Below are 56,659 nucleotides of genomic sequence, written 5' to 3'. Positions count from 1 at the left end.
CCCGTATCGCCCTGCGGCTCGCGTCTCGCGTCGCCGCTGTGCGTGAGGCAGCCGGGTTCGCGGCGTACGCGACGCAGAAGTACGCCGAGGCGCTCGCCGAGTTCCGTGCGGCCCGGCGGATGACCGGGTCCGTCGAACTGTGGCCCGTCATGGCGGACTGCGAGCGCGGACTCGGCCGGCCCGAGAAGGCGCTGGCGATGGCCGGCGAGCCCGAGGTGCGGAAGCTGGACAAGGCCGGCCAGGTCGAGATGCGGCTGGTGGCCGCAGGGGCACGCCGTGACCTGGGGCAGATCGACGCAGCCATCGTGACGCTCCAGAGCCCCGAACTGGCGTCCAGCTCCGTCCAGTCGTGGACGCCCCGCCTGCGGTACGCGTACGCGGACGCCCTGCTGGAGGTCGGGCGCAAGGACGAGGCCCGCGAGTGGTTCGGGAAGGCGCTGGAGGCCGACAAGGACGGTTCCACCGACGCGTCGGACCGCCTCGCCGAGCTCGACGGCGTGGAGTTCGTCGACGTCCTCGACGACGAGTCGGACGACACCGACGAGACCGCGCCCGAGGGACACGACGAGCAGGACGGTCCCGTGGACGGCCCGGCCCGGAACTAGGGCCTCTCGTGTGGATCGTGCCGTGCTCGCGGGGTCCGAACGAAAGACCCTAGCGGTCGACTGAGACGCGAGAGGGGTGGCACTCCGGCCGGAGCGCCACCCCTTTCCGTGTTTCCCGCGCCCTCCGGCGGATCAGCCGAGTGCGAGGCTCCGCATGACCAGGCCCGTGGCCGGCTTCGGGCCGAACGACGTCGACTTGCGCGGCATCGTCACCCCCTGCCGGGCCAGGTCCCGGACGACCTCTTCGCGTACGGGATGCATCAGGACCGCCGTGGCGTCGAGGCGTTCCGCCTGTTCGACGGCGGCCGCGGCGTCGTGGATGTAGCCGATGTGCTCGGGGGCGTCGGGCACGTTCCACACCTCGTCGAGCAGCGCCGCGTGCAGGACCGACGCGTCCAGGGTGCGCCAGGCCTCGGGACGGTCCGCGCGTACCGTGCGGCCCAGCAGCGCCGGGTCCGGGCGGTCCACCAGATGGAAGCCGCCGTCGCCCGCGAGGAGGAAGGCGTTGCCTTCGGCCGCTGCCCCCGCCAGCGCCTCCAGGGCGTGGGGGAGCGGCCCGTCCACCCGTTCCACACGGAAGAGACCGTGCAGCGCCCGTACCGCCCGCGAGACCGGCAGGCTACGTAGGAGCCGGTGGATGGCACGGACCTGGAGCGGGTGGCGGACCGTGTCGACGAGGAGGACGAGGCCGTGGTCCCACGGTCCGGGGGCGGTCTCCTCCCGCTGGAGCCGCAGGTAGGTGGCCCAGCGGTGGTGGCCGTCGGCGATGAGGGCCTGGCGGCGGGCGAGGTCCGCCGCGATCCCGCTCCGCTCCGCCGGGTCCGTCACGGCCCAGAGCCGGTGCCGGAAACCGTCCTCCGTCGTGGTGGCCAGCAGCGGCTCGCGTTCCACCACGCGCTCGATCACGGCCGCCGCCCCGGCCGGTTCGCCCTCGTCGCCGCGGTAGGTCAGCAGCAGCGGCTCCAGATGCGCTCCCGTCGTCCGCATCAGCTCCGCGCGGTCCGCGACGACGTCGTCCATGACGTCCTCGTGGGGCAGCACGATGCCCTCGTCGGCGGGGGAGAGCGCCAGGGCCCCGATCAGGCCCCGCTGGAGGATCTCGTCGTTGCGCTGCTCGTAGACGTAGAGCACCGGGTCCGGGTCCGGAGCGATGACCCCCTCGGCCAGCCAGCGGTCCAGAGTGGCCGCCGCCTGCCGGTGCCGGTCCCGCGCCGTGTCGGCCTGGGGGAGGATGAGACGCACGATGTTGTGCGGATCCGCGGACTCCAGGTGGTGCAGCCCGTCGGGCCGGACGATCACGTCGTACGGGGGCGACGTCACGGCGGCGAGGCTGCCGACCCGCTCGGGGACGTACCGCAGTCCGCGGAACGGGATCAGCCGCAGCCCCTGTGCGACGGGACCTGAAGTCTTCATCAGGGCATCGTATGTGTGCAGGGGGCATCCGCGGCGGCCGGGGCAGAAACAGAGCAAAGAGGAGCGAACCATATGAGCCACCAGCACCAGAGGTCCCGGCCGGCGGGGAGCGGCACGGCGCTGAGCGAGGCGTACGACACGGCTCTCCTCGACCTCGACGGGGTCGTGTACGCGGGCGGGGAGGCCATCGCGTACGCCGTCGATTCGCTGGCGGAGGCACGGGCCGGGGGCATGCGCCTGGCGTACGTCACCAACAACGCGCTGCGGACGCCGGACGCCGTGGCCGAGCACCTGACGGAGCTCGGAGTGCCCGCCGAACCCTCCGACGTGATCACCTCCGCGCAGGCCGTCGCCCGGCTGGTCGCCGATCAGCTGCCGCCGGGAGCACGGGTGCTGGCGATCGGCGGTGAGGGGCTGAGGGTCGCGCTGCGCGAACGCGGACTGGTACCGGTGGAGTCGGCGGACGACGACCCGGCGGCGGTGGCCCAGGGGTACGGAGGGCCGGACATGGCGTGGGGGCGGTTCGCCGAGGCGAGCTACGCGATCCGGCGCGGGCTGCCGTGGTTCGCGTCCAACACCGACCTGACCATCCCGAGCGCGCGGGGCATCGCGCCCGGCAACGGGGCCGCGGTCGAGGTCGTCCGGATCGCCACCGGGGCCGAGCCGCAGGTCGCGGGGAAGCCGCTGCCGCCGATGCACCGGGAGACGGTCCTGCGGACCGGGGCGAAGCGGCCGCTCGTCGTCGGGGACCGGCTGGACACCGACATCGAGGGCGCGTTCAACGGGGACGTGGACTCGCTGCTCGTCCTGACCGGGGTGACCGACGCGGCCCAGCTCCTCGCAGCACCGCCGCGGCACCGGCCGACCTATGTGGACCGGGACCTGCGGGGGCTCCTGACCGGACAGCCCGAGGTGGCGCCGGCCGGTGACGGGTACCGGTGCGGGGGCTGGACGGCCGCCGTGCGCGGGGACCGGCTGGTGCTGGAAGCCGTGAGCGGGGGCGAAGCGGTGAGCGAAGGCGGGGGCGGGGACGACGCGCTCGACGGGCTGCGGGCCCTCTGCGCGGCGGCCTGGACCTTCGCCGGTCCGGACGGGTGCCGGCTGGAGACGGCGAAGGCCGTCGCCCGGCTCGGCCTCTGAACCTGCCCTCGGCCCCCGGACCCGGCCCTCCGATGCCTCGGGCGGACCGGGCGCCGGGGCCGGTGCGACCGCCCGCTGCCGACGGACCGGCGAGGAAGATAGGGTGACCTAACCTGGTGCTGTGCGGTGGTCCGCCCGTGCCACCCGCCGTGCCGTTCCACCTCACCGACTCCGGGAGTACGACCATGCAGCGCCTCACCGCGGAATCGGTGACCCTCGGATACGACCGGCGGGTCATCGCCGAGAACCTCTCGGTGGAGATCCCCGACAACTCCTTCACCGTGATCGTCGGCCCCAACGCGTGCGGCAAGTCGACCCTGCTGCGCGCGCTCGCCCGGATGCTCAGGCCGAGCCAGGGGCAGGTGCTGCTGGACGGGCAGGCCATCCACCGGCTGCCCGCGAAGAAGGTCGCCCTGACGCTGGGACTGCTGCCGCAGACCTCCATAGCCCCGGACGGGATCACCGTCGCCGACCTCGTCGCCCGCGGCCGCTACCCGCACCAGGGGTTGCTGCGGCAGTGGTCGCCCGAGGACGAGCGGGTGGTGGAGGAGTCCATGGAGTCCACCGGCGTCGCCGCTCTGGCCGACCGCTACGTCGACGAGCTGTCCGGCGGTCAGCGCCAGCGGGTCTGGATCGCCATGGCGCTGGCCCAGCAGACGCCGCTGCTGCTGCTCGACGAGCCGACGACGTACCTCGACATCCAGCACCAGATCGACGTCCTCGACCTGTGCGCGGAGCTGCACGAGTCGCGGGGCCGCACGCTGGTCGCCGTGCTCCACGACCTGAACCACGCCGCCCGGTACGCCACACACCTCATCGCGATGCGGGACGGGGAGGTCGTCGCGGAGGGTCCGCCCTCGGACGTCGTCGACGCGGAGCTGGTGGAGCGGGTGTTCGGGATGCGGTGCCAGGTGATCGACGACCCGGAGACCGGGACGCCGCTGGTCGTACCGGCGGCCCGCAAGGCGCGGAAGATCCCTGCCTGAGATGCGGCGGCGCGGGGCGCACCCCCGCCGCTCCTCGTCCTCCCACCCCGGACGTACGGGCTCGGTTCCGCCGCCCGTACGCCGGGAGCCGTCACAGCAGGGATCTCAGCTTCAGCAGGTCCCGGAAGCCGGCTTCCAGGCGTACGCGGCCCGAGGCCCACGCCTTCGCGAAGTTCAGGTCGCCGTCCACCAGAGCCACCAGGTCGTCACCCGTCATCGCGAGCCTGATCCCGGCCTTCTCCCGCGGTGGCCCCTCGACCGTGTCCCGCACCTCGATCCGGCCGTCGGCCAGCCGGCCGGTGAACGTGATGTCGAGGTCGGTGATGTGACAGCTCAGCGAGCGGTCGAGGGCGGCGGCGTCGCGTACGCCGCCTCCGGCCGCCGCGAGGTTGTCGGAAAGTCTTCTCAGTGCGCTGCGGCACTCCTCCATGGTCGCCATCGTGCTCGACGGTACACCGGCCCGCCGAGGTAGCGTTTCGGCATGAGCGACACCGATGACGCGGTGGCCGGGGACCCGGCCACCGCGACGCCCACCGCCGAGTCCTCCGGCCCCTCGGCGTCCCTCGCCGGGGCGGCCGGGCCGGGCGAACCCGTGGCTCCCTCCTCCGAGCCCGCCGGACCCGCGCCCCTCGGGGTCGTCCGCACCCCCACCGGGCACGCCGCCGTGGACGCCCGGCTGGAGCGGCTGGCCGACGCCGACCACCTCCCGGCGGACGGGCACGTCGAGGTGTACGAGGATGTACACCGTGGGCTGCGGGCCGAGCTGACCTCGCTGGACGCCCGTCCGGCGGCCGCCGCACCCGGCCCCGTGCCCACGCCTTCGCACCGCACGCAGGACACGCGTCACGACACGCGTCACGACAACAGGAGCTGAACCGAACGTGGCAGGAGTGGCACGTCGCCGCCTCGACGCCGAGCTGGTACGCCGCAAGCTCGCCCGCTCGCGGGAGCACGCGAGCCAGCTGATCGCCGCGGGGCGCGTCACCGTCGGCCGCACCACCGCGACCAAACCCGCCACCCAGGTCGAGACGGCCGCCGCGATCGTCGTCACCAAGGACGACGGCGACCCCGACTACGTCTCGCGCGGCGGTCACAAGCTGGCCGGGGCGCTCGCCGCCTTCGTGCCGCTCGGGCTGGCCGTCGAAGGACGGCGGGCGCTGGACGCCGGGGCCTCCACGGGCGGGTTCACCGATGTGCTGCTGCGCGCCGGGGCCCGGCAGGTCGTCGCCGTGGACGTCGGCTACGGCCAGCTCGCCTGGTCCCTGCAGTCCGACGAACGCGTCGTGGTCAAGGACCGTACCAATGTGCGGGAGTTGACCCTGGAGGACATCGACGGTGAGGCGGTCGACCTGGTGGTGGGGGACCTGTCCTTCATTCCGCTGGGCCTCGTGCTGCCCGCCCTCGCCCGGTGCGCCGGGCCCGACGCCGACCTGGTCCTCATGGTCAAGCCGCAGTTCGAGGTCGGCAAGGAGCGGCTCGGCAGCGGCGGAGTGGTGCGCAGCCCCGAACTGCGCGCCGAGGCCGTACGGGAAGTGGCGCGGCGGGCGTGGGGGCTCGGCCTCGGCGTACGGGGGGTGACGGCCAGTCCGCTGCCCGGCCCGTCCGGGAACGTCGAGTACTTTCTGTGGCTGCGGGCCGGCGCACCTGAGCCGGATCCCGCGGATGTCGACCGTGCAGTGGCGGAGGGGCCTCGTTGACGACGAATGCGGCACGAACAGTCTTCCTTTTGGCGCACACCGGCCGTCCGGCCGCGATCCGCAGCGCGGAACTCGTCGTGCAGGGTCTGCTGCACAACGGGCTCGGCGTACGGGTCCTGGCGACCGAGGCGGCCGATCTGCCGCTCCCGGACACCGTGGAGACGGTCACGGACACCAGCCCCGCCGCCGTGGACGGCTGCGAGCTGCTGATCGTCCTCGGCGGTGACGGCACCCTGTTGCGCGGCGCCGAGTTCTCCCGCGCCTCCGGGGTGCCGATGCTCGGCGTCAACCTCGGACGCGTCGGCTTCCTCGCCGAGGCCGAGCGCGACGACCTCGACCGGGTGGTCTCGCGGGTCGTCACCCGCGACTACGAGGTCGAGGAGCGCATGACCATCGACGTCCTCGTCCACAGCAACGGCGATGTGGTGCACACCGACTGGGCGCTCAACGAGGCGGCCGTGCAGAAGGTGTCGCCCGAGCGGATGCTCGAAGTGGTCCTGGAGATCGACGGCCGCCCGGTCACCGGGTTCGGCTGCGACGGGATCGTCTGCGCCACGCCGACCGGCTCGACCGCGTACGCGTTCTCGGCGGGCGGCCCCGTCGTCTGGCCCGAGGTCGAGGCGCTGCTGATGGTCCCGATCAGCGCCCACGCCCTGTTCGCCAAGCCGCTGGTGACCTCGCCCACATCGGTGCTCGCCGTCGAGGTGCAGCCGCACACCCCGCACGGGGTGCTGTGGTGCGACGGGCGGCGGACCGTGGAACTGCCCGCCGGAGCGCGGGTCGAGGTGCGGCGCGGGGCGGTGCCCGTCCGGCTGGCACGGCTGCACCAGGCCTCGTTCACCGACCGGCTGGTGGCGAAGTTCGCGCTGCCCGTCTCGGGATGGCGGGGCGCTCCGCACTGACGTCCGGGCCGGAGCCCCGCGGCCTCCGCGGGGCTCCGCACGGTCTTCGGGTCGCCTTCGCGCGGCCTCCGCGACCGGGCCGGAAACCCCCGGGAGAGTGAATCCGGGGACGGGGTCCGTCGCGCGTGCGGTCCGGGACCTCGTAAGGTCATGTCCGTGCTGGAGGAGATGCGGATACGGTCGCTCGGAGTCATCGACGACGCGGTGGTGGAGCTGTCACCCGGTTTCACCGCGGTGACGGGTGAGACCGGTGCGGGCAAGACCATGGTCGTCACGAGTCTCGGGCTGCTGCTCGGCGGGCGCGCCGACCCCGCCCTCGTACGGATCGGGGCCAAGGCCGCCGTCGTCGAGGGCCGGATCACGGTGTCCGAGGCCGACGCGGCGGCGCTGCGGGCCGAGGAGGCCGGGGCGGAGCTGGACGACGGCGCGCTGCTCATCAGCCGTACCGTTTCGGCCGAGGGGCGCTCACGCGCCCACCTCGGCGGCCGGTCCGTGCCGGTGGGGGTCCTCACCGAGCTGGCGGACGACCTCGTCGCCGTGCACGGCCAGACCGACCAGCAGGGCCTGCTCAAGCCGGCGCGGCAGCGGGGCGCCCTGGACCGGTACGCCGGGGACGGGGTGGAGGTCCCGCACGCCAAGTACGCGGCTGCCTACCGGCGGCTGCGGGCCGTCGCCGCCGAGCTGGAGGAGCTGACCACGCGGGCCCGCGAGCGGGCCCAGGAGGCGGACCTGCTGCGGTTCGGGCTGAACGAGGTCGCCGCGGTCGAGCCGTTGCCGGGCGAGGACGTGGAGTTGGCCGCCGAGGCGGAGCGGCTCGGACACGCCGAGGCCCTCGCCTCCGCGGCGTCTCTCGCGCACACCGCGCTGGCGGGGAACCCGGAGGACCCGGAGAGCATCGACGCGACCACCGTGGTCGCCGCCGCCGGGCAGGCCCTGGACGGGGTCCGGGCGCACGACCCGGCGCTCGCCGCGCTGGCGGACCGGATCGGTGAGATCTCCATCCTGATCGCCGACGTCTCCGGAGAGTTGGCGGGCTACGCCGACCAGCTGGAGGCCGATCCGCTGCGGCTGGCCGCCGTGGAGGAGCGCCGGGCCGCGCTGACCGCCCTGACCCGTAAGTACGGGGAGGACATCACGGCCGTGCTCGCCTGGGCCCAGGAGGGCGCGGGCCGGCTCACCGAGCTGGAGGGCGACGACGAGCGGATCGGGGAGCTGACCGCCGAGCGCGACGGTCTGCGGGCCGAACTCTCGGTGCTCGGGCAGGCGTTGACCGACGCGCGGACGGAGGCCGCCGCCCGGTTCGCCGAGGCGGTGACCGAGGAGCTGGCCTCGCTGGCCATGCCGCACGCGCGGGTCTCCTTCGCCATCCGGCAGACCGAGGCTGCTGACGAGGCCTCCGGCATCGACATCGGCGGGCGCAGCGTCGTCTACGGCCCGTCCGGAGCGGACGAGGTCGAACTGCTGCTCGCCCCACACCCCGGGGCCCAGCCCCGGCCGATCGCCAAGGGCGCTTCGGGCGGTGAGCTGTCCCGCGTGATGCTCGCGGTCGAGGTCGTCTTCGCGGGCTCCGACCCCGTGCCGACGTACCTCTTCGACGAGGTCGACGCGGGCGTCGGCGGCAAGGCGGCGGTCGAGGTGGGCCGGCGGCTCGCCAAGCTCGCCAAGTCCGCGCAGGTGGTCGTCGTGACCCACCTGCCGCAGGTGGCTGCCTTCGCCGACCGGCAGCTGCTGGTCGAGAAGACTGTGGACGGTTCCGTGACCCGCAGCGGCGTCACCGTCCTGGAGGGCGAGGACCGGGTGCGGGAGCTGTCCCGGATGCTGGCGGGCCAGGAGGACTCCGAGACGGCCCGCGCCCACGCCGAGGAGCTGCTGGCCACGGCCCGCGCCGACGGCTGAGCGGATTCCGGGGGCCGGCGGGGGCTCCAGGGACCCCGCCGGTGCCGGCGGGTACGGGAAGGTCCGGGTGCGGGCGGGGGCTTCTCCCGCCCGCACGTGTCCGCGCGCGGGGTCCGGCGCCGGTTCGGCCGGGCGGGCCGGGCGCGAGGGGCGGGGGCGGCCGTCCTGCGGGCCGCAGCGGGCGTTCACCGGACAGAGGTGACAACTTCGCGCCTCGAAGTTCACCCGTGAGGGTGATGGAGTGCGTTCGGTTGCCGCCGCGGACGGTGCAGCAACGTTACGTCGGTCCCGGACGTGCGTACGGGCTGGCATCCTTGGCGCTGTCCTTGCCGCCGACGGGGGAGCCCCGGGGAGCCGATCAACGTGTCACAACTGCGTACGGTCCACGTCCTGGGCGGCGGCAGCGCGGGCGGCAGCGCGCACGCCGGTTCGCTGGCCGCCGGACTGGTGGCGCGCGGGGTCCGGGTGACCGTCTGCGCCCCGCCCGCGGTGGACCGCGCCCATGACTTCACGGCGGCCGGGGCCCGCTTCCTCCCGGTGCCCCGGCGCAGCGACCCGGCCGCCGTCGCCGCCCTGCGGGCCGCCTGCGCGGGGGCGGACGTCGTCCATGCCCACGGCCTCCACGCCGCCGCCCGCACCGCCCTCGCGCTGAGCGGACGCTCCGTACCCCTGGTGATGACCTGGCACACGCGGCGGTACGCGGAAGGGGCCCGCCGGCAGATCCTGCACCTGCTGGAACGCCGCGCCGCCCGGGCCGCCGCCGTGGTCCTCGCCCCCACCTCCGACCTGGTCGACCTGGCCCGCGAACGGGGGGCACGCGACGCCCGGCTCGCTCCGTTCACCGTTCCGCCGCCGTGCCCGGAAGATCTCGGCGACGGGACCGGCGCCGACGCGGACCCCGACAAACTGCGGGCCGAACTCGGCGCGGTGGACCGGCCGTTGCTGATGGCCGCCGGCGCCCTCGTGCCGCAGCACGGCTTCGGCGGCCTGCTGGACGCGGCCCGTCTCTGGCGGGGCCTGGACCCCGAGCCGTTGCTCGTCATCGCGGGGGAGGGGCAGGACCGGGACGCGCTGCGACGGCGGATCAGGGACGAGGAGTTGCCCGTGGTCCTCCTCGAATCCCGTCACGGGGCCGGGGAGTTGCTCGCCGCCGCCGACCTGGCCCTGCTGCCGAGCCGGTGGGAGGGGCGCTCCCTGCTGGCCCAGGAGGCGCTGCGCGCCGGGGTTCCGCTGGTCGCCACCGCGGTCGGCGGCACCCCCGAACTGGTCGGAGGAGCCGCCGCACTGGTGCCGTACGGGAACGCCGAGGCCCTCGCCGGCGCGGTGGTGCGGCTGATCGAGGACCCGGCGGAGCGCGACCGGCTCGCCGAGGCAGGGCGGGCGCAGGCGGCCGACTGGCCCACCGAGGACGACACGATCGCCCATGTGCTCAGCGTCTACGACGAGTTGGCCCAGCCGTCGGCCATCGGGCGCGGGCGCTGAGCGGACCGGGGAGGCAGAGGCGGCGAGGGCCCGGCCGCCGATCCCGACCCCGCGTCCGCCGGTCAGCTCGTGTGGCGGCGGGCCCGCAGCGCCAGGCTCAGCGCCAGCACCGTCTGCGGGTCGTCCAGGTCCGTGCCCAGCAGTTCACCGATGCGGGCCAGCCGGTTGTAGAGCGTCTGGCGGTTGAGGTGCAGCTCGCGTGCGGTCTCCGCCTTGCGGCCCGCGTGCTCCAGATACGCCTGGAGCGTCGGCAGCAGCGGCGGGCGCGAGGCCCGGTCGTGCTCGCGCAGCGGACCGATCGCCCGGTCCACGAACGCCGCCAGATCCGGATGGTCCCGCAGCCGCCACAGCAGCAGGTCGATGTCGAGACGCCGGGCGTCGTACCAGGGCCGTTCGTCCAGCCCCTGCGCGGCCGTCGCCGTCTCCGACGCGTGCCGCAGCCCCGCGCCCGCCCCGGCCCAGCCACCGGCGACGCCCACCACGACCACCGGCGGCCGCGATCCGGGGCGGTCGAGCCCCGCCCGCTCCACGCCCGCCCGCAGCGCCGCCGCCACCCGGTCCGCGACCGCCGTGCGCTCCCCCTCCGAACGCAGCCCCAGCAGCAGCGGAACCCGCCCCTCCACCGGTCGTACGCCCAGCAGCACCGGCACGCCGACCGAGGCCAGCTCCTCCAGGACCGCGCGGGCCAGCAGCGACCAGTTGCCCGAGGGGGACAGCTCGGGGGCCAGCCGCATCACCACCGGCAGCAGTGGGGTGTCGCCCGGCCGGAAGCCGAGCACCCGAGCCTGGGCGGGGGCGTCCTCCGGGGCGATCCGGCCCTCCGCGAGGTCGGTCAGGAAGTCACCCCGCCCCCGCGCGGCCAGCTCCTCCTCCTGCCGGGCCTGCATCAGCACCACGGCGAGCAGACCCGCCGCCCGCCCCGCCGCCATGCGGTGGACCGTCGCCAGCGGCCCGGCCACCGCGAGCAGCACCAGCCGGGCCCGCACCGCACCGGTCTCGGGACCGCCGCCCGGCACGTCCACCAGCACCGCGCCGGCCGGGGGGCTCTCCCTGGCCGCCCGGTCGCCGCGCATGCCCTCCCAGACCTGGAGCGGGTCCGCGCCCACCGGTCCGGTCCCGGTGGACGCCGCGTACAGGAGACGGCCGTCGGGCGTCTCCAGGAAGACCGGGTTGGCGGTGAAGTCGGCGAGGATTCCGAGGACCTGCGGCACCCCGCCCCCGTCGAGCAACGCCCGTGTGGCACGCCGGTGCACCTCCTCCGCCTGCTGGAGCAGCGCGTAGTGCCCGTTGACGATCTCGGTGTGCACCTCCTCGGTCACCGCGACGAACGGCACCTCGCGGTGCAGCTGGACCAGCGGGAGCCCGGCCGCACGGGCCGCGTCCACGATGGAGGAGGGCAGCCGGCCGAACCGCGGGCCCAGCTCCACCACCAGGGCGGCGATGCCCCGGTCGGCGAGGCGGTGGACGAAGGCCCGCTGTTCGGCGGGGCGGGCGCCCAGGCCCAGCCCGGTGGTCAGGAGCAGCTCGCCGCCCTTGAGGAGGGAGGCGATGTTGGGGACCTCGCCCGCGTGCACCCAGCGCACCGTACGGTTCAGCCGGTCGGCGCCGGCCACCACCTCGGGGAGCCCGGCGCGCAGCCCCGGCAGCTCCAGCGCCCGCTGCACGGTGATCCCGCTGTGGCTCTCCACGTACCCGGCCCGCTTTCCTGGTGCCCTGCCCTGCCCGGCCCGGCGGTGTCTGTCCGTCGTCCGGGCGGTCGTCCTGTCCGGACGGCCCGGAATCGGACCGCCCTGTTCAGGACGCTACCGCCCGGCGGATGTGACGCACACCGCAGGGGACGGGTACTCGCAGGTAACGAGCGTCGGCGGGCCCCGTGCGCCGCGACAACGCGTCGGAGGGGGCGCGGAACGCCGGGGGCGGTGGGCGCGTGACCGTCCCGCCGCCGCGCCGCTCACCCGTCGCCCAGCAACCCCGCCAGCGCTCCCCGGCTGAGCCGCAGCGCCTCGATCCGCTCGTCCATGACCGCCAGTTCGCCGTCCAGGACCTCCCGCAGCTCCGCGCACCAGTCGAAGCCCCGGTCGCCCCGTGTGCACGGCAGCACCTGACGGATCACCTCGGTGGACAGTCCCGCCCGCAGCAGCGCGCGGATCTGCCCCACGGTGCGGACCGCGTCCTCGTCGTAGGCTCGGTAGCCGTTCGTCCCGCGCCGCGCCGCCAGCAGCCCCTGCGCCTCGTAGTACCGCAGAGACCGCGCACTGGCCCCGGTCCGCCGGGACAACTCCCCGATCAGCATGTGCCCGTGCCCCGTTCCCGCTTGACCTTGCCACCGGTGTCAGACCCTAACGTCCGGGCCATGAGCGAAGATTCCCCGTACGTCACGCACCTGAACGGCCGTCCGGCGGCCGCCGGCGACCTCGCCCCGCTCGCCTTCGCGGGCCACGCCCACTTCACCGCCGCGCAGGTCCGCGACGGCCGGTTCCGCGGCCTGGACCTCCACCTGGAGCGGCTGCGGTCCGCCTCGGTGGAGCTGTTCGGCCGGGCCCTGCCCGAGGAATCGGTGCGCTCCCTGCTGCGTACGGCGCTGCGCGACGGACCGGCCGACCTCTCGCTGACGGCCACCGTGTACTCCCCGGCCGGCGAGTTCACCGCCGCCGACGCCGACCCGGCACTCCTGGTCCGCACCGGGCCGGCGTCGTCCGGCCCGGACGGCCCGCTGGCCCTGGCGGCGGTCGAGCACGAGCGGTTCCTGCCGCACGTCAAGCACGTCGGGGAGGTGGCCAAGACCCACCTCCTGCGGCAGGCCGCCGCCGACGGGTTCGACGACGCCGCCTTCCTCGACCGGGCGGGCCGGTTCAGCGAGGCCACGATCTGGAACCTGGCCTTCTGGGACGGCGACGCGGTGGTGTGGCCACGCGCCGACGTGCTGACCGGGACGACCCTGGGCATCGTCCGCCGCCGGCTGGAGCGGCTCGGGGCCGCTCAGCGGACCGTCGACGTCACCCCCGCCGATCTGTCCGCCCTCGCCGGCGCCGTCGTCATGAACTCCTGGACGCCGGGCGTGCCCGTCCACCGGATCGGCGCCACCACGCTGCCCGCGGCCCCGCGTTTCCTGGACCTGCTCCACCGGGCGTACGAGGCCGAACCGCTCACCGCCCCCTGAGAAACGGACGGGGGCGGCCCCCGGCTCGAAGCCGGGGGCCGCCCCGCGTGTTCCGGGCGGCTCAGCCGACGTACGCGCCGCTCGCCGTCAGCCGCAGGGCCGTGTCGATCAGCGGGACGTGGCTGAACGCCTGCGGGAAGTTCCCGACCTGCCGCTGGAGGCCGGAGTCCCACTCCTCGGCCAGCAGTCCCAGGTCGTTGCGGAGCGACAGCAGCTTCTCGAAGAGCTGGCGGGCCTCGTCCACCCGGCCGATCATCGCCAGGTCGTCGGCCATCCAGAACGAGCAGGCCAGGAACGCGCCCTCGTCGCCCGCCAGACCGTCCACGCCCGCGTCCTCGCCCTCCGTGGGGTAGCGCAGGATGAAGCCGTCCTCCGTGGACAGCTCCCGCTGGATCGCCTCGATCGTGCCGATGACCCGCTTGTCGTCCGGAGGCAGGAAGCCCATCTGCGGGATGAGCAGCAGGGAGGCGTCCAGTTCCTTCGACCCGTAGGACTGGGTGAAGGTGTTGCGCTCCTTGTCGTAGCCCCGCTCGCAGACGTCCCGGTGGATGTCGTCGCGCAGTTCGCGCCACCGCTCCAGTGGTCCTTCGACGTCCCCGGACTCCACCAGCTTGATGGTCCGGTCGACCGCGACCCAGGCCATCACCTTGGAGTGCACGAAGTGGCGGCGCGGCCCGCGCACCTCCCAGATGCCCTCGTCGGGCTCCTCCCAGTGCTTCTCCAGGTACTCGATCAGCTTGAGCTGGAGTCCCATCGCGTAGTCGTTGCGCGTCAGCCCCGTCATGTGCGCCAGGTGCAGCGCCTCGGTGACCTCGCCGTACACGTCGAGCTGGAGCTGGTTGGCGGCGCCGTTGCCGACGCGGACCGGGGTGGAGTTCTCGTAGCCGGGCAGCCAGTCCAGCTCCGCCTCGCCGAGCTCGCGCTCGCCGGCGATGCCGTACATGATCTGGAGGTTCTCCGGGTCGCCCGCGACCGCCCGGAGCAGCCACTCACGCCAGGCGCGGGCCTCCTCCCGGTATCCGGTGCGCAGCAGCGAGGAGAGGGTGATCGCGGCGTCCCGCAGCCAGGTGTAGCGGTAGTCCCAGTTCCGTACGCCTCCGATCTCCTCGGGCAGCGATGTGGTCGGGGCCGCGACGATGCCACCGGTCGGCGCGTACGTGAGGGCCTTGAGCGTGATCAGGGAGCGGACGACCGCCTCCCGATAGGGCCCGTGGTACGTACACTGATCGACCCATTCGCGCCAGAACAGCTCGGTCGCCTCCAGGGACCCCTCGGGCTCCGGGAGGGCCGGCGGCTCGTGGTGCGAGGGCTGCCAGCTGATGGTGAAGGCCACCCGGTCACCGGGGCCGACGGTGAAGTCGGAGTAGGTGGTGAGGTTCTTGCCGTACGTCTCCGCCTCCGTGTCCAGCCAGACGGAGTCGGGGCCCGCGACGGCGACCGTGCGGTTGTCGACCTTGTGCACCCACGGCGTCACCCGGCCGTAGCTGAAACGCATCCGCAGCTCCGAGCGCATCGGCACCCGGCCGCTGACGCCCTCCACGATCCGGATGAGCTGCGGGGCGCCGTCACGCGGGGGCATGAAATCCGTCACCCGTACGGTGCCGCGCGGCGTGTCCCACTCCGACTCCAGGACGAGGGAGTCACCGCGATAGCGCCGCCGGTCGGCGAAGGCCGGTTCCGTTCCCTCCGCTCTCGCGGGCCCCAGGCGCCAGAAGCCGTGTTCCTCGGTGCCCAGCAGGCCCGCGAACACGGCGTGGGAATCGAAGCGGGGCAGGCACAGCCAGTCCGCCGTGCCGTCCCGGCAGACCAGGGCGGCGGTCTGCATGTCTCCGATGAGTGCGTAATCCTCGATGCGCCCGGCCACGTGCGTCTCCAGTCGAACGGCCATGTCGCCCTGTCACAGGGCGCTTACTGCGGGTCAAGGGGGTCGTAGGGTCTTTCACCCGACAAGATCCGACGAGTCCTGTACCGGTGGGCGGCCTTGGGTGGTGCCGCCGCCCGGCCGTCTCGGCAGCGAGTGTTTGAGCAGGATACGACGCACCACGAAGATCCGCGCGACGGTCCCCGCAAGATCTCCGAACCGATCGGGTGGGACGTGAAATGCCCACGGCGATGGTGTGACCCTCCGGTGGAGGGCGTGGCCGGAAGCAGCCTCTCCCCGTCGCTGTTACCCTGGTAGCCCGTGGACCGGTGGTCGTTCGCGAGAGCGGACGAGGCCCCCGAACCGCAGCGACGGCACCCCGGAATCTCCGGCTCGGTGGCCGGTACGCACCTCAGAATCGCGACCACGGGAGCCCCCTTTGGCTATGCAGCCCACATCCACGACGACCAAGCACATCTTCGTCACCGGGGGTGTCGCCTCCTCCCTCGGCAAGGGTCTGACTGCCTCCAGCCTGGGTGCCCTGCTCAAGGCTCGCGGTCTGCGGGTCACCATGCAGAAGCTCGACCCCTACCTCAACGTCGACCCCGGCACGATGAACCCCTTCCAGCACGGCGAGGTGTTCGTCACCAACGACGGCGCCGAGACCGACCTGGACATCGGCCACTACGAGCGCTTCCTCGACGTGGACCTCGACGGCTCCGCGAACGTGACCACCGGCCAGGTCTACTCGCAGGTCATCGCCAAGGAGCGGCGCGGCGAGTACCTGGGCGACACCGTCCAGGTCATCCCGCACATCACCAACGAGATCAAGCACCGCATCCGCCGCATGGCCACCGACGACGTGGACGTCGTCATCACCGAGGTCGGCGGCACGGTCGGCGACATCGAGTCGCTGCCGTTCCTGGAGACCGTCCGGCAGGTCCGCCACGAGGTCGGCCGGGACAACGTCTTCGTCGTCCACATCTCGCTGCTGCCCTACATCGGCCCCTCCGGCGAGCTGAAGACCAAGCCCACCCAGCACTCGGTGGCCGCCCTGCGCAACATCGGCATCCAGCCGGACGCCATCGTGCTGCGCGCCGACCGCGAGGTCCCCACCGCCATCAAGCGCAAGATCTCGCTGATGTGCGACGTGGACGAGGCGGCCGTCGTGGCCGCGATCGACGCCAAGTCCATCTACGACATCCCCAAGGTGCTGCACACCGAGGGCCTGGACGCCTACGTCGTGCGCAAGCTCGACCTGCCGTTCCGCGACGTCGACTGGACCACCTGGGACGACCTGCTGGACCGGGTCCACAACCCCGACCACGAGGTCACCGTCGCCCTGGTCGGCAAGTACATCGACCTGCCCGACGCCTACCTCTCGGTCACCGAGGCGATCCGCGCCGGCGGCTTCGCCAACAAGGCCCGCGTCAAGGTCAAGTGGGTCACCTCCGACGACTGCCGCACCGCGGCCGGCGCGGCCGAGCACCTCGGAGACGTCGACGCGATCTGCATTCCGGGCGGCTTCGGCGAGCGCGGGGTCGACGGCAAGGTCGGCGCCATCCGCTACGCCCGCGAGAACAAGGTCCCGCTGCTCGGCCTCTGCCTCGGCCTCCAGTGCATCGTGATCGAGGCGGCCCGCTCGCTCGCGGAGATCCCCGACGCCAACTCCACCGAGTTCGACGCCGCCACCTCCCACCCCGTCATCTCGACGATGGAGGAGCAGCTCGCCTACGTCGAGGGCGCCGGCGACCTCGGCGGCACCATGCGGCTCGGCCTCTACCCGGCCAAGCTCGCCGAGGGCTCCCTCGTGCGGGAGGCGTACGACGGGCAGCCGTACGTGGAGGAGCGCCACCGCCACCGCTACGAGGTCAACAACGCCTACCGGTCCGAGCTGGAGAAGAAGGCCGGCCTGGTCTTCTCCGGCACCTCCCCGGACAACAAGCTCGTCGAGTACGTCGAGTACCCGCGCGAGGTGCACCCCTACCTCGTCGCCACCCAGGCGCACCCGGAGCTGCGCTCCCGCCCGACCCGTCCGCACCCGCTCTTCGCGGGTCTGGTGAAGGCGGCCGTCGCGCGCCAGGTCGCCGCCGCGGACGGCGCGGAGGCGTAACACCGAGGCATTACGGTTGACCGGGGTACGGATCCGATACGGATCGGTGCCCCGGTTTCCGTTTGGTTCGTGGGAGGACGTACACACATGGGTATCCAGGACACGCCCGAGGAGTGGCAGGTCACCGCGACGGTGACGCCCTTCACCGGGAACAAGACCAGCGTCCGCACCGACCAGGTGGTGATGCCCGACGGCTCCGTCCACGGCCGCGACTACCAGGTCCACCCGGGCTCCGTCGCCGTGCTCGCCCTCGACGACGAGGACCGGGTCCTCGTGCTGCGGCAGTACCGCCACCCGGTGCGCCACCGGCTCTGGGAGATCCCGGCCGGTCTGCTCGACGTGCCCGGCGAGAACCCCCTGCACGCCGCCCAGCGCGAGCTGTACGAGGAGGCGCACGTCAAGGCCGAGGACTGGCGGGTGCTGACCGACGTCTACACCACGCCCGGCGGCTGTGACGAGGCCGTGCGGATCTTCCTCGCCCGCGACCTCTCCGAAGCGGGGGGCGAGCGGTACGCGGTCTCCGAGGAGGAGGCCGACATGGAGCAGGCCCGGATCCCGCTGGCCGAGCTGGTCCGCTCGGTCATCGCGGGGGATCTGCACAACAACTGCCTGGTCGTCGGGGCGCTCGCGCTCACCGCCGTGCGCGCGGGCGACGGCGTGGACTCCCTGCGCCCCGCCGAAGCGCCCTGGCCGGCCAGGCCGTTCGAAGCCTGACGGGCCGTCCGCCCGTGCCTGCCGCCCCCGGTCGGACACAGGATCAGTCATAAAGAATGAAGAGATTCTGATCCGATCGGGGGATGTTCCCGGTCCGCCGCCCCGCACCGCGGTGATCGTCCCCGCCGCTGAACTACGCTCGAAAAGCGCCCGGCCGGACTTCCGGCGGGCACCGCGTGCAGCGAAGTGGAGCGTGGCTCGTGACCGATCAGGCGGTGGACACCAGCGGCCCGGCGAAGGCCCCGGGGGCCGAGGAGCCGTCGGGCGCAGCCCCATCCCGATTCTTCGGCCGCGAACGGGAGTTGAAGGCGCTGCGGGAGGACATCGAGCGCGCCGGTCTGGACACCCTGGCCGGCCGCAAGGCCCCCCGCGCGAGGGTTCTGCTCATCGCGGGCCGCCCCGGTTCCGGCCGCAGCGCCCTCGCCGAGGAGCTGGCCGGGGCGCTCACCGGGACGGACGCCGTCGGGGCCGCGGCCGCCGCCACGGGCGCGCTGCCCTGGGCGGTCCCCGGTACGGGCGGCGGCGACTATCCGGACGGGGTGCTCCGGGTCGGCCTCACCGACCCCGGCGGAGAACGGGTCCCCACCGAACGCACCGCGGGCGAACTCCTCGGCCTCCTCGGGGTGCCGGTCCCGCCCGGCGCCGACCAGGACGAACTGTCCGAGATGGTCCGCGAAGCCCTCGCCGCGCGCCGGCTCGTCCTGGTGCTCGACGACGCGGCCGACGCCGAACAGGTCGACCCGCTGCTCCCGGAGAACCCTGACTGCCTGGTCGTCGCCACCGCGACCGGACCACTGACCGGCATCCCCGACGTGCGCCCCTGCACGCTCGGCGGACTGGAGAAGGGCGCGGCCGTACGGCTGCTCGCCCGCGCCGTCGGACAGGTCCGCGTCACCGTCGACCCGCGCACCGCGGAGCGGCTGGCCGAGGAGTGCGGGGGACAGCCCGCGGCGCTCGCTCTGGTGGCCGGCCTGCTCGCCGCCCGCCCCATGGCCTCGGTCGCCGACGTGGCCAAGCAGCTGCACGAGCTGCCCGAACCCGGTGGGCAGCGGCCGGCCGGGGCCCGCCCGCTGGCCCGCGCGTTCCGGCTGGTCCACGACTCCCTGCCGCAGGCCGCCGCCCGGATACTGCGCCTGCTGGCCCTCGCCCCCGCCGGACTCGCCGACGCCCACACGGCCTCCGCGCTGGCCGGCTGCTCGGTCTCCGCCGCCCGCTCCACCCTCGACGACTTCGTCGGGCTCGGGCTGCTGCGCACGGACGGCGCGGTCCACCCCCTGTACGCGGTGCCCGGCTGCCTCGCCCCGCTGCTGCGCGCGCTGCTGGAGGACCTGGACCGGCCGGCCGAGATCCAGCTCGCCCGCGCCCGGATGCTGGAGCGGACCGTGCGCCGGCTCCAGTCCTGCCGCGCGGTCACCGAGCCGGAGGGCTCCACCGCCCGCCGCAAGCTGGCCGGACTGCCCCGCTCGCTGCGCTTCTCCAGCGCCGGTGAGGCGGACGTCTGGCTGCGGGTCCGCCGCCCCGCGCTGCTCGCCTCGGCCCGGCTCGCCGTGGCCGACGGCGAGCTGGACACCCTGGCGCGGCGGCTGGTGGCGGCCCTGGTGCGGGCGCTGGCCGCGCACCGGGGGACCGAGGAGGCCGCCCCCGACCTGTACGGGCTGCACGGCCTCGTCCTGGACGTGGCCCTCCGCCGCGAGCTCCCCCGTGAACAGGCGGCCGCCCTGCTGAACCTCGCCGACCTGGACGCCCGCACCGGGCGCACCCGCGAGGCGCTGGCCCGCTACCGGGCCGCGCTGGACGCCGGAAAGGCGGCGAAGGACCTGTACGCGACCGGCCGCGCGATGGAATCCGTGGGCGGCGCGTACGAGGAGCTGGGGGACTACCACCGGGCCGCCGACTGGTACGGCCGGGCGCTCGCGCAGCGCCTGACCCACGGGGAGCGCGCGGACGAGGCCCGGTTGTACGGACGGCTCGGGGCGGTCCACACGTACGCCGGGCGGTACGGCGAGGCGCTGCGGAACTGGCGGGCGGCCGCCTCCGGCCACCGCAGGCTCGGGGACCTGCCCGCTCGGGCGCGGGCGCTCAGCGAGACGGCCCGCGTCCAGGAGTACGCGGGCCGCCCGCACGACTCGCTCCAGACCTGCCGGGAGGCCGTGGAGCTGGCCCGGCGCGCCGGTGACGTGCGGCTTCAGGCGGCGTTGCAGCTGCGGCTGGCGGACACCCTGGACCGGCTCGGTGATCCGACGGCGGCCCGGTTGCACCGGAGTGCGGCCGAGAGATTGCTGGGAGAGGAGGCCTCTGCCTACGAAATCCGCAGCACTTCGACAGAAAGTTAATGCTTTGTAAGGCTAGACAGCGCGAAGTCCTTCATTAGACTGGCTCTGCCGCGCTCGTTCGTGGCGTCTCCCTTTAAGCTGTATATGTCTGGGTATGCACCGTTGTGCCCGGACGACCCTCCGAGCCAAGGACCGTGATCGACGTGAAGGTCGGCATCCCCCGCGAAGTCAAGAACAACGAGTTCCGGGTGGCGATCACCCCCGCCGGAGTGCATGAGCTCGTCCGCCACGGCCACCAGGTCGTCATCGAGCACGACGCCGGCGTCGGCTCGTCCATCCCGGACGAGGAGTACGTCGCCGCCGGGGCGCGGATCCTGGCCACCGCCGACGAGGTCTGGGCCGCCGCCGACCTGCTGCTGAAGGTCAAGGAGCCGGTCGCCGAGGAGTACCACCGCCTCCGCAAGGGGCAGACCCTCTTCACCTATCTGCACCTCGCCGCCTCGCGCGAGTGCACCGACGCGCTGCTGGCCTCCGGCACCACCGCCATCGCGTACGAGACGGTCGAGACCGCGAACCGCGCCCTCCCGCTGCTCGCCCCGATGTCCGAGGTCGCGGGCCGCCTCGCCCCGCAGGTCGGCGCGTACCACCTGATGCGCTCGGCCGGCGGTCGCGGCGTGCTCCCCGGTGGTGTTCCCGGCACCCACGCCGGCAAGGCCGTCGTCATCGGCGGCGGCGTCTCCGGCTGGAACGCCACCCAGATCGCCGTGGGCCTCGGCTTCCACGTCACGCTGCTCGACCGCGACATCAACAAGCTGCGCGAGGCCGACAGGATCTTCGGCACCAAGGTGCAGACCGTCGTCTCCAACGCCTTCGAGCTGGAGAAGGCTGTCGTCGAGGCCGACCTCGTGGTCGGCGCCGTGCTGATCCCCGGAGCCAAGGCTCCGAAGCTGGTCACCAACGAGCTCGTCGCCAAGATGAAGCCCGGAAGTGTACTTGTCGACATCGCAATCGATCAGGGCGGCTGCTTCGAGGACTCGCGTCCCACCACCCACGCCGAGCCGACCTTCCAGGTCCACGACTCGGTCTTCTACTGCGTCGCCAACATGCCCGGCGCGGTGCCGAACACCTCCACCTACGCGCTCACCAACGCGACGCTCCCCTACATCGTGGAGCTCGCCAACCGCGGCTGGGCCGACGCCCTGCGCCGGGACGCCGCGCTGGCCAAGGGGCTCAACACCCATGAGGGCCAGGTGGTTTACCGCGAGGTGGCCGAGGCGCACGACCTTCCGCACGTCGAGCTGAGCACGCTCCTCGGCTGACGGGTCAACCTCTTCCGTCAACATCGCACGTGCGGCCGGACCCTGCCCCGCAGGGTCCGGCCGCACGTGTGCCGGGCCCCGGGCGGCCCTGGCGCAACTCGCGTCGAACGTAACCCTTTACCCGATTCGTTCGGCGGCGAAATGTGCGGCTTGGTCGCTGTGCACCCTTGACAGCGCGGTGTTCGATTGCCGACACATCGGGCCGGGTCCGGCGGATTGTGTTGCTGCGGACCGGTGACACGCCATAGAGTCGCCCATCGTCGGCATGGTGCCACGCTGACCTATCGATAAGTTTCCTGGTCACGCTCAAGGAGGTAAGACGACTTGTGAATGAGTCGACAATTACTCCTGGGGGTGGTCAACCAGGGATGCCTGTACGGGGTCTGAGCCCGACCGGGCTCGAAGCTGTCGGCTCCGTCGCGGTCCGCACCTTCGCCACCCAACAGCACATGACGACAGCCCCCCAGACGATGGACGGCCCACACGTGAACGCCACGGCCGGCAACGAGAGCAGCCGGGACACCGACCGCTTCGCCGACTTCGCCGAGGTGCCCGAGGGGCACTTCTACGACCCCGACGCCGAGTACGAGCCCGATCCGGAGTACGCGGCCACCCTCGCGCCCGACGCGGCGCGCCAGCGCCGCGAGCGCATCGGCCCGACCGGACGGCCCCTGCCGTACTTCCCGATCCCGGGCCCCCTCACCGAGCACGGCCCCGCGAAGATCATCGCGATGTGCAACCAGAAGGGCGGCGTCGGCAAGACCACGTCGACCATCAACCTGGGCGCCGCGCTCGCGGAGTACGGACGCCGGGTCCTGCTCGTCGACTTCGACCCCCAGGGCGCCCTCTCCGTGGGCCTCGGGGTCAACCCGATGGAGCTCGACCTCACCGTCTACAACCTGCTCATGGAGCGGGGCATGGCGGCCGACGACGTGCTGCTCAAGACGGCGGTCCCGAACATGGACCTGCTGCCCAGCAACATCGACCTCTCCGCGGCCGAGGTGCAGCTCGTCAGCGAGGTGGCCCGCGAGTCCACGCTCCAGCGCGCCCTGAAGCCGCTGATGAACGACTACGACTACATCGTGATCGACTGTCAGCCCTCGCTCGGCCTGCTCACCGTGAACGCCCTGACGGCCGCTCACAAGGTCATAGTGCCGCTGGAGTGCGAGTTCTTCGCGCTGCGCGGGGTGGCGCTGCTCACCGAGACCATCGAGAAGGTCCAGGAGCGGCTCAACCCCGAGCTGGAGCTCGACGGCATCCTCGCCACCATGTACGACTCCCGTACGGTGCACAGCCGCGAGGTCCTCGCGCGCGTGGTCGAGGCCTTCGACGAGCACGTCTACCACACGGTCATCGGGCGCACGGTCCGCTTCCCGGAGACCACGGTCGCCGGTGAGCCCATCACCACGTACGCCTCCAACTCGGTCGGCGCAGCCGCCTATCGCCAGCTCGCCAGGGAGGTGCTCGCCCGGTGTCACGCCGAGTGAGTCTGCCCGGGGCCGACGAACTGTTCCGTACCACCGGAGGCGGGATGGGCCTCCAGCCGTCCTCCCCCGCGGACCGGCGGCGCAAGGCGAACGGCGAACCCAGGGTGCCCGCGCCCGCCGGGGAGAGCGACCCCACCGGCCAGGCCCCGCAGTCCGGCCGTGAGGAGCACGCCGCGGCCGACGCCGACGGCGCCGCCGCGCGCGGCCGGGGCGACGAGGGCGAGCGCCCCGCCTCCGCCAAGGCCGCCTCCGGCGAGCGTCCCGGCACCGCCGCGCCGGCCGAGCAGTCCCCGGCCGTCCAGCCGCAGCGCAGGCGCGGCGGCGGACGCGGCGCGAACCGCCGCCCCAGCGGCCGGGAGCGCCACGACGAGAAGATCACGGTCTACGTCTCCGCGGAGGAGCTGATGGACCTCGAACACGCCCGGCTCGTCCTGCGCGGCGAGCACGGCCTCGCCGTCGACCGCGGCCGTATCGTCCGCGAGGCGGTCGCGGTGGTCCTGGCGGACCTGGAGTCACGGGGCGACGCGAGCATCCTCGTACGGCGGCTGCGCGGCCGCTGAGCGGTGCGGCGCGGGTAGCCTGCCCCGCAGGGCCCGCCGACCGGCGGGCAGCCGCCCGCGCCGCCGCCCCACCCCAGGACCACCATGCCCACGCCCGACGACCCCGCCGCCCCGCGCCGCCGCGCCCTGGGGCGGGGTCCGGGCGTGGCGGCACGTCCGGCGGAGGCCGCACCGGAGCCCGTGGCCGGGCCGGAGGCCGTACGGGAGCCGGAGGCGGCCCCGGAGGCCGTGAGCGGTCCGCGGGCCCTCGCGGAGCCCCCACGGGGGCCCGCGGCCCGCCCGGAGCCCGCCCCGGCCCCGGACGCGGAGGCCGTGCCCCACGGCGAGGCGGGGCCCGAAGCGGACGGGAAGGCGCCGGACGGCGACGACAAGCGGTTCACCGTGCGGCTGGTGAACTTCGAGGGCCCCTTCGACCTCCTCCTCCAGCTCATCTCCAAGCACAAGCTGGACGTGACCGAGGTCGCCCTGTCGAAGGTCACCGACGAGTTCATGGCGTACATCCGCGCCATGGGTCCCGACTGGGACCTCGACCAGACCACCGAGTTCCTCGTCGTCGCCGCCACCCTGCTCGACCTCAAGGCCGCCCGGCTGCTGCCGGCCGCAGAGGTGGAGGACGAGGCGGACCTCGCGCTCCTGGAGGCGCGGGACCTGCTCTTCGCGCGGCTGCTCCAGTACCGCGCGTACAAGCGGATCGCCGAGATCTTCCAGGACCGCCTGGAGTCGGAGGCGCTCCGCCACCCCCGTGCGGTCGGGCTGGAGGACCACCACGCGGCCCTGCTGCCCGAGGTGGTCATCAGCATCGGGCCCGACGGCTTCGCGCGGCTCGCGGTGAAGGCGATGCGGCCGAAGCCGGAGCCCCGGGTGTACGTGGACCACATCCACGCCCCGCTGGTCAGCGTCCGCGAGCAGGCGGGCCTGGTGGTGGAGCGGCTGCGCGCGGCCGGGACGGCGGTGAGCTTCGCGGCGCTGACCGAGGACGCCCCGGACACCCTCACCGTGGTCGCCCGGTTCCTGGCCCTGCTGGAGCTGTACCGCGAGAAGGCCGTCACCCTCGACCAGGACGAGGCGCTGGGCGACCTGCTGGTGTCCTGGTGCGGCGGGGAGGGCGCGGAGCCGGTGGTGACGGACGAGTTCGACCAGGAGCCGGGCGGCGGGACCGACGAGGAGGGCGTACGGGAATGAGTGAACGGAATGAGTGAACAGCCGGAGCCGGAGCGGGACGGAGGCACGGTCGCCTCGCTCGACCTCAAGCCCGCCCTGGAGGCGGTCCTCATGGTCGTCGACGAGCCCGCCACCGTCGACCACCTCGCCAAGGTGCTCCAGCGGCCCCGCAGGGCGGTGGCGGACGCGCTGCGGGAGCTGGCCGACGAGTACACCGTGCAGCGCCGGGGCTTCGACCTGCGGCTCGTCGCGGGCGGCTGGCGGTTCTCCACCCGCCCCGAGTACGCGGCGGCCGTGGAGGGCTTCGTCCTGGACGGCCAGCACGCCCGGCTCACCCAGGCCGCGCTGGAGACCCTGGCGGTGGTCGCGTACCGGCAGCCGGTGAGCCGTTCACGGGTCTCGGCGGTGCGCGGAGTCAACTGCGACGGGGTCATGCGGACCCTCCTCCAGCGGGGCCTGGTGGCCGAGGCGGGCGCGGAACCCGAAACAGGTGCGATCCTGTACAGGACGACGAACTACTTTCTGGAGCGCATGGGCCTGCGAGGCCTGGACGAGCTCCCGGAGCTCGCGCCCTTCCTCCCGGAGGCGGACGCGATCGAGGCTGAGACGCTAGAGGGTGTGCCGTCGTTCGATCCGGACGCACCGGACACCCCGGATACTCACGCAGACGACAAGACGGAATTTTGATGCGAAGCAGTGGCAGGAACAGCGGAAGCGGCAGCGGCCGGAGCGGCGGCGGCTCCGACCGGAACCCCCGGAGCGGCGGCGCGGGCAGCGGCGGCCGGAGCGGCGGCGGGTCCTTCCGCCAGGGCCAGGGCGGCCAGGGCGGACGCTCCGGCGGCCCGGGCGGCGGCGGACGCGGCGGCAGCGGTCAGGGCGGCCGTCCCGGCGGTCAGGGCGGCGGCTACCAGGGCAGCCGTTCGGGCGGTCAGGGCGGCGGCTACCAGGGCGGCGGACGCGGTCAGGGCGGGCGTGACGAGGAGCTGCGCCCCCGCCGGCCCCGCCCCGAGGAGCGCCGCTACGACGTGGGCAACGATGCCCCCGGCGCCCGCGACGGCCAGGACGGCCCCCGCAAGGGCCGCGGCTCCGCCGCGCGCGGCGGAGCCAAGGGCGGCCCGAAGCCTCCGCAGGGCGGCGCCCGCAGCGGCGGCTTCCGGCGGGGCGGCGCCCCCTCGCGCCCGCGCGAGCTGGACGCCAAGATCGAGCAGCGCAACCGCGACCGGTACGCGGACAAGCCCGACATCAAGCTGCCCAAGACCCATCCCGGCGCCGAGCAGGAGGGCGAGCGGTTGCAGAAGGTCCTCGCCCGCGCGGGCATGGGCTCGCGGCGCGCCTGTGAGGAGCTGATCGACCAGTCCCGCGTCGAGGTCAACGGCGAGATCGTCGTCGAGCAGGGCATGCGCGTCGACGTGCACAAGGACGAGATCAAGGTCGACGGCCTGACCGTCGCCGCCCAGTCCTACCTCTTCTTCGCGCTGAACAAGCCCGCCGGCGTCGTCTCCTCGATGGAGGACCCGGACGGCCGCCAGTGCCTCGGCGACTACGTGACCAACCGCGAGACGCGGCTGTTCCACGTCGGCCGGCTCGACACCGAGACGGAGGGCATCATCCTGCTCACCAACCACGGTGAGCTGGCCCACCGCCTCACGCACCCCAAGTACGGCGTGAAGAAGACCTACCTGGCCGCGATCCAGGGCCCCCTGCCGCGTGACCTCGGCAAGCGGCTCAAGGACGGCATCCAGCTGGAGGACGGCTACGCCCGCGCCGACCACTTCCGCGTGGTCGAGAACACCGGCAAGAACTACCTGGTCGAGGTGACCCTCCACGAGGGCCGCAAGCACATCGTGCGCCGGATGCTGGCCGAGGCCGGCTTCCCGGTCGACCGGCTGGTGCGGACGTCCTTCGGGGCGATCCCGCTGGGCGACCAGAAGTCCGGCTGGCTGCGCCGCCTCACCAACACCGAGGTCGGCATGCTGATGCGCGAGGTCGGCCTCTGAGAGGGAGCCGCGCCCGCGCGAAGGCCCGCGGCCGGTTCTGTTCAGAATTTTCGAACAGAACCGGCCGCGGGCCTTTTGCGCTCCCCGTCCACCCTTTATAGTCAGAGTGACTATAAAGAAGGAGGCGGGCGTGAGTCTCGCGGACGTACTCGATCCCCTGCAACAGCCCCTGGTGACGGTCCTGGACACCCCGGTCAGCTGGACCGAGGTGCTCGGCTTCGGCAGCGGGGCGCTGTGCGTCTGGCTCGTCGCCCGCCAGCACGTCGCCAACTGGCCGATCGGCATCGCCAACAACCTGTTCTTCATCCTGCTGTTCGCCCAGTCCGGTCTGTACGCCGACGCCGGCCTCCAGATCGTCTTCATCACCCTCGCCGCGTACGGCTGGTGGACCTGGACCCACGGGGGTGGACCAGGTGCGTCCGTCCTGCCGGTGCGCAGAACGACCCGCGCCGAATGGGCCTGGCTGCTCGCGGCGGGGGCGGTGGGGACCGCGGCGATCACCCTGCTGCTCTCCCGTGCCACCGACTCCACCGTCCCGTTCTGGGACGCCCTGACGACCTCGCTGTCGCTGATGGCCACGTACGGGCAGTGCCGCAAGCGGCTGGAATCCTGGTGGCTGTGGATCGCCGCCGACGTGGTCTACATCCCGCTCTACGCCCACAAGGGGCTGTACCTCACCTCGCTGCTGTACGCCGGATTCCTCGCGCTCTGCCTGGCGGGTCTGCGCAACTGGCACCGCGACCTGACCGCACGCGATGCCCGGCCGCGGGAGGTGGCCGCCGCGTGAAGCGCTACGGACACGGCCTGGTCCTCGGCAAGTTCTACCCGCCGCACGCCGGCCACCACCACCTCGTCCGCACCGCCCTGGACCGCTGCGAACGGCTGACCGTCCTGGTCTGCGCCGCTTCCGTGGAGTCGATCCCGCTCGCCGACCGGGTCGCCTGGATGCGCGAGGTCCACCCCGACGTCACGGTGGTCGGCGCGGTCGACGACACGCACATGGACGTGACCGACCCGGCCGTCTGGGACGCGCACATGGCCGTCTTCACCGCCGCCGTGCCCGAACGGGTGGACGCGGTCTTCACCTCGGAGGCGTACGGGGAGGAGCTGGGCCGCCGCTTCGGCGCGGACTCCGTCCTCGTCGACCCGGACCGCACCCTCTTCCCGGTATCCGGCACCGCCGTGCGCGCGGACCCCGTCGGCTGCTGGGACTTCCTCCAGCCGCCCGTACGGGCCGCCCTGACCCGCCGGGTCGTCGTCCTCGGCGCGGAGTCCACCGGCACCACCACCCTGGCGCGGGCGCTCGCCGCCCACTACCGGGCGCGCGGCGGGGTGTGGGCGCGTACGGGGTACGTGGCCGAGTACGGGCGCGAGTACAGCGAGCACAAGCTCGCCGCCCTGCGCGAGCGGTGGCCGGGGGCCGCCTGGGAGGACGTCGCCTTCACCACCGACGACTTCCCGCTCATCGCCGAGACCCAGAACGACCGCGAGGAGACCGCCGCCCGCGCCGGCTCCCCGGTCCTCTTCTGCGACACCGACTCCTTCGCCACCACCGTCTGGCACGAGCGGTACGTCGGCGGCCGCAACCCGCTCGTCGAGGAGATCGCGGACCGGACCGGCCACCACCTCTGGCTCCTCACCGACCACGAGGGCGTCGCCTTCGAGGACGACGGGCTGCGTGACGGCGAGGAGCTCCGCCCCTGGATGACCGACCGCTTCCGCGCCGAACTCACCCGCACGGGGCGGGCGGTTCGTCGAGATGACCGGCCCGCACGAGGTGAGGCTCGCCGCCGCCGTCGCCGCTGTCGACGAACTCCTCGCCACCGGCTGGAACTTCGCCGCACCCCTCCCGGAGAAACGATGAGCGACCCCACCCCCGGGGGCTACGACCCGTACGCCTACGCCCCGTTCGCCGTCACCGTCGACCTCGCGGTCTTCACCGTCCGCGAAGCCCGGCTGCACGTGCTGCTCGTCGAACGCGGCCAGGAGCCCTTCCAGGGGCGGTGGGCGCTGCCCGGCGGCTTCCTCCTGCCCCGCGAGTCCGCGGAGGACGCCGCCCGCAGGGAACTCGCGGAGGAGACCGGCCTCGGCCCGGATTCGGTCGGCGCCTTCCACCTCGAACAGCTGCGGACCTACACCGCCCCGGACCGCGACCCGAGGATGCGGGTCGTCTCCGTCGCGTACGCCGCCCTCCTGCCGGACCTGCCCGAACCGCGCGGCGGCGGCGACGCGGCGTCCGCCCGGTGGTGGGACGCGGACACCACCGGTCCCCTGGCCTTCGACCACGACCGGATCCTCGCGGACGCCCGCGACCGGATCGGCGCCAAGCTCGAGTACACCTGCCTCGCCACCGCGTTCTGCCCCCCCGAGTTCACCCTCGGCGAGCTCCAGCAGGTCTACGAGACCGTGTGGGGCGTCGAGCTGGACCGCCCCAACTTCCGGCGCAAGGTCCTGAACGCACCCGGCTTCGTCCAGGCCGTCGATGGCCCGCCGCGCCGCACCGGCGGCCGGGGCAAACCGGCCGCACTCCACCGGGCGGGCGACGCCACCACTCTGCACCCGCCGCTGCTGCGCCCGCAGCGCACCGATGCCGCCCCCTCCTCCGGAACGGAAGGACACGACCGATGACCCTCGCCACCCCGCCCCTCACCAAGCAGGCCGCGACCGGTGTCCTCACCGGGCTCGCGCTCGGCGACGCCCTGGGCTTCCCCACCGAGTTCAACGACGTACCCTCGATCCTCGCCACGTTCGGCCCCTGGCGGCAGCTTCCCCTCCTGACGCCCGCCGTCGTCTCCGACGACACCCAGATGACGATCGCGCTGGGCCGGGGCATCCGGACCGCCATGGACAGCGGACTCCTCACCCCCGAGCGGATGGTGGGCCCGGTCAGCGCCGAGTTCGTCGCCTGGTACCACTCGCCGGACAACAACCGCGCCCCCGGCAACACCTGCCTCACCGCCTGCCGGCTGCTCGAACACACCCGGATCTGGCAGCAGGCCAGCCAGCTCCACTCCAAGGGCTGCGGCGCCAACATGCGCGTCGCCCCCGTCGGCCTGATCCCCGGCCTGAGCACGGAGCAGCGCGCCGGCGCCGCCCAGCTCCAGGCCGCCCTCACCCACGGCCACCCCACCGCCCTGGCCGCCTCCGACCTGCTGGCCCGCGCGGTGTTCCTGCTCGCCCAGGGCGGCGAACCCCTCGGTCTGATCGGGCAGCTGCGCAGCTACGCCGTGGAGAACCGGGGCCGCTACCACACCCGCTGGCTCGGCGACCTGTGGCGCCACGCGGGCGACGCGACACCGGGGGAGTACATCCAGCGCGGCTGGGACGAGTGCCTGGCGGCCCTGGAGACCGTCCGGGACGCGCTCCGCGACCCGTCACCCGAGACCGACCCGTGCGAGCGGACCGGGGACGGCTGGATCGCCGAGGAGGCCCTCGCCACCGCCCTGCACTGCTTCCTGCTCTTCCCCGAGGAACCCGTGACCGCCCTGCGCCGGGCCGCCTGCACCCGCGGCGACTCCGACTCCATCGCCTGCCTGACCGGAGCGCTCGCCGGGGCGCACCTGGGCGCGGCGGCCTGGCCCAAGGAATGGTCCGAGCGCATCGAGTACCGCAGCGACCTGCTCTCCCTGGCGGCGCTCTGGGACGCTTGAGCCATGATCACCGCCACCGAAGCGCGTCTGGCGCGGGCCGGACTCCCGGTCACCGACCTGCGCCCGGATCTCGCCCACACCCCCGGCCACCTGGCCTTCGCCACGGTCTCCGGCGCCCATCTGTACGGCTTCCCGTCGCGGGACTCGGACGTGGACCTGCGGGGGGTCCACGTCCTGCCCGCCGAGGATCTGGTGGGACTGCGCGAGCCGGAGGAGACCCGCACCCGGATGTGGGAGCGCGACGGTGTGGAACTGGACCTGGTCACCCACGACCTGCGCAAGTTCGTCCGCCTGATGCTTCGGCCCAACGGCTACGTCCTGGAACAGCTGCTCTCCCCGCTGGTGGTGCACACGAGCCCGCTCCACACACAGCTGACCGCGCTCGCCCCCGGCGTCCTCACCCGCAACCACGCCCACCACTACCGGGGCTTCGCCGGGACGCAGTGGCGGCTGTACGGGAACACCGGCGAGCTCAAGCCGCTGCTCTACACCTTCCGGGCCCTGCTCACCGGCATCCACCTCATGCGCTCGGGCGAGGTGAGCGCCCACCTGCCCACTCTGCTCACGGAGATCGACGCCCCCGCCTACCTGCCGGACCTGATAGCCGCCAAGGCGGAGGCCGAACACAGCGCGGCGACGGGTCTGGACGGAGAGGCGGTCGCCCGGGACGTCACCGAACTGCACCGCGTCCTGGACGAGGCGCGGGCCGACTCCCGGCTGCCGGACGCGGTGACGGCCCGGGAGGACCTGCACGACCTTGTCGTACGGGCCAGGCTCACGAGCTGACCGCCGAGGCCTCCCGCGCCGCCGACGCCCGCCGGGCCCGTACGAGGAAGTCCTCCACCGCCGCCCGGTCCGGCTCCGGCGGCAGGGGCGAGCGGGCCGCCGCCTCGTCGTTCTCCGCGCCGAGGCGGTCCATCCGGCGCTCCACCTCCGGCCAGGAGACCTCGCCCCGCTTCACCGCCAGCAGCGCCTCCCGGTCCTCACCGACGTCGATGCGCAGCTCACCCGTGCGCAGCAGGTCCCGGCTGCTCGCCAGCAGCCGCAGCAGATGCATCGCGTGCTTCCAGCGCGGTGCGCCGTGGACCCGCACATCGGCCTCCAGCTTCCGCCGCTGCCCCAGCGCGTACCGGACGAACGTGCCGTGCGCGAGCCGGGACAGGAACGCCCCGCGCAGCGCCAGCAGCTCGCGGCCGGTGCCGTCCACGGACTCCACGAGCGGGGAGTGCAGGCACTCCAGCACATTCGGGTTGGCCCGCAGGGCCAGTTCGCAGAAGCGTTCCAGCTCCCAGGAGAACTGCTCGGGGGCCGGCCCCTCGACATGCGTCGGCGGCTTGTCGAAGCGCCAGAACAGCGGGGTGGGCGCGAGGAAGACGCCGCGCCGGTCCGTATCGCTGTCCTCGGTCGCCAGACCGAACGCGCGCGAGCCCATCACGCAGGCGTAGACCGTGTGGTCGCGTACGAGTGCCTCGTCGGCAGCGCTGATCATGGCCGTGAGGCTACCCGCACGCCCCCGCCCGTCTCACGGACGGAACGCCGTGACCGGCTCCGCCCCGGCCGATCTAGGGTGGAACGAGCGGCCGCCGGGCGGCGCGCGGACAAACGGGCGAGGAACGAGGAGCACGACGTGGCGGTACGAGCGATCCGGGGGGCCGTCCAGCTGGACGAGGACGAGGCCGGGCACATGGCCCGGCGGGTCGGTGAGCTGCTGACCGCCGTGCTGGAGCGCAACGGACTCGTCGCCGACGACCTGATCAGCATCTGGTTCACCGCCACCCCCGACCTCCGCAGCGACTTCCCGGCCGCCGCCGCCCGCGGCCTCGGCATCGTCGACGTCCCGCTGATCTGCGCCCAGGAGCCGGACGTCGAGGGAGCCATGCCCCGCGTCGTCCGTATCCTCGTCCACGTCGAGACCTACCTCTCGCGCGCCGAGATCGGCCACGTCCACCTCGGCGCCACCGCCGCCCTGCGCAAGGACATCGCCCAGTGAGAACCGCCCTCGTCATCGGAACCGGGCTCGTCGGCACCTCCGCCGCCCTCGCGCTGGCCGGCCGCGGCGTCCACGTCCACCTCGCCGACCACGACCCCGGCGCCGCCCGCACCGCCGCCGCGCTCGGGGCCGGTACGGACGAGGCGCCCGACGGGCCGGTCGACCTGGCCGTGATCGCGGTGCCGCCCGCGCACACCGCCGCCGCCCTCGCCGCCGCCCTGCGCGACGGGGCGGCCCGCGGCTACCTGGACGTCGCCAGCGTCAAGGGCGGCCCGCGCCGCCAGCTGGAGGCGCTCGGCCTCGACCTCTCCGCGTACATCGGCACGCACCCGATGGCCGGCAAGGAGCGCTCCGGCCCGCTCGCCGCCACCGCCGACCTCTTCGAGGGCCGCCCCTGGGTCCTCACCCCGACCCGGAACACCGACACCGAGGTGCTCAACCTCGCGCTGGAGCTGGTCGCCCTGTGCGGGGCCGTCCCCGTCGTCATGGACGCCGACGCCCACGACCGGGCCGTGGCCCTCGTCTCGCACACCCCGCAGCTGATCTCCTCCATGGTCGCCGCCCGGCTGGAGGAGGCCGACGAGACCGCCGTGCGCCTCTGCGGCCAGGGCATCCGCGACGTCACCCGGATCGCCGCCTCCGACCCCCGGATGTGGGTGGAGATCCTGTCCGCCAACCCCGGCCCGGTCGCGGACGTCCTGGCCGGGGTGGCCGCCGACCTGGAGGAGACCGTGACCGCGCTGCGCGGGCTCGGCTCCGCCGACGAGGGGAAGCGGAGCGCGGGCGCCCACGCCATCGAGGACGTCCTGCGCCGCGGCAACGCCGGCCGGGCCCGGGTCCCCGGCAAGCACGGCGCGGCCCCCACCGCGTACGAGACCGTCGCCGTCCTCATCGGCGACAAGCCGGGCGAGCTGGCCGCGATCTTCGCCGACGCGGGCCGGGCCGGGGTCAACATCGAGGACGTCCGCATCGAGCACGCCACCGCCCAGCAGGCGGGCCTCGTCCAGATCATGGTCGAGCCCAGCGCCGCCCCGGTCCTCGGCGCGGCCCTCCGGGAACGGGGCTGGCCGATCCGTGGCTGAGCCCGCCCCCGCCGGTCCGGACACGGCCGCCCGCGCCCGGACGGTCCGCCTGAGCCGTACGGGGTACAAGGCCGCGCCCGGCACTCGGTAACCTGGTACGAGGCCGCTTCCGGGCCCGTACGTCCCCGCCCCGTGTACCAGGAAGGTGTCCACCACCGTGGAAACCGCACGCTCCTCCGTGATCGTCGCCATCGACGGGCCCTCGGGCACCGGCAAGTCGAGCACCTCGAAGGCCGTCGCCGCCGAGCTCGGCCTGAGCTACCTGGACACGGGCGCGCAGTACCGGGCCATCACCTGGTGGATGCTGACCAACGGCGTCGACGTCAGCGACCCGGAGGCGATCGCCACCGCCGCCGGCAAGCCCGTGATCGTCTCCGGCACCGACCCCACCGCTCCGACGATCACCGTCGACGGCGTGGACGCCTCCGGGCCGATCCGCACCCAGGAGGTCACCTCCAAGGTCAGCGCCGTCAGCGCGGTCCCCGAGGTGCGTACGCTCATCACCGCGCTCCAGCGCTCCATCGCGGCCGCCGCGACCGGCGGCATCGTCGTCGAGGGCCGGGACATCGGCACCACCGTGCTGCCCGACGCCGACCTCAAGATCTTCCTCACCGCCTCACCGGAGGCCCGCGCCGCCCGCCGCAGCGGCGAGGTCAAGGGCTCCGACCTGACCGCCACCCGTGAGGCCCTGATCAAGCGGGACGCCGCCGACTCCGGCCGCAAGACCTCCCCGCTCGCCAAGGCGGACGACGCCGTCGAGGTGGACACCACCGAGCTGACCCTCCAGCAGGTCATCGAGTGCGTCGTCACCCTCGTCGAGGGGAAGCGGGTCGCCGCGTGAGCGATGCCACGGGCGCGCCCACGCTCCGCGGAGCGGCCGTCGGGCGGACCATCGGCATCGGCCTGATGTACGGGCTGTGGAAGCCCCGCGTCCTCGGCGCCTGGCGGGTGCCCGCCGCCGGACCCGTCATCCTCGCGGTGAACCACTCCCACAACATCGACGGCCCGATGCTGATGGGCACCGCGCCCCGGCCGGTGCACTTCCTGATCAAGAAGGAGGCGTTCGTCGGTCCCCTCGACCCCTTCCTGCACGGGATCGGGCAGATCGAGGTGGACCGGACGACCGTCGACCGCACCGCCATCAGCCACGCCCTGGGCGTCCTGGCGGAGGGCGGGGCGCTCGGCATCTTCCCGGAGGGCACCCGCGGCGAGGGCGACTTCGCCTCGCTGCGCGCCGGACTCGCGTACTTCGCGGTGCGCGGGCGGGCCCCGATCGTGCCCGTGGCGGTCCTGGGAAGCACCGAGCGCCGCGGACGGCTGATACAAGGGCTGCCCCCGCTGCGCAGCCGGGTCGACGTCGTCTTCGGTGACGCGTTCGACGCGAGCGCCGGCGACGGGCGGCGTACGCGCAAGGCGCTGGACGAGGCGACCCTGCGGATCCAGGCGAAGCTCACCGCCCACCTGGAAACCGCCAAGCGCCTCACCGGGCGATAGGCGAGACTTGAGTACCTGAGTAGTGGGCCGCACCGATCGCGGTCCATCGATGATGCAAAGAGGAACGGACTTCATGAACGACCAGATTCACTCCGACGGCTCGGGCCACGAGCACGGAGAACTTGGCGATGCCGAGTACGCGGAGTTCATGGAGCTCGCCGCGCAGGAAGGCTTCGACCCGGAGGACGTCGAGGGCGCCCTCGACGAGGCCGGTCACGGCCCACTCCCCGTGCTCGCCGTCGTCGGCCGCCCCAATGTCGGCAAGTCGACCCTGGTGAACCGGATCATCGGCCGCCGCGAGGCCGTCGTGCAGGACAAGCCCGGCGTCACCCGCGACCGCGTCAGCTACGAGGCCGAATGGGCCGGGCGCCGCTTCAAGGTCGTCGACACCGGCGGCTGGGAGCAGGACGTGCTGGGCCTCGACGCCTCGGTCGCCGCCCAGGCCGAGTACGCCATCGAGACGGCCGACGCGGTCGTCTTCGTCGTGGACTCGACGGTCGGCGCCACCGACACCGACGAGGCCGTCGTCAAGCTGCTGCGCCGGGCCGGCAAGCCCGTCGTCCTGTGCGCCAACAAGGTCGACGGCCAGAGCGGCGAGGCCGACGCCACCGCGCTGTGGTCCCTCGGCCTCGGCGAGCCCTACCCGGTCTCCTCGCTCCACGGCCGCGGCACCGGCGACATGCTGGACGCCGTCCTGGAGGCCCTGCCGAACGCCCCGGCCCAGAAGTTCGGCACGGCGCTCGGCGGACCCCGCCGGATCGCCCTGATCGGACGCCCGAACGTCGGCAAGTCCTCCCTGCTGAACAAGGTCGCCGGCGAGGACCGGGTCGTCGTGAACGAGCTGGCGGGCACCACCCGCGACCCGGTCGACGAGCTGATCAACCTCGGCGGCATCACCTGGAAGTTCATCGACACGGCCGGTATCCGCCGCCGCGTCCACCTCCAGGAGGGCGCGGACTACTACGCCTCGCTGCGTACGGCCGCCGCCGTGGAGAAGGCCGAGGTCGCCGTCATCCTGATCGACTCCAGCGAGTCGATCAGCGTCCAGGACCAGCGCATCGTCACCATGGCCGTGGAGGCCGGGCGGGCCATCGTCGTCGCCTTCAACAAGTGGGACACCCTCGACGAGGAGCGCCGCTACTACCTGGAGCGCGAGATCGAGACGGAGCTGGCGCAGATCTCCTGGGCCCCGCGCGTCAACGTCTCGGCCGTCACCGGCCGCCACATGGAGAAGCTGGTCCCGGCGATCGAGACCGCGATCGAGGGCTGGGAGACCCGCGTGCCCACCGGCCGGCTGAACGCCTTCCTCGGTGAGGTCGTCGCCGCCCACCCGCACCCGATCCGCGGCGGCAAGCAGCCCCGCATCCTCTTCGGAACCCAGGCCGGCACCAAGCCCCCGCGCTTCGTCCTCTTCGCCTCCGGCTTCCTGGAGCACGGCTACCGCCGCTTCATCGAGCGCCGTCTGCGCGAGGAGTTCGGCTTCGAGGGCACCCCGATCCACATCTCCGTACGGGTCCGCGAGAAGCGCGGGCGCAACACTGGCAAGTAGCCGCGCCCACGGCGAAGCCCCGGTCCGCTCTCGTTTTCCACGAGAGCGGACCGGGGCTTCGCCGTACGGTCCGGGCCGTCGGGCCCCGACCGGACCTCAGGAATCCCGCGACCCCGGCCCCGGAGGCAGTGCCGCCGGCCGGGGGCGTCCCGCGTGACGGCCGACCCGCTGCCAGGAGCCGAGGCCGCCGCCGTGCCGGCTCTGCCCGCCGCTTCCGCCCTGGCCGCCGTGGACGGAGGGGACGGGGTGGCCGCTCAGCGGGGCCCTGGTGGCGAAGAGGCCAGCGTTGAACGCCGGGAAGGAGAAATGTTCCTCGCCGCTCCGATCGCCCGGCAACGCCCGGAACGAGCGCCGGTACTCGGAGTACAGCGCGTCGTAGATCGGGGTGGGGGACACGCCCCCCGACGGATCCTGCGCGGGACGCATGGCAGGGATCTGACTCTGATGCTGGCGGGAGGAGTCGTATGAGTGCACGTAGGTGCCAACGACCTCGCCGCCCGTCGGATGCGGCCCCGCCGGAGAAAACGCCGCACGGCGGGAGCGGCGGAGCGTGCCGGACACGGTCAGGTCCCGGCCAGCGGCATCGCCGCGGCGACCAGGACGCCGTTCACCGCGGCCTTCTCCAGGGCGTCCCGCAGGAGGTCCTCGCGCGGCTGCTGGCCGATGGTGCCGGCCGGGGCGGCGTAGACGAGGACCGTCTGCGACTTGTTGACCGCGCTGCGCCAGCCCTCGGTCACCTGGAGCGGCTGGTGGGCCTGCCACCAGGCGACCGGGTTGCCGCCGCCCGCGCTCGGCTGCAGCACGGCGTGGAGCTGCCCCACCGCCAGCAGCACGGACCAGCCCGGCAGGATCTCCGGCAGCCGGTTCATGTCGGGGGCCGGGCGGAAGCCCTGCTCCAGCAGGAGCTGGAGGAACTCGTCGCCCCCGCTGCCGTCGGTGCCGGGCCGGGCGACCGGACCGGTCGGTTCGACGACCAGGGCCGGGCGCAGATCGTCCTCGATGAGGACGAGTCCGCTGGTGATGCCGAGGACGGCCTGTTCGGGCATGAGCCCCTCCGTGTTCGTCCGCTCGCTGCCGGTGATGCTGCGCACCGCGCCCTGGAGCTGGTCCTCGGCCACCCTGACGACCTGCGAGGGGATGCACGTCGCGTGGGCGAACGCGAGGACGGCGGTCTCGTCGCCGACGAACAGCACCGTGCTGGTGCGTTCCTGGTCGGAGTCGCCGGGGGTGCGGCAGGAGGTGCAGTCGTAACTGCCCGGGGCGTTGTCGCCGACGAGCAGCCGGTCGGCTTCGTCGTCGCCGATCTCGGCGCGTACGTCCTGGCTGACGTCGAGCATGCGCGGCACGGGGGCTCCTCGAACTCGGTGCGTGGGCCGGGCGGTTCCCGGCTCATACCGAGGACAACGCGGGATCCGTGGCCGGAGTCACGCACCGGGCGGACGGAAGTGCGAAACGACCGGTCAGGGTCGACACATCGCTACATCGAGCTGTCGATACCCGTGCGGCCGTCGTCCGGCCGGCGGGAGGGCCCGGAATGTTTTTGCCGAGGAGCAGGCAACCCCCCGGCATTTTCCTACGTCAAGCTCGGGGGAAGTGTCGGCGAACGGGTGGCGGACAGGCGACCCGTTCATCGCGGCAGCGGCCCGCGCGTGCGGTCCCGCTACTTTCGGGTCCTGCGGACAACCGGATTCATTCCTTCCGGAAGCCGCAGGTCAACGGCGGTCCGGTGGCGGAGCGGGGATGCTGCGGGGGAAAGCGCGGATGCTCCGGTATTTCCCGGTGCATTTCGGACGGGAAAGCCGCCGGGAAGAACAGTTCTGACAAGGGCCGGTCGACAGGGGAATCAGCCACACCATGCATATTTCTTTCCTTCTGCACAATGCCTACGGAATCGGGGGGACCATCCGGACGACGTTCACGCTCGCCCGTACGCTCGCGGAGCGGCACGACGTCGAGATCGTGTCCGTCTTCCGGCACCGTGACGCCCCCGTCCTCGGCGCGCCCGAGGGCGTGACCCTGCGCCACCTCGTGGACCTGCGGAAGAAGAGCGCGACCTACGACGGCGGCGACCCCGACCACGCCCGGCCCGCCGCGGTCTTCCCGCGCGGCGACAGCCGGCACAAGCAGTACAGCCGGCTCACCGACGCCCGCATCGCCGCGCACCTGAGGACCACCGAGGCGGACGTCGTCGTCGGTACCCGCCCCGGCCTCAACGTCCACCTCAGCCGCCAGACCCGGCGCGGGCCGGTGCGCGTCGGACAGGAGCACCTGACCCTCGACAGCCACGGCTACCGGCTGCGCCGCGAGATCGCGCACCGCTACACGATGCTCGACGCGCTCACCACCGTCACCCGCGCCGACGCGGACGACTACCGCGCCCGGCTGAAGCTGCCGGGCGTGCGGATCGAGGCCATCCCCAACGCCGTTCCCGAGCCCGCCTGTCCGCCCGCCGGCGGCGACCTGAAGTGGGTCGTCGCGGCGGGCCGGCTGCACCGGGTCAAGCGCTACGACCTTCTGGTGCGCTCCTTCGCCCGGGTCTCCGCGGCCCGCCCCGACTGGCGGCTGCGCATCTACGGCGGCGGGGACGCGACCGGCGACGAACAGGCCGCGCTGCGCACCCTCATCGACGAACTCGGCCTGCACAACCACGTGTTCCTGATGGGCTCGGCCAACCCCATGGAGGCGGAGTGGCCCAAGGGGTCGATCGCCGCCGTCACCTCGGACCGCGAGTCCTTCGGCATGACCATCGTCGAGGCGATGCGCGGCGGTCTGCCGGTCGTCGCCACCGACTGCCCGCACGGCCCGGCCGAGATCGTCGAGGACGGAGTCGACGGTCGTCTCGTACCGGTCGGCGACCCGGAGGCCGTGGCCGTCGCGCTGCTCCAGCTGATCGAGGACGACGCACTGCGCCACCGGATGGGCGCGGCCGCGCTGACCGCCTCGGCCCGCTTCGACCCGGTGACGATCGCCGAACGCCACGAGAACCTGTTCTCCGAACTCGTCGCCCGCGGCGCGCGGGGGCGCGGGCACAGCGCCCTGCGCACCGCGCTGCACCGCACCCGCGGCGGCGTCCTCGACGGGGCCTACGCCCTGCGCTACAAGGCCGCCGACGTGCTCCGCAAGGGGAGGACCTCATGAGCCCCACCGCCGTACGGGCCGACTGCGCCGCCGATCCGGGCGGAACGCTCACCTTCCACCTGACCACCCCGGTCGCCGCCGCGGCCACGCTGCTCCTGCGCCGCCGGGGCGCGGCGGGCGCCGGACCGGGCGGCACGGTGCGCATACCGCTCAGCGGCTTCGGCCCCGGCCGGTCGCGGGCGGTGCTCCCTGCCTCCGCCCTCCTCGCGGAGGGGCGCTGGGACGCCTACGTCGAGGAGCCGGGCGCCGAGCGGGCGCGGAGCGTGGAGCCGGGGCTGCGGGACCTGCGGGCCCTCGTGGACCGCAGCCCGGACACCGGCGCTCCGGGCATCACCGCGCGGGTGCCCTACCCGACCGCCGACGGCCGCCTCGCGCTGCGCTGCTGGGTCCGCGCCCCGCACGCCGAGGCGGGGGCCGTCGTCGCCGGTCCGGACGGCATGACGGTCGAGGGGGTGCTGTACGGGATCACCGCGGAGGAGGGGGCTGCCGTGCAGGCCCGGCTGCCGGGGGACCCGGCGCGGGTGCACACGGTCCCGATCACCCTGGCGGACGGGGCCACCGGAGCCTTCGCCTTCACCCTGCCCTACGCTCCGCCGGCCGCCGGGCCGGTTCCCGAGACGCAGCTCTGGCAGCTCTGGCTGGTCCCGGCTGCGGGCGGGGAGCGGGTGCGGATCTCGCGGATTCTCGACGACGTGTGGTCCCGTCACAAGTCCTTCGTCTACCCGAGCGTCCCGGCGGCCCCCGGCGTGCTGGCCACCCCGTGCTACACCGCCGACAACGATCTCTGCCTCCGGCTGGAGCCCGCTCCGGCGAGCGGGTGAGAACACCTCCGCCGATCGCCGCAGGGTCCGTGGGGGAAATGTGCGGCAGGGAAAGGGCGGTGGGAGAAGAGGGAAATTCCCCATGGCGCGGCCGCTCGGGCGGCACCCTGCGAAGAGGGAAAAGGGGGCAGGTCATCCCCGTGATTCCGACAGGATGCGCGCACTCTTTCGGACACCTGAACGACGGGGCCCGCTATTGCGGGTGGAGGGTTTCGACCGGCCCGTTCCGATGAATGGAATCGCGTATCGGCGTGTGGGGATCCTGTGACACAAGCGTGACCGCCCCGGCACGTGGCGATGCGACGGCAGGCCCGCCCGGCCCGCCCTTCCTTCGCGGTCCGGGGCCGCCTACGGTGAAGGCATGGCATCTCTACCGACCCCTCCGGCACAGCCCGACGACGACACCGAGGCGTACGTCGGCCTCGCCGCCGGCACGGCCGAACAGCAGGCCAGGAGCCACGGCTGGGACACGGTCCGGGCGGTCCCGCCGGGCACGTTCCTCACCATGGAGTTCCGGCACGGCCGCATCAACTTCCAGGTCGAGGACGGCACCGTGACGCGCTGCTGGGTGGGCTGAGCACCGGTCCCGGAACGCCGAAGGCCCCGACCGCGGTCGGGGCCTTCGGCGTACGCGAGGAGGCGTCGGAGCCTTTCGGCGTACGGAGTAGGAGGCGGGGTCAGCCGCCGGTCATCGGGCGCGCCGTGCTGCCGGGGCGCGGGCCCCGGTCGGTGTGCGGCGGCGGGCGGCGGACGCCCGCCGGGGCGACCGGCATGCCGCCCGGCCGCGCGGGGTGCCCGGTGTGGGCCCGCGCCCGGACGCCCGTACCCGCGTGCCCGGCGGACGGGACCGGCTCCGGCGGGGCGGTCACCACCGCCTCGGCGGTGAGGCCCTCGGTGGCCATCGACTGCGGCAGCAGCACCGGCTGCGGCCCGGCATCGGCCACGGGGGCCGGTCGGCCCCCGCCGCGGCGTTCCCGCCACCGTTCGCGCAGCGCGAAGATCCATGCCTCGGTCCGGGCGATCAGCGGCTCGAACCACGGCAGCGCCAGCAGGATGAGCAGCCCGGCCGCCCAGCCCAGCAGGACATCGCTGAGCCAGTGCGTACCGATGTAGACCGTGGTCAGGCCGACGCCCAGCGAGACCGTCGCGGAGACGGCCGACAGATAGCGTCTGGCGCGTGGCGTGGTGGCCAGGTAGGCGAGGATTCCCCAGGTCACGACAGCGTTCGCGGTGTGCCCGGAGGGAAATATATCCCCGCCGGCGAACATCTCGGCCGAGCCGATCTGCGTCGCGTAGTGCGGGCCGAGCCGCCCGAGTCCCAGCTTGACCGCGCCCACCGTCACATTGAGCAGCAGCAGGGACGTGCCGAGGACCAGCAGCGGTCGCAGCGTGTGCTGACGCCAGGAGCGCCAGCCCAGCCAGCAGGCGACCATCACCGCCGTGGGGCCGCGCTGGCCGAGCACGACGTAGTAGTCGAGGAAGGCGTGCAGCTCCGGCCACTGCTGGTAGGGCCGGAACAGCATGACCTTCCAGTCCAGAGCCACCAGCCAGGACGTGATCAGCACCGCCCAGACGATGGCGACATAGAACGCCAGCGTTCCGCCGAAGAGGGCGATGCGGTGACGGCTCATCCGCGGCGCCTCTATCTTCGGCGGTTCCGGCTCCCGGTCCAGCCGGGCAAAGATGTCGGTACGCACCCAATCGACGTTACAGCGAGTGAGTGTGGGAGCAGGCCGAACCGGCCGCTTTGTGATGACGATGTGATGTGGACTTCGTCTCGCAACGGCTTCTTTTCCGGGCCGGGGAAGAATCCGAGTGATCTTGGTTCCGCCTGTTCGGCGGATTCCCCGTCCGTTCCGTTCGTCCGTATGTTTGATCTCTCGGAATAGGGCCGCATCTGGATTTCCGGCATTGATACCGCCATTCGAGTGAGGCACCCTCGGTCGCGCCGACGCCCGCGTCCCCCGGCCGGCCCGCGCCGGGGGCGGCCCCCGGCTCCGGGGGAGGGGAGCCCCCGATCGGACCCGGCATGGCGTACGCCACACTGTGCCGCGGGCCGGGGTATGACGTGCACCACGTGTGACCACACCGAACTCGCGTACGCTGGCGCTTCACTCGCCCGTCGATGCCGGGCCCGAGGGACGCGCGCCCCGCGTCGCCGCCGGCCCGCCGAGCGCGAGGAACCATCGGGAGGTACGGAGATGTCCGGGACGACCACGGCCGCGGGACGGCTGCGCCAGGCCGCCGACGGCGCCAACCGCTGGGTCGTCCTCGTGGTCCTCTGCCTCAGTCTCCTGGTCGTCGCGCTCGACGCGACCGTGCTCCACGTCGCCGTCCCCTCCCTCACCGAGGACCTCCGCCCGAGCGGCACCGCCCTCCTGTGGATCGTCGACGCCTACCCCCTCGTCTGCGCCTCGCTCCTCATCCTCTTCGGCACCCTCGGTGACCGGGTCGGCAGGCGACGCGTGCTGCTCCTGGGCTACGCGCTGTTCGGCGCGGCCTCCGCGGTCGCCGCGACGGGCGGACACGCCCGCCGTCCTCATAGCGGCCCGCGCCCTGCTCGGCGTCGGCGGCGCGATGATCATGCCGGCGACGCTGTCGATCGTGCGCCAGGTCTTCCCCGACCGCCGCGAGCGGGCGCTCGCCATCGGCGTGTGGACCGCCGTCGCCGCGGTCGGCGCGGCCACCGGGCCGGTCGTCGGCGGCTTCCTGGTCGAGCACTTCTGGTGGGGCTCGGTCTTTCTGATCAACATCCCGCTGATGGCCGTGATCCTGCCGCTGGGCCGCTGGCTGCTGCCCGAGTCGCGCGGCGGCGGCGACGGCCCGTGGGACGTGCTGGGCGCGCTGATGGCCGCCGCCGGGGTGCTCGGCGTCGTTCTGGGCGTCAAGCGGCTGGGCGGCGGCACGGGCCTCCTGGACCCGGTCGCGCTGGTCCCGCTGACCCTCGGGCTGACGCTCCTGATCCTCTTCGTACGCCGCCAGAAACGCCGCAGCCACCCCCTGATCGACGTGACGATGTTCGCCCGCCCGGCCTTCTCCACCGCCGTCGGCTGCATCGTGCTCGCCATGCTGGCGCTGGTCGGCCTCCAGCTCATCGCCGTCCAGTACCTCCAGCTGGTGCTGGGCCTCAGCCCGCTGGAGACCGGCCTGCGGCTGCTGCCGCTGACCTTCGCGGCGATGGCGGCGGGCGCCACCGGCTCGTACACCCTGCGCCGCGTCGGACCCCGCCGGATGGTCGGCTGGGGCTTCGTCCTGACCGCCGCCTCGGTGCTGCTCCTCACCTCGATGGGACAGCACGACCGGCCCGCCCTGCTGACCTGCGGCTTCGTCCTGCTCGGCTTCGGACTGCAGACCACGCTCTTCGGGGCGTACGAATCGATGCTGAGCGACGCCCCGCCGGAGCGGGCGGGCGGTGCGGCGGCGATAGGCGAGACCTCCTACCAACTGGGCGCGGGCCTCGGCATCGCCCTGCTCGGCAGTGTCATGAACGCCGCGTACGCTCCGGGTCTCGCCTCCCTGCACGAGAAGGGCGTCCCCGCCGACGCCGGAGCGGCGGCGTCCCACTCGCTGGGCGAGGCGTACCAGGTGGCCGCCCGCCTGGGCGGGCCGATGGGCGACCTGCTGCGCTCCACCGCCCGGCACGCCTTCGTCGACGGCCTCCACCTCACGCTCTTCGTCAGCGCCGCCCTGCTGCTGCTCGGCGCGCTGGCCGCGCTGCGGTTGCCGAGGGCCATGGACTGCCCGGCGAAGGAGGCGGCGCCGGCGTGCCCCGAGGCCGCGGAAGCCGGAGCCGAGGGCCACGAGGCCGCGGAAGCCGGATGCCGGGCCTCCGGAGCCGTCCGAGCGCCCGGACCGGGCCGCCCGCTCCCGCGCCCGATGGTGCCCGCGCGCCGCGAACCGGCCGAGGCGACCGGCTCTGGACGAGCGGCACACTGAGCCGTAACGTCAGCACGACGCCCTGACTACCACTGCTAGTTTTCGGAGGGCGGGCGTCACCCGGTCCCTCCGAGCACCGTGCGAGCCGCCGGAGGCACCCTCATGTCCAGCACCGAGTCCGCGAAACCGTCGAAACTCCCGCCGTTCGACGCCACGGATCCCCTCGGCATCGACGACCTGCTCGGCCCCGACGACCTCGCTGTCCGCGACACCGTCCGCACCTGGGCCGCCGACCGCGTCCTGCCGCACATCGCCGAGTGGTACGAAAAGGGCGAGCTGCCCGGCATCCGGGAGCTGGCCCGCGAACTCGGCGCACTGGGCGCGCTCGGCATGTCCCTGGACGGGTACGGCTGCGCAGGGGCGAGCGCCGTCCAGTACGGGCTGGCCTGTCTGGAGCTGGAGGCCGCCGACTCCGGCATCCGCTCGCTCGTCTCCGTACAGGGATCGCTCGCCATGTACGCGATCCACCGCTACGGCTCCGAGGAGCAGAAGCGGCGCTGGCTGCCCGGCATGGCGGCCGGCGAGATCATCGGCTGCTTCGGCCTGACCGAGCCCGACCACGGCTCGGACCCGGCCGGGATGCGCGCGTACGCCAAGCGCGACGGTGCGGACTGGGTGCTCACCGGCCGCAAGATGTGGATCACCAACGGTTCGGTCGCCGGGGTCGCCGTCGTCTGGGCGCAGACCGACGAGGGGGAGGACGGCCGGGGCATCCGGGGGTTCGTCGTGCCGACCGACGCCCCCGGCTTCTCGGCCCCGGAGATCCGGCACAAGTGGTCGCTGCGGGCCTCGGTCACCAGCGAACTGGTCATGGACGAGGTGCGGCTGCCGGGCGACGCGGTACTGCCGGAGGCGAAAGGGCTGCGCGGCCCGCTGAGCTGTCTGAGCCACGCGCGGTACGGCATCGTCTGGGGGGCCATGGGCGCGGCGCGCGCCAGCTTCGAGTCGGCCCTCGACTACGCGCGGGTCCGGGAGCAGTTCGGGCGGCCGATCGGCGGTTTCCAGCTCACCCAGGCCAAGCTGGCGGACATGGCGCTGGAGCTGCACAAGGGAATCCTGCTCGCCCACCACCTCGGCCGCCGGATGGACGCGGGGACGCTCCGGCCGGAACAGGTCAGCTTCGGCAAGCTCAACAACGTGCGGGAGGCGATCGAGATCTGCCGCACCGCGCGCACGATCCTCGGGGCCAACGGGATCTCGCTGGAGTACCCGGTGATGCGGCACGCGACCAACCTGGAGTCGGTGCTCACCTACGAGGGGACCGTGGAGATGCACCAGTTGGTCCTGGGCAAGGCGCTCACCGGTCTCGACGCCTTCCGGTGACGGAGGTGCGCCGGAACGCACGCGCCGGCCGGCGGCGTTGACCGGACCCCCTTCCGGCGAGCGCCCTGCTCAGCTCTGGTTGAAGAAGCCGTCGGCCTTGCGGCCGGCGGCTTCGCCCGCCACCACCTGGGTGTCGGCGGGGGAGAGCAGGAAGACGCGGGTGGCCACCCGGTCGATCGAGCCGCGCAGACCGAAGATCAGCCCGGCGGCGAAGTCCACCACGCGCTTGGCGTCGGCGGGGTCCATGGCCGTGAGGTTGACGATCACCGGGACGCCGTCCCGGAACAGCTCGCCGATGGCCCGCGCGTCCCGGAAGCTGTCCGGGGTCACCGTCGCGATCCGGCGGTCCTGCTCCTGGGCGGCCTCCGCGGCCACCTGCACCCGCGGGTCGGTGACCCAGGCCTGGTTGCCCGCACCCGTCTCCGGACCCTCGTTGTACTCGTCGTCGTAGTACCGCTCGTCGTTGTCCTCCACGAGGCCCAGCCAGGCACTTGCCTTGCGCACCGATCCCATGGATGCCTCCTCTCACCGCGGTTCTGTCGTGTTCCGCATCTCTTTCGTATCCCTATGGTCGTCCATGATGCGGATACCGCGCCAAGTAGATAGTCGGCTCGCAGGCGATTCGTGACGCGACTGGTGCAGAGGATGTGGCGATTCGTCAGGGTTCGTCCTGCATCAGGGGGGTTGCGAAAAGAAAATATGATGCTTCGGCCCGTACGGGTGATCCTGCCGACGGACGGGTGAACGGATGGCTCGATACGATGCATGGCGCTCCGGTACGCGAGCGTCGCGCACCGGCTGAACGGCTCACGGGGGAACGTCGTGTTCGGAATCGTCAGGCCCTGTACCCACCGGCTCACCGAAGGACTCAGGACCGAATGGATGGCTCATCTCTGCGGTCTCTGCCTGGCCCTGAGGGCGGATCACGGACAGTTCGCCCGTATTGTGACGAACTATGACGGTCTGATCGTCTCTGTCCTGACGGAGGCTCAGGCGGGCCGGACACCCGCGGGCCGGCGCACCGCGGGCCCCTGTCCGTTGCGCGCCATGCGCACCGCGCCGGTGGCGCGGGGGGAGGGGGCCCGGCTCGCCGCCGCCGTCTCGCTCGTCCTCGCGTCGGCCAAGGTCCGCGACCACGTCGCCGACCGGGACGGGCTGTTGGCCCGCCGCCCGGTCGCCGCCGCCGCGCGCCGGGTGGCGGCCGGGTGGGACCGGGCCGGAGCCAGGACGGGAGCCGCCCTGGGCTTCGACACCGCCCTCCTGGTCGACGCGGTGGACCGGCAGACCGGCATCGAGACGCTCGCCGGTCCCGGCACCCCGCTGCTGACGGTCACCGAACCCACCGAGACCGCCACCGCCGCCGCCTTCGCGCACACGGCGGTCCTCGCCGGGAAGCCGCAGAACGCCGCGCCGCTCGCGGAGGCGGGCCGGCTCTTCGGCCGGCTCGCCCATCTGCTGGACGCCGTCGAGGACCGGGAGGCCGACGCGGCGTCAGGCGCCTGGAACCCGCTGACGGCCACCGGCACTCCGCTCGCCGAGGCGCGCCGGCTCTGCGACGACGCGCTGCACGGCGTACGGCTCGCGCTGCGCGAGGTGGAGTTCGCCGACGCCCGGCTCGTCCACGTGCTGCTCGCCCACGAACTGCGCCGTTCGGTCGACCGCGCGTTCGGCACCTCCTCCTGCTCCCACCAGGAGAGCTCGGGGCTGCTGACGCCGGACGGTTCCTTCGGGCCCCCGCCGGGCAATCCGTACGGGGCACCGCCCGGCACCCCGTACGCCCCCGGCGGTCCGGGCTCCCCGCCGCCCCCGCCGCAGCCGCCCCGCGACCGGCGCGGGCTGATCGCCGGGTGCCTCGTCTGGGCCGGGCTCGCCTGCACCTGCCAGATGTGCTGCGGGAGCTACGAGGACCCCTGGAGCCGGGAGCGGCGGGAGGCGCCCTGCGGCAACTGCGGTGACTGCTGCGAGGCGTGCGACTGCTGCAGCCAGTGCGGCGAGGGCTGCTGCTGTTGCGGAGAGTCCTGCGGCTGCGACTGCTGAGCCGACAGGCCCCGGATCATTTCAGCTCGGGCGGCGAGATCCGCGAGGTCTCGATCGCGGACCCGGAGGTGCCCCACTTCTTCAGGATGCGGTCGTACGTCCCGTCCTCCTTGAGCCGGTTGACCGCGGCCCGGAAGGCGGGGGCGAGCGGAGTGCCCTTCTTGAAGGCGAAGCCCACGTCGAGCCGCTTGAACTCGTTGAGGAAGCGCAGCCCCTCCTGCTGGGTCACCGCGTACCGCAGCCCGTTGATGGTGGACATCACCACATCGCTGCGCTTCTGCTGGAGCGATATCCAGATGGCCGCCGGGTCGGCGTAGGTCTTCACCTCGTAGGGCTTCCTGCCCGCCGCCGCGCACCGGGGCCGGTTCTCCTGGAGCGTCACCTCGAACGTGGTGCCCGCCGCGGTGGCCACGTTCAGACCGCACAGCTGGGTGAGGTCGGTGACCTCCTGGAGCGTGCTGTCCTCGCGGACCGCGAAGCCCTGCCCATCGTTGATGTACGTCACGAAGTCGATGGTCCCCCGGCGTTCGTCGGTGACGCCGAAGTTCCCGGTGCCCAGGTCGTACTTGCCGCTGCCGAGCGCCGGCAGGATCGCCTCGAAGGACGCCACCTCGCGCTCCAGTGTCACCCCGAGCACCCGCGCCGCCGCGTCCGCGAAGTCGATGTCGGCGCCGACCGGGGTGGAGCCGTCCTCCCGGTAGAAGGCGCTGGGCGGGGCGCCCACGGACGAGGCGATCCGCAGCGTGCCCGCCTCGCGCACCCCGGCGGGCAGCAGTCGCGCGGCGGCCTCGTCCTTGCGGACCGCCGAGACCACGTCCGTCTTCGGCACCCTCCCTTCGGCGGCGGTCCCGCCGGATCGGCCGCCCGCCGTGCCGGTCGGCTCGGCGCAGGCGGTGAGCGTGAGGGCGGCGGCGGTGATGAACGCGAACAGGGCGGTATGCCGGGATCGGGACATGGCGGTGCTTCTCCGGGTTCGTCGGGAGAGGCCGGCCACCCCTCCCGGCACGGTGGCACGGCACGGAGCCGTGGCGGCCCGGAGAGCGGTGGAACATCGGCCGGGGAGGGAAGGAAGGATCGACGGGGCGAGGCGGGGGCAACGGCAACGCAGGCCGAGGAAGGGCACGTCAGGGCGAGGGGAGGGCGACGCTGTGTGGTGAAGGTGAAGTCACGCGGGAAACGGGGCTCGAACGCCGGAGGAGAAGCGGCGTGAGCAGGGAGGAACCGGACAGCAGTGGGGTCGGCTCAACAGGAGGAGGACCACACACGACCGAAGTCGATGTGGGAGCGGGTGACCAGCCACTGCTGCGGATGCATGCGCTCAGTGGACCAGCCATCCGGATGCGCGTCAACCGGCGTCCGGCGTACGGCTCACAGTGTGGACAGGCTTGACAACTCCCCGCGCACGCCGCTTATCTCGGAGGCGGACCGGCGCTGAGGGGCCCGGTCCGCGTGTGGTTTCCGGTGTGAAGGTACGCCCCGTGTTCGAGCTGAACCTCCACGGAGCTCCCCATGCCCCCGCAGACCGTCCCACCGCCCTCCTCCCCGTCGCCCGCCGTCTCCCGGTCGGCGGCCGAGGACGGTCCCGAGGCCCTGCCGCGTATCGTCCCGGTGCGCCGAACGGGCCGTCGGGCGGCGGCCGTCGCCGTCCTCGTCCTGCTCGCCCTCGCCCTGAACTCGGTCGTCCGCAACGACGCCTTCCAGTGGGACGTCGTGTTCTCCTACTTCGCCACCGTGCCCGTCCTGCGCGGACTGTGGCTCACGGTCTGGCTCACCGCCGTGGTCATGGTGCTCGGATTCGCCCTGGGCGCCCTGCTCGCCGTGCTGCGGCTTTCCGGCAACCCGGTTCTCCAGGGGGTCGGTTGGGGTTACATCTGGCTGTTCCGGTCCACCCCGATCCTGGTCCAGCTGCTGTTCTGGTTCAACATCGGCGCCCTGTACCCGCAGATCCTCGGCGTCTCCACGACCCGCCTCCTCGGCCCGGTCGCCATCGCCGTCATCGGGCTGACCCTGCACGAGGCCGCGTACGCCGCCGAGGTCGTGCGCGGCGGCATCCTCTCCGTCGAGCGCGGGCAGGTGGAGGCCGCCCAGTCCCTCGGCCTCGGCCCCTGGCGGCGGTTCCGGCGCATCGTGCTGCCCCAGGCGATGCGCTCCATCGTCCCGCCGGCCGGGAACATGCTCATCGGCACGCTCAAGGGCACCTCCATCGTCAGCATCATCGCCGTGCAGGACCTGCTGTACTCCGTCCAGCTCGTCTACCACCGCACCTACCAGGTCGTCCCGCTGCTCCTCGTCGCCACCCTCTGGTACGCGGCCGTCACCACGGTGCTGAGCATCGGCCAGCGCTACGTCGAGCGGTACTACGCCCGCGGCACGGCGGGTGCGCGATGAGCACCGCACCCGCCGTCGTGGTGATCGGCGGCGGACCGCGCGGCACCGGGGTCGTCGAGCGCATCGCCGCCAGCGCCGGTGAGCTGTACGGAGACGCGCGTCTGGACATCCACCTCGTGGACCCCCACCCACCGGGCGGCGGCCGGATCTGGCGGCCCGACCAGTCGCCGCTGCTCTGGATGAACTCCATGGCCGAGGACGTCACCATGTTCACCGACGAGACGGTGGAGCAGGCCGGCCCCGTCGTGGCGGGACCGGCCCTGGACGCCTGGGCCGACGACGTCCGCGCGGGGCGGGTCACCCCGGACGCGGACCCCGCCGTGCTCGCCGAGATACACGCCCTCACCGGGACCGACTTTCCCACCCGGCGCCTCCAGAGCGCCTACCTGCGCTGGACCTACCGGCGCGCCCTGGCCGCCCTGCCGCCCGGCATCACCGTGCACGAGCACCGCACCACCGCCCTCGCCGTCGGCGGTCCGCGCGGCGGCCGCCAGCACGTCCGGCTCCAGGGCCGCGCCGAACCGCTCCTCGCCGACCTCGTCGTCCTGACCGTGGGCCACCTCGACGCCGAGCGGGAACCGGAGCACGCCAGGCTGGGCGACTTCGCCCGGCGGCACGGTCTGGTGCACCTGCCGCCCGACTTCACCGCCGACAGCGACCTCGACGCCCTGCGCCCCGGCGAACCGGTCATCGTCCGGGGCTTCGGGCTCGCCTTCATCGACCTGATGGTCCTGCTCACCGAGGGGCGCGGCGGCCGCCACGAGGGCGGGGTCTACGCGCCTTCGGGCCGCGAGCCGGTCCTGTACGTCGGATCGCGGCGCGGGGTCCCGTACCACGCGAAGATCGGCTACTCCTGGACCGGCGAACGCCCGCCCCTGCCGCGGTTCCTGGGGCCCGAATGGGCCGAGAAGGTGCTGCGCGGGAAGAAGCCGGCCGACTTCCGGAGCGATGTCTGGCCGGTCGTCGTGAAGGAGCTGGGCCACGCCCACTACCACCGGCTGTTCACCTCCCACCCCGAACGCACCGCCCTGGACCACGAGGTCTTCGCCGAGAAGTACGCCGCCGCCGATCCGGGCAGCCCCGAACTGGCCGGCCTCATCGCCGAGGCCGTGCCCGACCCCGCGGACCGGCTCGACCTCGACGCGCTCGACCGGCCGCTCGACGGAGTACGCCACGGTTCGCCCGACGCCCTCCAGGAAGCCCTGCGCGCGTACATCACGGACGACCTGACCCGCCGTCACGACCCGGAGCACAGCGAGGACCTCGCCGTCTTCCTGGGACTGCTCTCCGTCTACGCCCAGCTCGTCCGGCTCGGTGACACCGACCCCTGGTGGCACGGGTTCTTCAGCCATCTGGCCTCCGGCCCGCCCGGCCCCCGCCTCCGGCAACTCCTGGCCCTCTCACGGGCCGGCGTCGTCCGCTTCCTGGGCGCGGGACTCACCGTGGAGGCCGACGAGGAGCGGGGCCTCTTCCGGGCCCGGAGCGCCACCGTCCCCGGCGCGGCCACCGAGGCCCGCGCCCTGGTCGAGGCCCGGCTGCCCGACCCCTCGCTCCGGCACACCGCCAGCCCCCTGCTGCGCGCCCTGCGCGACGACGGGGCCGCGATCACCGACACCGGGCTCCTCTCCGTGGACCCGGCCGACAGCCGGGTGCTGGACCGGGAGGGCCGCCCGCATCCGCGCCGTTTCGCGCTCGGCCCGTTCACCACCGCCCGCGCCGCCGGCGCGTTCACCCGCCCCCGTACCGGCGGTCCCGCCTTCCGGCAGAACGACGCCGCCGCGCGCGCCGTGCTCACGTTCCTGCGCGACCTCTCCTGTCGCGCCGACCGCGCCTCCTGACCCGGCCCGACCCGCCCTCCTCCGTACCGCCCCGTTCCCGTACCGCCGCCGCTTCCGCGCCCAAGGACTCCCTTCATGTCGCTGACCAGCGATCCGCCCATCGACCCGCCCATCGGGCCGCCCACCGTGCAGGCGGACGGGGCCGACGCCGACCACGAGGCGCTCACCGTCGTCCCCGTCCGCCACCCGTGGCGCCGGGCCGCCATCGCCGCCACGGCCGTCCTGCTGGCCCAGTTCCTCAACGGGCTGATCACGAACCCCGGTTGGGAGTGGGCCGTCTTCGCCCGGTTCTTCACCGCGCCGACCATTCTCCAGGCCGTCTGGATCACCCTCCAGCTCACCCTCTACGGAACGGCGATCGGCTTCGCCCTCGGCGTCGTCCTGGCCTTCGCACGGCTCTCGGAGAGCAGGTTCCTGCGGACCGCCGCGTACGGCTACATCTGGGCGTTCCGCTCGATCCCGCTCATCGTGCAACTGCTGTTCTGGTTCAACCTCGCCTACCTCTACGAGGAACTGACGTTCGGCATCCCGTTCGGGCCCGGCTTCTTCGCCTTCGACACGATGAACCTCGTCGGCGCGACCAGCGCGGCCGTCCTCGGCCTCGCCCTGCACCAGGCCGCGTACGCGGCGGAGATCGTGCGCGGCGGCGTACTGGCCGTGGAACAGGGCCAGTTGGAGGCGGCGGCGGCCCTCGGCATCCCCCGGCTCCGGCAGCTGCGGCGCATCGTCCTCCCGCAGGCCATGCGCTCCATCCTGCCCAACGCCGCCAACGAGATCATCTCGCTGTTCAAGGGCACCTCGATCGTCTCCGTCATGGCGATCGGCGAACTCTTCTACCAGGTGCAGGTGGTCTACGGCCGCAACGGCCGGGTGGTGCCCCTGCTGATGGTCGCCACCGTCTGGTACATCCTGCTCACCACCGCGCTCTCCGTCCTCCAGCACTACGTCGAACGCCACTACGCCAAGGGGGCCGTGCGATGAGCGCACCCAGCGATGCCATGGTCGAAATCCGCTCCGTGCACAAGAGGTTCGGTGCCCTGGAGGTGCTGCGCGGGATCGACCTGGCGGTCCGTCCCGGCGAGGTGACCGTCGTCATCGGCCCCTCCGGCTCCGGCAAGTCCACCCTGCTGCGCACCATCAACCACCTGGAGAAGGTCGACCGGGGCTGGATCAGCGTGGACGGCTCCCTGGTCGGCTACCGCAGGGAGGGGAACAAGCTCTACGAGCTGCGCGAACGCGAGGTGCTGCGCCAGCGCACGAGAATCGGGTTCGTCTTCCAGAACTTCCATCTCTTCCCGCACCTCACCGTCCTGGAGAACATCGTCGAGGCGCCCGTCGCGGCGCTGCGCCGCCCCCGCAAGGAGGCCGTCGCCGCAGCGGAGGAGCTGCTGGACCGGGTCGGCCTGCTGGACAAGGCGGCGGTCTACCCCGGCCGGCTCTCCGGCGGCCAGCAGCAGCGCGTCGCCATCGCCCGTGCCCTGGCCCTGGAACCCCGGCTGCTGCTCTTCGACGAGCCGACCTCCGCCCTCGACCCCGAACTCGTCGGGGAGGTCCTCGACGTCATCAAGGACCTCGCCCGCAGCGGCACCACGATGATCGTCGTCACCCACGAGATCGGCTTCGCCCGCGAGGTCGCCGACACCGTCGTCTTCATGGACGAAGGACGCGTCGTCGAACAGGGCCCGCCCGCCGCCGTACTCGACCACCCCGTCCAGGAACGCACCCGCGCCTTCCTCTCCAAGGTCCTCTGAACCGCCTTCCGCCACCGCCTCTCGCCCCAAGGAGTCCGTACGTGTCCGTCCGCCGCGGCACCACCCTCGCCCTCGCCGTGCTCACCGCCACCGGTCTGCTCGCCGCCTGCGGCGCCTCCGACCCCGCCACCGGCCCTGCCGGCCCCGAGGGCCACCAGGACACCGGGGTCGACATCGGCCCCGACCAGGACCGCATCAGGGGCGAGAAGGCGGCTGCCGCCGCCGCCCTCGTCCCCGAGGCGGTCCGCGAGCGCGGCACGCTGCGCATCGGGTCCAGCGCCGACGCCTCGCCGCCGCTCGGCTTCTACGCCACCGACGACCGGACCCGGATCGGCTCCGAGATCGACATCGCCACCCTCGTCGCCGACACCCTGGGGCTGAAGCCGCAGTTCGAGGAGGTCTCCTGGGAGAACCTCTTCGTCGGCCTGGACAGCTCCAAGTTCGACGCCGTCGTGTCCAACGTGACGGTGACCGAGGAGCGCAAGGAGAAGTACGACTTCGCCACCTACCGGCTCGACAACATCGCCTTCGAGGCCGAGAAGGGCTCCGGCTGGAAGGTGAAGGGCCCCGCCGACGTGGCCGGGAAGACGATCTCGGTCTCCTCCGGCACCAACCAGGAGAAGATCCTGCTCGAGTGGAGCGAGGAGAACACCAGGGCCGGGCGCGAGCCGGTGGACATCAAGTACTTCCAGAAGGAGACCGACTACTACCTGGCCCTCCGGTCCGGCCGCATCGACGCCCACCTCGGCCCCAGCCCCAACGCCGCCTACCACGTCGCCACGGCGGGCCGGTCCGAGATCGTCGGCCGGCTCTCCGGGGCCGGCGGGGACCTCCAGGGCAAGATCGCCGCCACCACCAAGAAGGACAGCGGCCTGGTGAAGGCGTACGCCGCCGCGATCGACCACATCATCCGGAACGGCTCGTACGGCGCGGTCCTCAAGCGCTGGGGGCTGAGCGGCGAGGCCGTGGAGAAGTCGGAGATCAACCCGCCCGGCCTGCCGAAACCCACGAACTGACGCCGGCGCCGCGGGCCCGTCGTCGCGGCAGCGCCGCGCCCGGCCCGGCCCCGACGACGCCCCGGCGAGCCTCCCCCCCCCGCCGACCCGAGAGGTCCCGCATGTCCGCCCGTACCCACCTCCACCTCGCCGCCGAGATCGGCGGCCCGCCCCACTACGACGCCGGGCACTACCTCCGGCTGGCCGAGCTGGCCGAGGACGGCGCGCTCGACTACGTCACCCTGGGCGACTCGTTCGCCCGGCCCGGTCTCGACGCGCTCGCCGTCCTCGCCCGCGTCGCCCCCGGCACCGACCGGATCGGCCTCGTCCCGACCGTCACCACCACCCACACCGAGCCCTTCCACGTCTCCTCGGCCGTCGCCACCCTCGACTGGGTGAGCCGGGGCCGGGCGGGCTGGCAGGCAGACGTCTCCACCACCGAGGCGGAGGCCCGGCTGTTCGGCAGGCGCCGCGCCGCGCCCCCCGCCGCGCTGTGGCAGGAGGCCGGCGAGGTGGCCGACGTCTCCGGACGGCTCTGGGACAGCTGGGAGGACGACGCCGAGATCAGGGACACCGCCACCGGTCGCTTCATCGACCGGGACAAGCTCCACCACGTCGACTTCGCCGGCACCGCCTTCACCGTCAAGGGGCCCGCGATCGTGCCGCGTCCGCCCCAGGGCCGGCCCGTCACCGTCCTCGACGCCACCACCGCCCCGGCCCGCGAGGCCGCCGCCCGGCACGCCGACGTCGTCCACATCCGGGCCACCACCCCCGAGCAGGCGGCCGCCGTCCGCGACGAGGTGCGCGCCAGGGCCGCCGCCCTCGGGCGCGACCCGGCGGCCCTGCGGGTCCTGGTCGCCCTCACCGTCGACCTCGGTGACGTGGAGACCACGCCGGAGCCGGGGCTGGAGACCGGGCCGCGGCTCGCCGGGCGCGGCACCTACTTCCGGGGCGGGCCCGTCGATCTCGCCGACCTCATCGCCCGGTGGCACGGCTCCGGCGCGGCCGACGGCTTCCACCTCACCCCCATCACCCCCGAACGCGACCTCGAAAGGATCGTCAACGGCACCGTGGCCCTCCTCCAGCACCGCAGCCTCTTCCGCACCTTCCACCCCGGCGGCACCCTGCGCGAACACCTGGGACTCCCACGCCCCGCCAGCCGGTACGCCACCGCCCGGACCGCCGCGAAGGGGGCCTGACCGTGCCGCGCCCGATGCACCTCGCCGCCCATTTCCCCGGCGTCAACAACACCACCGTGTGGGCCGATCCCCGCTCCGGCAGCCAGATCGACTTCTCCTCCTTCGAGCACCTGGCCCGGACCGCGGAGCGCGGGAAGTTCGACTTCTTCTTCCTCGCCGAAGGGCTGCGGCTGCGCGAGCACAACGGCCGCATCCACGACCTGGACGTGGTCGGTAGGCCCGAGTCCCTGACCGTGCTCAACGCACTGGCCGCCGTCACCGAACGGCTCGGCCTCGCGGCCACCGTCAACGCCACCTTCAACGAGCCCTACGAACTCGCCCGCCGGCTCGCCACCCTCGACCACCTCAGCGCGGGCCGCGCCGCCTGGAACGTGGTGACCTCCTCGGACGCCTTCACCGGGGAGAACTTCCGCCGGGGCGGCTACCTCGACCGGGCCGACCGGTACGTACGGGCCGCCGAGTTCGTCGCCACCGCCCGCGAGCTGTGGGACTCCTGGACGCCCGACGGCGTCTCGCGGCCGTTCTCCCACGAGGGGCCGCAGTTCACGATCTCCGGTGAGTTCACCGTCCCGCGCTCGCCGCAGGGGCATCCGGTGGTCATCCAGGCCGGGGACTCCGACGAGGGCCGGGAGTTCGCCGCGTCCGCCGCCGACGTCATCTTCACCCGCCACGGCACCCTGGAGGCCGGCCGCGCCTTCTACG

50 protein-coding genes and 2 pseudogenes (2 of these 52 only partly in view) are annotated in these 56,659 nt (G+C 73.3%); 41 read left to right on the top strand and 11 right to left on the bottom strand.

Features of this window, described 5'->3' with window-relative positions; all coding sequences use genetic code 11:
- Positions 1 to 605 carry the 3' portion of a hypothetical protein gene (locus QFZ71_RS04915; protein WP_307667022.1) on the top strand. It extends 97 nt beyond the left edge of the window, so the window shows 605 of its 702 coding nt (coding positions 98-702); its start codon lies off the left edge, out of view; the stop codon is at positions 603 to 605.
- Positions 606 to 737: 132 nt separating this feature from the next.
- Here QFZ71_RS04915 and QFZ71_RS04910 read toward each other — a convergent pair whose 3' ends face one another.
- The gene (locus tag QFZ71_RS04910; RefSeq protein WP_307667021.1) at positions 738 to 2,018 is read right to left on the bottom strand and encodes a DUF1015 domain-containing protein; all 1,281 of its coding nucleotides are present in this window, start codon (positions 2,016 to 2,018) and stop codon (positions 738 to 740) included.
- Between the two features lie 72 nt (positions 2,019 to 2,090).
- On the opposite strand from QFZ71_RS04910, the gene QFZ71_RS04905 reads away from it, so the two are divergent.
- The gene (locus tag QFZ71_RS04905) at positions 2,091 to 3,158 is read left to right on the top strand and encodes an HAD hydrolase-like protein (protein WP_307667020.1); all 1,068 of its coding nucleotides are present in this window, start codon (positions 2,091 to 2,093) and stop codon (positions 3,156 to 3,158) included.
- 185 nt (positions 3,159 to 3,343) lie between these two features.
- Positions 3,344 to 4,144, top strand: coding sequence for an ABC transporter ATP-binding protein (locus QFZ71_RS04900; RefSeq protein WP_307667019.1), 801 nt, complete (start codon positions 3,344 to 3,346; stop codon positions 4,142 to 4,144).
- A gap of 91 nt (positions 4,145 to 4,235) precedes the next feature.
- Here QFZ71_RS04900 and QFZ71_RS04895 read toward each other — a convergent pair whose 3' ends face one another.
- Complete coding sequence (locus tag QFZ71_RS04895) at positions 4,236 to 4,583, bottom strand: SCP2 sterol-binding domain-containing protein (protein ID WP_307667018.1); 348 nt, start codon at positions 4,581 to 4,583, stop codon at positions 4,236 to 4,238.
- 42 nt (positions 4,584 to 4,625) lie between these two features.
- Between QFZ71_RS04895 and QFZ71_RS04890 the strand changes: the two genes are divergently transcribed.
- The 5 genes from QFZ71_RS04890 (at position 4,626) to QFZ71_RS04870 (ending at position 10,121) form a co-directional block, all read left to right on the top strand.
- Positions 4,626 to 5,018 (top strand): hypothetical protein, encoded by a 393-nt coding sequence (locus tag QFZ71_RS04890; protein WP_307667017.1) that lies wholly within the window; start codon positions 4,626 to 4,628, stop codon positions 5,016 to 5,018.
- Positions 5,019 to 5,025: 7 nt separating this feature from the next.
- Positions 5,026 to 5,841 carry a TlyA family RNA methyltransferase gene (locus QFZ71_RS04885; RefSeq protein ID WP_307667016.1) on the top strand — a complete coding sequence of 272 codons (816 nt, stop codon included), beginning with the start codon at positions 5,026 to 5,028 and terminating at the stop codon, positions 5,839 to 5,841.
- Positions 5,838 to 6,743, top strand: coding sequence for an NAD kinase (locus QFZ71_RS04880; RefSeq protein WP_228991513.1), 906 nt, complete (start codon positions 5,838 to 5,840; stop codon positions 6,741 to 6,743). Before QFZ71_RS04885 ends, QFZ71_RS04880 begins: the two co-directional genes overlap by 4 nt.
- A gap of 150 nt (positions 6,744 to 6,893) precedes the next feature.
- Positions 6,894 to 8,639: a DNA repair protein RecN gene (recN, locus tag QFZ71_RS04875; RefSeq protein WP_307667015.1), complete on the top strand. Its 1,746-nt coding sequence runs from the start codon at positions 6,894 to 6,896 to the stop codon at positions 8,637 to 8,639.
- 363 nt (positions 8,640 to 9,002) lie between these two features.
- Positions 9,003 to 10,121 (top strand): glycosyltransferase family 4 protein, encoded by a 1,119-nt coding sequence (locus tag QFZ71_RS04870; protein WP_307667014.1) that lies wholly within the window; start codon positions 9,003 to 9,005, stop codon positions 10,119 to 10,121.
- 62 nt (positions 10,122 to 10,183) lie between these two features.
- On the opposite strand, the gene QFZ71_RS04865 is transcribed toward QFZ71_RS04870, so the two are convergent.
- On the bottom strand, positions 10,184 to 11,809 hold the full coding sequence (locus QFZ71_RS04865) for a PucR family transcriptional regulator (protein ID WP_307667013.1): 1,626 nt from the start codon (positions 11,807 to 11,809) through the stop codon (positions 10,184 to 10,186).
- A gap of 263 nt (positions 11,810 to 12,072) precedes the next feature.
- Positions 12,073 to 12,414 (bottom strand): MerR family transcriptional regulator, encoded by a 342-nt coding sequence (locus tag QFZ71_RS04860; protein WP_307667012.1) that lies wholly within the window; start codon positions 12,412 to 12,414, stop codon positions 12,073 to 12,075.
- A gap of 60 nt (positions 12,415 to 12,474) precedes the next feature.
- Here QFZ71_RS04860 and QFZ71_RS04855 point away from each other — a divergent pair, with 60 nt between their 5' ends.
- Positions 12,475 to 13,281, top strand: coding sequence for an aminotransferase class IV family protein (locus QFZ71_RS04855; RefSeq protein ID WP_307667011.1), 807 nt, complete (start codon positions 12,475 to 12,477; stop codon positions 13,279 to 13,281).
- Between the two features lie 61 nt (positions 13,282 to 13,342).
- On the opposite strand, the gene QFZ71_RS04850 is transcribed toward QFZ71_RS04855, so the two are convergent.
- Positions 13,343 to 15,169 carry a glycoside hydrolase family 15 protein gene (locus QFZ71_RS04850; protein ID WP_307667010.1) on the bottom strand — a complete coding sequence of 609 codons (1,827 nt, stop codon included), beginning with the start codon at positions 15,167 to 15,169 and terminating at the stop codon, positions 13,343 to 13,345.
- 418 nt (positions 15,170 to 15,587) lie between these two features.
- Here QFZ71_RS04850 and QFZ71_RS04845 point away from each other — a divergent pair, with 418 nt between their 5' ends.
- The 14 genes and pseudogenes from QFZ71_RS04845 to QFZ71_RS04780 all read left to right on the top strand — a co-directional run bounded on the left by QFZ71_RS04845 (position 15,588) and on the right by QFZ71_RS04780 (position 31,202).
- Positions 15,588 to 17,255 (top strand): CTP synthase, encoded by a 1,668-nt coding sequence (locus tag QFZ71_RS04845; RefSeq protein WP_307667009.1) that lies wholly within the window; start codon positions 15,588 to 15,590, stop codon positions 17,253 to 17,255.
- Between the two features lie 87 nt (positions 17,256 to 17,342).
- Positions 17,343 to 17,969 carry an NUDIX hydrolase gene (locus tag QFZ71_RS04840; RefSeq protein ID WP_307667008.1) on the top strand — a complete coding sequence of 209 codons (627 nt, stop codon included), beginning with the start codon at positions 17,343 to 17,345 and terminating at the stop codon, positions 17,967 to 17,969.
- A 200-nt stretch (positions 17,970 to 18,169) separates the two neighbouring features.
- Positions 18,170 to 20,302 (top strand): tetratricopeptide repeat protein, encoded by a 2,133-nt coding sequence (locus QFZ71_RS04835; RefSeq protein WP_307667007.1) that lies wholly within the window; start codon positions 18,170 to 18,172, stop codon positions 20,300 to 20,302.
- A 143-nt stretch (positions 20,303 to 20,445) separates the two neighbouring features.
- Positions 20,446 to 21,561 carry an alanine dehydrogenase gene (gene ald, locus QFZ71_RS04830; protein WP_307671342.1) on the top strand — a complete coding sequence of 372 codons (1,116 nt, stop codon included), beginning with the start codon at positions 20,446 to 20,448 and terminating at the stop codon, positions 21,559 to 21,561.
- A 368-nt stretch (positions 21,562 to 21,929) separates the two neighbouring features.
- Entirely contained in the window at positions 21,930 to 23,048 is a 1,119-nt protein-coding gene (locus QFZ71_RS04825; protein ID WP_307667006.1) for a ParA family protein, read from the top strand.
- Positions 23,045 to 23,608: a hypothetical protein gene (locus tag QFZ71_RS04820; RefSeq protein WP_307667005.1), complete on the top strand. Its 564-nt coding sequence runs from the start codon at positions 23,045 to 23,047 to the stop codon at positions 23,606 to 23,608. Before QFZ71_RS04825 ends, QFZ71_RS04820 begins: the two co-directional genes overlap by 4 nt.
- 84 nt (positions 23,609 to 23,692) lie before the next feature.
- Positions 23,693 to 24,790, top strand: a complete 1,098-nt coding sequence (locus QFZ71_RS04815) for a ScpA family protein (protein ID WP_307667004.1) — start codon at positions 23,693 to 23,695, stop codon at positions 24,788 to 24,790.
- Positions 24,791 to 24,799: 9 nt separating this feature from the next.
- A complete protein-coding gene (gene scpB, locus QFZ71_RS04810) occupies positions 24,800 to 25,456 on the top strand; it encodes an SMC-Scp complex subunit ScpB (RefSeq protein WP_307667003.1) in 657 nt (218 codons plus the stop codon).
- On the top strand, positions 25,456 to 26,766 hold the full coding sequence (locus tag QFZ71_RS04805) for a pseudouridine synthase (protein WP_307667002.1): 1,311 nt from the start codon (positions 25,456 to 25,458) through the stop codon (positions 26,764 to 26,766). The genes scpB and QFZ71_RS04805 overlap by 1 nt, the downstream gene beginning before the upstream one ends.
- A 130-nt stretch (positions 26,767 to 26,896) precedes the next feature.
- The gene (gene pnuC, locus QFZ71_RS04800; protein WP_307667001.1) at positions 26,897 to 27,553 is read left to right on the top strand and encodes a nicotinamide riboside transporter PnuC; all 657 of its coding nucleotides are present in this window, start codon (positions 26,897 to 26,899) and stop codon (positions 27,551 to 27,553) included.
- Positions 27,550 to 28,630, top strand: a pseudogene (locus QFZ71_RS04795) (AAA family ATPase). Before pnuC ends, QFZ71_RS04795 begins: the two are co-directional and overlap by 4 nt.
- The gene (locus QFZ71_RS04790) at positions 28,627 to 29,394 is read left to right on the top strand and encodes an NUDIX domain-containing protein (RefSeq protein WP_307666999.1); all 768 of its coding nucleotides are present in this window, start codon (positions 28,627 to 28,629) and stop codon (positions 29,392 to 29,394) included. Before QFZ71_RS04795 ends, QFZ71_RS04790 begins: the two are co-directional and overlap by 4 nt.
- Positions 29,391 to 30,416, top strand: a complete 1,026-nt coding sequence (locus tag QFZ71_RS04785) for an ADP-ribosylglycohydrolase family protein (RefSeq protein WP_307666998.1) — start codon at positions 29,391 to 29,393, stop codon at positions 30,414 to 30,416. Before QFZ71_RS04790 ends, QFZ71_RS04785 begins: the two co-directional genes overlap by 4 nt.
- A gap of 3 nt (positions 30,417 to 30,419) precedes the next feature.
- Positions 30,420 to 31,202, top strand: a complete 783-nt coding sequence (locus QFZ71_RS04780) for a DNA polymerase beta superfamily protein (protein WP_307666997.1) — start codon at positions 30,420 to 30,422, stop codon at positions 31,200 to 31,202.
- Here QFZ71_RS04780 and QFZ71_RS04775 read toward each other — a convergent pair.
- The gene (locus QFZ71_RS04775; protein WP_307666996.1) at positions 31,192 to 31,905 is read right to left on the bottom strand and encodes a DNA polymerase beta superfamily protein; all 714 of its coding nucleotides are present in this window, start codon (positions 31,903 to 31,905) and stop codon (positions 31,192 to 31,194) included. The genes QFZ71_RS04780 and QFZ71_RS04775 overlap by 11 nt on opposite strands.
- Positions 31,906 to 32,043: 138 nt before the next feature.
- On the opposite strand from QFZ71_RS04775, the gene aroH reads away from it, so the two are divergent.
- The 5 genes from aroH to der all read left to right on the top strand — a co-directional run bounded on the left by aroH (position 32,044) and on the right by der (position 36,531).
- Positions 32,044 to 32,406 carry a chorismate mutase gene (gene aroH / locus QFZ71_RS04770; RefSeq protein WP_307666995.1) on the top strand — a complete coding sequence of 121 codons (363 nt, stop codon included), beginning with the start codon at positions 32,044 to 32,046 and terminating at the stop codon, positions 32,404 to 32,406.
- The gene (locus tag QFZ71_RS04765; protein ID WP_307666994.1) at positions 32,403 to 33,488 is read left to right on the top strand and encodes a prephenate dehydrogenase; all 1,086 of its coding nucleotides are present in this window, start codon (positions 32,403 to 32,405) and stop codon (positions 33,486 to 33,488) included. Before aroH ends, QFZ71_RS04765 begins: the two co-directional genes overlap by 4 nt.
- A gap of 145 nt (positions 33,489 to 33,633) precedes the next feature.
- Entirely contained in the window at positions 33,634 to 34,329 is a 696-nt protein-coding gene (gene cmk / locus QFZ71_RS04760) for a (d)CMP kinase (RefSeq protein ID WP_307666993.1), read from the top strand.
- Positions 34,326 to 34,982 (top strand): 1-acyl-sn-glycerol-3-phosphate acyltransferase, encoded by a 657-nt coding sequence (locus QFZ71_RS04755; RefSeq protein WP_307666992.1) that lies wholly within the window; start codon positions 34,326 to 34,328, stop codon positions 34,980 to 34,982. The genes cmk and QFZ71_RS04755 overlap by 4 nt, the downstream gene beginning before the upstream one ends.
- 73 nt (positions 34,983 to 35,055) lie before the next feature.
- Positions 35,056 to 36,531: a ribosome biogenesis GTPase Der gene (gene der / locus QFZ71_RS04750; protein WP_307666991.1), complete on the top strand. Its 1,476-nt coding sequence runs from the start codon at positions 35,056 to 35,058 to the stop codon at positions 36,529 to 36,531.
- Between the two features lie 96 nt (positions 36,532 to 36,627).
- Here der and QFZ71_RS04745 read toward each other — a convergent pair whose 3' ends face one another.
- Positions 36,628 to 36,957, bottom strand: a complete 330-nt coding sequence (locus QFZ71_RS04745; protein WP_307666990.1) for a hypothetical protein — start codon at positions 36,955 to 36,957, stop codon at positions 36,628 to 36,630.
- 137 nt (positions 36,958 to 37,094) lie between these two features.
- The gene (locus QFZ71_RS04740) at positions 37,095 to 37,877 is read right to left on the bottom strand and encodes a hypothetical protein (RefSeq protein ID WP_307666989.1); all 783 of its coding nucleotides are present in this window, start codon (positions 37,875 to 37,877) and stop codon (positions 37,095 to 37,097) included.
- 508 nt (positions 37,878 to 38,385) lie between these two features.
- On the opposite strand from QFZ71_RS04740, the gene QFZ71_RS04735 reads away from it, so the two are divergent.
- The 3 genes from QFZ71_RS04735 to QFZ71_RS04725 all read left to right on the top strand — a co-directional run bounded on the left by QFZ71_RS04735 (position 38,386) and on the right by QFZ71_RS04725 (position 41,067).
- Entirely contained in the window at positions 38,386 to 39,669 is a 1,284-nt protein-coding gene (locus QFZ71_RS04735) for a glycosyltransferase family 4 protein (RefSeq protein WP_307666988.1), read from the top strand.
- Positions 39,666 to 40,490: a transferase gene (locus tag QFZ71_RS04730; protein WP_307666987.1), complete on the top strand. Its 825-nt coding sequence runs from the start codon at positions 39,666 to 39,668 to the stop codon at positions 40,488 to 40,490. Before QFZ71_RS04735 ends, QFZ71_RS04730 begins: the two co-directional genes overlap by 4 nt.
- Before the next feature lie 361 nt (positions 40,491 to 40,851).
- Positions 40,852 to 41,067, top strand: coding sequence for an I78 family peptidase inhibitor (locus QFZ71_RS04725; RefSeq protein ID WP_307666986.1), 216 nt, complete (start codon positions 40,852 to 40,854; stop codon positions 41,065 to 41,067).
- 100 nt (positions 41,068 to 41,167) lie between these two features.
- Here the strand turns inward: QFZ71_RS04725 and QFZ71_RS04720 are convergent, their stop codons facing one another.
- The gene (locus QFZ71_RS04720; protein ID WP_307666985.1) at positions 41,168 to 42,187 is read right to left on the bottom strand and encodes a phosphatase PAP2 family protein; all 1,020 of its coding nucleotides are present in this window, start codon (positions 42,185 to 42,187) and stop codon (positions 41,168 to 41,170) included.
- Positions 42,188 to 42,691: 504 nt separating this feature from the next.
- Between QFZ71_RS04720 and QFZ71_RS04715 the strand changes: the two are divergent.
- Positions 42,692 to 44,426 (top strand): annotated as a pseudogene (locus tag QFZ71_RS04715) (MFS transporter).
- Between the two features lie 102 nt (positions 44,427 to 44,528).
- On the top strand, positions 44,529 to 45,749 hold the full coding sequence (locus tag QFZ71_RS04710) for an acyl-CoA dehydrogenase family protein (RefSeq protein WP_307666984.1): 1,221 nt from the start codon (positions 44,529 to 44,531) through the stop codon (positions 45,747 to 45,749).
- A gap of 69 nt (positions 45,750 to 45,818) precedes the next feature.
- Here the strand turns inward: QFZ71_RS04710 and QFZ71_RS04705 are convergent, their stop codons facing one another.
- Entirely contained in the window at positions 45,819 to 46,262 is a 444-nt protein-coding gene (locus QFZ71_RS04705; protein ID WP_307666983.1) for a cell division protein SepF, read from the bottom strand.
- A 309-nt stretch (positions 46,263 to 46,571) separates the two neighbouring features.
- On the opposite strand from QFZ71_RS04705, the gene QFZ71_RS04700 reads away from it, so the two are divergent.
- Positions 46,572 to 47,786: a DUF5685 family protein gene (locus QFZ71_RS04700; RefSeq protein ID WP_307671341.1), complete on the top strand. Its 1,215-nt coding sequence runs from the start codon at positions 46,572 to 46,574 to the stop codon at positions 47,784 to 47,786.
- A gap of 16 nt (positions 47,787 to 47,802) precedes the next feature.
- Here the strand turns inward: QFZ71_RS04700 and QFZ71_RS04695 are convergent, their stop codons facing one another.
- Positions 47,803 to 48,741 carry an ABC transporter substrate-binding protein gene (locus tag QFZ71_RS04695; RefSeq protein ID WP_307666982.1) on the bottom strand — a complete coding sequence of 313 codons (939 nt, stop codon included), beginning with the start codon at positions 48,739 to 48,741 and terminating at the stop codon, positions 47,803 to 47,805.
- A gap of 554 nt (positions 48,742 to 49,295) precedes the next feature.
- Between QFZ71_RS04695 and QFZ71_RS04690 the strand changes: the two genes are divergently transcribed.
- The 7 genes from QFZ71_RS04690 to QFZ71_RS04660 form a co-directional block, all read left to right on the top strand.
- Positions 49,296 to 50,174, top strand: coding sequence for an amino acid ABC transporter permease (locus tag QFZ71_RS04690; RefSeq protein WP_307666981.1), 879 nt, complete (start codon positions 49,296 to 49,298; stop codon positions 50,172 to 50,174).
- A complete protein-coding gene (locus QFZ71_RS04685) occupies positions 50,171 to 52,012 on the top strand; it encodes an FAD/NAD(P)-binding domain-containing protein (protein WP_307666980.1) in 1,842 nt (613 codons plus the stop codon). Before QFZ71_RS04690 ends, QFZ71_RS04685 begins: the two co-directional genes overlap by 4 nt.
- A gap of 75 nt (positions 52,013 to 52,087) precedes the next feature.
- Entirely contained in the window at positions 52,088 to 52,993 is a 906-nt protein-coding gene (locus QFZ71_RS04680) for an amino acid ABC transporter permease (protein ID WP_307666979.1), read from the top strand.
- A gap of 17 nt (positions 52,994 to 53,010) precedes the next feature.
- Positions 53,011 to 53,763, top strand: a complete 753-nt coding sequence (locus QFZ71_RS04675) for an amino acid ABC transporter ATP-binding protein (protein ID WP_307671340.1) — start codon at positions 53,011 to 53,013, stop codon at positions 53,761 to 53,763.
- 41 nt (positions 53,764 to 53,804) lie between these two features.
- On the top strand, positions 53,805 to 54,779 hold the full coding sequence (locus tag QFZ71_RS04670; RefSeq protein ID WP_307666978.1) for an ABC transporter substrate-binding protein: 975 nt from the start codon (positions 53,805 to 53,807) through the stop codon (positions 54,777 to 54,779).
- Positions 54,780 to 54,880: 101 nt separating this feature from the next.
- The gene (locus QFZ71_RS04665) at positions 54,881 to 55,957 is read left to right on the top strand and encodes an LLM class flavin-dependent oxidoreductase (RefSeq protein WP_307666977.1); all 1,077 of its coding nucleotides are present in this window, start codon (positions 54,881 to 54,883) and stop codon (positions 55,955 to 55,957) included.
- Positions 55,958 to 55,971: 14 nt separating this feature from the next.
- Positions 55,972 to 56,659: the 5' portion of an NtaA/DmoA family FMN-dependent monooxygenase gene (locus QFZ71_RS04660; protein ID WP_307671339.1), read on the top strand. The gene runs 593 nt beyond the window's last position; 688 of the gene's 1,281 nt are visible here — the first part of the coding sequence; the start codon lies at positions 55,972 to 55,974; its stop codon lies off the right edge, out of view.

The organism is Streptomyces sp. V2I9 (assembly GCF_030817475.1).
In the GTDB taxonomy this organism is placed as follows: Bacteria; Actinomycetota; Actinomycetes; order Streptomycetales; family Streptomycetaceae; genus Streptomyces.
The sequence above is the reverse complement of the archived record's forward strand: the minus strand, read 5'-3'. Positions and strand labels throughout refer to the sequence as shown.

Excerpts from the sequence above, each read along its gene's own strand:
- QFZ71_RS04910 (WP_307667021.1), bottom strand. The coding sequence starts at position 2,018 with ATGAAGACTTCAGGTCCCGTCGCACAGGGGCTGCGGCTGATCCCGTTC.
- QFZ71_RS04905 (WP_307667020.1), top strand. The coding sequence starts at position 2,091 with ATGAGCCACCAGCACCAGAGGTCCCGGCCGGCGGGGAGCGGCACGGCG.
- QFZ71_RS04900 (WP_307667019.1), top strand. The coding sequence starts at position 3,344 with ATGCAGCGCCTCACCGCGGAATCGGTGACCCTCGGATACGACCGGCGG.
- QFZ71_RS04895 (WP_307667018.1), bottom strand. The coding sequence starts at position 4,583 with ATGGCGACCATGGAGGAGTGCCGCAGCGCACTGAGAAGACTTTCCGAC.
- QFZ71_RS04890 (WP_307667017.1), top strand. The coding sequence starts at position 4,626 with ATGAGCGACACCGATGACGCGGTGGCCGGGGACCCGGCCACCGCGACG.
- recN (WP_307667015.1), top strand. The coding sequence starts at position 6,894 with ATGTCCGTGCTGGAGGAGATGCGGATACGGTCGCTCGGAGTCATCGAC.
- QFZ71_RS04860 (WP_307667012.1), bottom strand. The coding sequence starts at position 12,414 with ATGCTGATCGGGGAGTTGTCCCGGCGGACCGGGGCCAGTGCGCGGTCT.
- QFZ71_RS04855 (WP_307667011.1), top strand. The coding sequence starts at position 12,475 with ATGAGCGAAGATTCCCCGTACGTCACGCACCTGAACGGCCGTCCGGCG.
- QFZ71_RS04850 (WP_307667010.1), bottom strand. The coding sequence starts at position 15,169 with ATGGCCGTTCGACTGGAGACGCACGTGGCCGGGCGCATCGAGGATTAC.
- QFZ71_RS04845 (WP_307667009.1), top strand. The coding sequence starts at position 15,588 with ATGCAGCCCACATCCACGACGACCAAGCACATCTTCGTCACCGGGGGT.
- QFZ71_RS04840 (WP_307667008.1), top strand. The coding sequence starts at position 17,343 with ATGGGTATCCAGGACACGCCCGAGGAGTGGCAGGTCACCGCGACGGTG.
- QFZ71_RS04825 (WP_307667006.1), top strand. The coding sequence starts at position 21,930 with ATGCCTGTACGGGGTCTGAGCCCGACCGGGCTCGAAGCTGTCGGCTCC.
- QFZ71_RS04815 (WP_307667004.1), top strand. The coding sequence starts at position 23,693 with ATGCCCACGCCCGACGACCCCGCCGCCCCGCGCCGCCGCGCCCTGGGG.
- scpB (WP_307667003.1), top strand. The coding sequence starts at position 24,800 with ATGAGTGAACAGCCGGAGCCGGAGCGGGACGGAGGCACGGTCGCCTCG.
- QFZ71_RS04805 (WP_307667002.1), top strand. The coding sequence starts at position 25,456 with ATGCGAAGCAGTGGCAGGAACAGCGGAAGCGGCAGCGGCCGGAGCGGC.
- QFZ71_RS04790 (WP_307666999.1), top strand. The coding sequence starts at position 28,627 with ATGAGCGACCCCACCCCCGGGGGCTACGACCCGTACGCCTACGCCCCG.
- QFZ71_RS04785 (WP_307666998.1), top strand. The coding sequence starts at position 29,391 with ATGACCCTCGCCACCCCGCCCCTCACCAAGCAGGCCGCGACCGGTGTC.
- QFZ71_RS04780 (WP_307666997.1), top strand. The coding sequence starts at position 30,420 with ATGATCACCGCCACCGAAGCGCGTCTGGCGCGGGCCGGACTCCCGGTC.
- QFZ71_RS04775 (WP_307666996.1), bottom strand. The coding sequence starts at position 31,905 with ATGATCAGCGCTGCCGACGAGGCACTCGTACGCGACCACACGGTCTAC.
- der (WP_307666991.1), top strand. The coding sequence starts at position 35,056 with ATGAACGACCAGATTCACTCCGACGGCTCGGGCCACGAGCACGGAGAA.
- QFZ71_RS04745 (WP_307666990.1), bottom strand. The coding sequence starts at position 36,957 with ATGCGTCCCGCGCAGGATCCGTCGGGGGGCGTGTCCCCCACCCCGATC.
- QFZ71_RS04735 (WP_307666988.1), top strand. The coding sequence starts at position 38,386 with ATGCATATTTCTTTCCTTCTGCACAATGCCTACGGAATCGGGGGGACC.
- QFZ71_RS04730 (WP_307666987.1), top strand. The coding sequence starts at position 39,666 with ATGAGCCCCACCGCCGTACGGGCCGACTGCGCCGCCGATCCGGGCGGA.
- QFZ71_RS04725 (WP_307666986.1), top strand. The coding sequence starts at position 40,852 with ATGGCATCTCTACCGACCCCTCCGGCACAGCCCGACGACGACACCGAG.
- QFZ71_RS04710 (WP_307666984.1), top strand. The coding sequence starts at position 44,529 with ATGTCCAGCACCGAGTCCGCGAAACCGTCGAAACTCCCGCCGTTCGAC.
- QFZ71_RS04705 (WP_307666983.1), bottom strand. The coding sequence starts at position 46,262 with ATGGGATCGGTGCGCAAGGCAAGTGCCTGGCTGGGCCTCGTGGAGGAC.
- QFZ71_RS04695 (WP_307666982.1), bottom strand. The coding sequence starts at position 48,741 with ATGTCCCGATCCCGGCATACCGCCCTGTTCGCGTTCATCACCGCCGCC.
- QFZ71_RS04690 (WP_307666981.1), top strand. The coding sequence starts at position 49,296 with ATGCCCCCGCAGACCGTCCCACCGCCCTCCTCCCCGTCGCCCGCCGTC.
- QFZ71_RS04685 (WP_307666980.1), top strand. The coding sequence starts at position 50,171 with ATGAGCACCGCACCCGCCGTCGTGGTGATCGGCGGCGGACCGCGCGGC.
- QFZ71_RS04680 (WP_307666979.1), top strand. The coding sequence starts at position 52,088 with ATGTCGCTGACCAGCGATCCGCCCATCGACCCGCCCATCGGGCCGCCC.
- QFZ71_RS04675 (WP_307671340.1), top strand. The coding sequence starts at position 53,011 with ATGGTCGAAATCCGCTCCGTGCACAAGAGGTTCGGTGCCCTGGAGGTG.
- QFZ71_RS04665 (WP_307666977.1), top strand. The coding sequence starts at position 54,881 with ATGTCCGCCCGTACCCACCTCCACCTCGCCGCCGAGATCGGCGGCCCG.